Source organism: Arthrobacter sp. BB-1 (assembly GCF_006151685.1).
Lineage (GTDB): Bacteria > Actinomycetota > Actinomycetes > Actinomycetales > Micrococcaceae > Arthrobacter.
Genome location: NZ_VDEV01000015.1, coordinates 57,672 through 113,699 on the forward strand (window position 1 = coordinate 57,672; position 56,028 = coordinate 113,699).

A 56,028-nucleotide genomic window follows, 5' to 3' on the forward strand; every position below is an offset into this window, starting at 1 on the left:
CTCTCCTTCGCCCTGAACCGGGCAGCGCAGCTGGGCGCCGTTGTCCTCGCCCTCCTGGTGTTCTCCTTCAGTGTCAGCGTTCCGGACCTGGTGGCGGCGTTGTCTGTGCGCGGCGTCCAGGGCAGGTTCGCTTTCGTGCTGGCGTCCACGCTCACCCTGCTGCCGGCCATCACCTCCAGGGTGGAACGCATCCGGCAGGCCCAGGAATCCCGTGGGCTGGTGATCCGGCGCGGGCTGCTGCACCGGGTGGCGGCCTTCCGGCGCCAGGCAGTGCCGCTGGTCCTGTCCCTTGTGGAGGACGCCGGAACCCGTGCTGCGGCGCTGGAGTCCCGCGGCTTCAGCAACCCGGGACCCCGGACCAGCTACCGGGATGTGCCGGATTCCAAACCCCAGCGGGCGCTCCGCGTTGTCCTGCTGGTGGCCGCCGCGGCTGCAGTCGCCGTCCGGCTTTGGCTTGCAGCGGAGGGAACCTAGGAGATGGCGGGCGCACGGGACACCCTCGAAACCGCCGGGCCGGTACTCTCGGCCGGCATCAGGACCTTCACGTTCCACGACGACGCTGCGCCCGTCCTGCACGGGATGGAGCTCGCGTTCGTCCCGGGAACGTTCACCGCAATCCTTGGGCCGTCGGGAAGCGGGAAATCCACCCTTGGCCGGCTGCTGGCCGGCTGGCTTCCGCCCGGAGGCGGGGGAACCCTCCACGGCTTCCTGGAGCTCGCGGGCACCAGGCTGCAGTTCGGCGGCAGCGGGGATCCGCGCATCAATCCCGCTGAATGGGGCCGGCACGTGGGGTTTGTTCCCCAGGACCCAGCGGCCGTCCTGTCCACGGTGCGGGCCACAGTGGCTGAGGAACTCGCGTTCGGACTCGAGAACAGGGCGGTGGAACGCGGCGTCATGAAGTCCATGGTGGAACGTACCGCCGCACTCCTGGGGCTCACGGACCTCCTCAACCACAACCCCGCCCGGCTTTCGGGCGGCCAGCTGCGCCGCCTTGCCATCGGCTGCGCCATCGTCACGGAACCGAAGGTGCTGATCATGGACGAGCCCTTCGCATCGCTGGACAGCGCCGGAGCGGCCGGACTGGCACAGCTGATGCGGGACCTCGTCAAGGGCGGCACCGCCGTCGTGGTCCTCAGCCAGGTGGTGGACGCGCCGCTCCTTGACGCCGGCACATGGTATGTCCTGATGGACGGCCGAGTAACGGCCAGCGGCACTCCTGCCGAACTGCACCAGGGCTCCGGGCTGCTGCCGTCGGGCATCCGGTCCCCCGGCAGTGCCGCGGCAGGACATGATGCAGCCCGGCACGAAATGTCACCGCGTCCGCACCGCCAAGCCCGGGTGCAGCCTGGCGTGGCGCCGCCAGCCCCGGTACTGGAGCTCCGCGGAGTCTCCTTCGATTTCAAAGCCGGCGGCAGGAAACCCCCTCGGCGTGCACGGCGGGCAGGCGCGGCGGGCGCTCCGGGCGACGCCACGCCGCACGTGCTGCAGGACGTCAGCCTGGCGGTCAACCCCGGGGAGGTCGTGGCAGTCACCGGTCTCAATGGCGCGGGGAAATCAACGCTGCTGCGGCACCTTAACGGGCTGCTGCGCCCCACCTCCGGGCAAGTCCTCGTCCATGGCTCGGACATTGCAGGGACACCGGCGGGCAACGTGGCCCGCTCCGTGGGACTGCTGTTCCAGCAACCCCGGGACCAGCTGTTCGAGCGGACTGTGCTCCGGGAGGTCCGCTTCGGCCTGGGCCGCATCTTCCCGCCCGCCGAAACGGACCGGCGGGCCCTGGAAGCGCTGGCAACTGTCGGCCTGGCGGGGGCCGCAGGGGAGCACCCCGCCGAACTGCCCGCGTCCAGCCAGCGACTCCTTGCCCTTGCCTCGGTCCTTGCCCGCAGGCCCGCGGTCCTGGCCCTGGACGAACCCACCGTGGCGCTCGACGGCGAGGGCCTGGCCCTCCTGGACGCTGCGGTGCGTGCCGCGGCAGGGGAGGGCGCCGCCGTCGTTCTGGTCACGCATGACCTCGCCTATGCCAGGGAGATGGCAGACCGCATTGTGGGGCTGGAGGGCGGCAGGCTGGCCGGCTGACTAAGTCAGCCGGCCACCTTGCCGGTGACTAAGCCGGGCGGGACGCCACTCCCGGCGGCAGGAAGCGCCTGCCGTTGACCCGCTCGGAGGCGCCCACCCTGTCCAGGTATGGGGTGATGCCGCCTAGGAACATTGGCCATCCGGCGCCGAGGATCATGCAGAGGTCAATATCCTCCGGGCCTGCAACCACGCCTTCCGCGAGCATCAGGCCGATTTCCTCGGCGAGCGCGTCCTGGGTGCGCCGCAGCACCTGCTCCGCGGTGGAGGGGGAAGAACCGAAGGACATCAGCGACAAGGTGGACTCCGGGATCTCCTTCGAGCCGTCCGGGCCTGCCGCCCACAGGCTTTTCACGCCGTTGTCGATGAGCTTCTGAAGGTTGGCGGACACCGTGAAGCGTTCGCCGAAGGCTGCGTGGAGCGATTCCTGCACGTGCTGGGCCACGGGCAGTCCCACCATGGCGCCCAAGGTGAAGGGCGTCATGGGCAGGCCCATGGGCCGCAGGGCGTTGTCCGCCACGTCAGCCGGGGTGCCCTCGTCAAAGGCGGCCGTCACTTCGCCCATCAGCCGCAGCAGGATCCGGTTGACCACGAACGCGGCAGCGTCCTTGACGAGCACTGCCGTTTTCTTCAGGCCTTTGGCGAGCTCGAAAGCGGTGGCGAGTACGGCGTCGTCAGTCCGCGGGGCACGGACGATTTCCAGCAGCGGCATAACGGCCACGGGGTTGAAGAAGTGGAAGCCCACTACGCGCTCCGGGTGCCGCAGGTCCTCCGCCATGGCGGTGACCGACAAGGACGAGGTGTTGGTGGCCAGGATGCAGTCCGGACTGATGATCTCCTCCAGCTCCGCAAAGACCTGCTTCTTGACGTTGAGTTCCTCGAAGACGGCCTCGATCACGAAATCGGCGTCCACGAAAACGTCCTTGGACACTGACCCCGTCACGAGCGCCTTGGTCCGGTTGGCGGCATCCTGGCTGATGCGCTTCTTGCCCAGCAGCTTGTCCACCTCGGCATGGACATAGCCCACGCCCTTGTCCACACGGGCCTGGTCGATGTCCGTCATCACCACGGGGACCTTCAGCTGGCGGGCGAACAGCAGGGCCAGTTGGCTCGCCATCAGGCCGGCCCCAACAACTCCCACCTTGGTGACGGGGCGGGCCAGCTTGCGGTCCGGTGCACCCACGGGACGTTTGGAACGCTTCTGCACGAGGTCCAGGAACGCATACACCGTGGCGCGGAACTCGTCAGTCTGCATCAGCTCCGCGAGTGTTTCGCATTCCAGGGCAGCCGACTCCGCCTGGGTCATGGACCGGTTCGCTTCGAGGATGTCCAGGACTTTTCCCGGGGCGGGCGCCGCGTTGGACGTCTTCGCCTCCACGAAGGCCCGCCCGGCCGTGACTGCGCCAGCCCACCGGGCGGTGGTTCCAGCTTCGGAAGGATCGACGGCGTTGGCGCGTTCAGGAACAATGTCCCCCGAAATGACGCCGGCAGTCCAGGCCAGGGACTGCTCCAGGAAGTCGGCCGGCTCGAAGATGGCGTCGGCCATGCCGAGGCTGAAGGCCTCGGGTCCGGTCAGCGTCCGGTTGTTGCTGAGCGGGTTTTCAATCATCACCTTCACGGCGTTTTCCGGCCCGATGAGGCGGGGCAGGAGATAGACGCCGCCCCAGCCGGGGACCAGGCCGATAAAGGCTTCGGGCAATGCCAGCGCCCCGGCTCCGGTGGACACGGTGCGGTAGGTGGACTGCAGCGCGATTTCGAGGCCGCCGCCCAGGGCTGCGCCGTTGATGAAGGCGAAGCTGGGGACGCCCAGGTTGGCCAGGGTGGCGTAAACATCATGGCCCAGCTGCGCCATCCACAGCCCGTGCTCGCGTTCTTCGAGGTTCTTGACGGCGGAAAGATCGGCGCCGGCCACAAGGTAGTAGGGCTTGCCGGTCACTCCGACGCCGACGATCTCACCGCGACCGGCACGCTCCCGAAGGCCCTCCAACGCGGTGCCAAGCTCCACCAGCGTGTTGGGTCCGAGCGTGGTGGGCTTGGAATGGTCCAGGCCGTTGTCCAGGGTGATGAGCGCGAAGGTGCCCGGGCTTGGCTTCCCGGCCGGTGCGGGCAGTTCGATGTCCTGGACGTAGGAGTGCGTCACCGTTTCGTTCGGGAACAGGTCAGCAAGCTGGGTGAAATCTGCGGCGCTCATGCGGCTCCTTCGGAAGCGGTTTCGGTGGCGGCGGAGTCCCCGGGCCGGGCTCCGCTGTGGTCTGTGTATTCCGGGTTGTGCGGGTTCTCCCAGATCACCGTTGCACCCATGCCCAGGCCAACGCACATGGTGGTGATGCCGTAGCGGACGGAGGGGTCATCCTCGAACTGCCGGGCGAGCTGGGTCATCAGCCGCACACCGGACGAGGCCAGGGGGTGGCCCACGGCGATGGCGCCGCCGTACCGGTTGACCCGGGGGTCGTCGTCGGCAATGCCGAAGTGGTCCAGGAAGCTGAGCACCTGCACGGCAAAAGCCTCGTTGATTTCAAATAGCCCAATGTCCCCGATACCGAGCCCGGCGTTCTTCAGCGCCTTCTCGGTGGCCGGCACCGGCCCGATGCCCATGACTTCGGGCTCCACACCCGCGTAAGCGTAGCTGACCAGCCTCATCTTCACCGGCAGTCCCAGCTCGGCGGCAGCCTCTGCGGATGCCAGGACGGCCGCGGTGGCGCCGTCGTTCAGGCCCGCGGCGTTCCCGGCGGTGATGCGGCCGTGGGCGCGGAACGGGGTGCGGAGGCCGGCGAGGTCAGCCATGGTGGTGCCTGGCCGCGGCGGCTCATCCACCGTGTTCAGCGTCCAGCCCTGGCCGGGCTTGAGGGCTGCCACGGGGACCAGGTCCGGCTGGATGCGGCCGTCGCGGCGGGCAGCCTCGAACTTGGCCTGCGAAGCGACGGCGTAGGCATCCGTCCTTTCCTTGGTGATGGCCGGAAAGCGGTCATGCAGGTTCTCGGCGGTGTTCCCCATGTTCAGCGCGGCCGGGTCCACCAGCCGTTCTGACATGAACCGCGGATTCGGGTCGGTGCCGGAGCCCATGGGGTGGTTGCCCATGTGTTCCACGCCGCCGGCCACCACCACGTCGTACGCGCCAAAACCGATCCCTCCTGCCGTTGTGGTCACCGCGGTCATGGCCCCCGCGCACATACGGTCAATGGCAAAGCCTGGTACCGTCCTGGGCAGCCCGGCCAGCAGGGCGGCTGTCCGGCCCAGGGTGAGGCCCTGGTCTCCGGTCTGGGTCGTGGCAGCAATGGCCACCTCATCGATGCGCCCGGGCGGCAGCGACGGGTTCCGGCGCAGCAGTTCGCGGATGCATTTCACTATCAGGTCGTCAGCCCGGGTGCCGGCGTAGATGCCCTTGTCCCCGGCCCTGCCGAATGGTGTGCGGAGGCCGTCCACAAAGACGACGTCCCGGACAGTGCGCAAGGCTGCGCCGCTTCCCTGGTGGCTCACGTATAACTCCTCATCGAGACGTAGGCGCCGGTGGCATGCCTTCAGTGGCAGCGGCCTCACGGCAGTACGTTCGATGTTACTCGCGAGTAACTTAGCCTGCAAGACCCCGCCCTGAAGGGACGCTCTCTCACTTAATGCGCATTTTTGGCGATCCCTCTCTCACTCTCTTCAAGAAAGTGAGAGAGGGTTGCCAATATTCACGCGTGGAGTGAGAGAGCGTTGCCAATACTCACGCATCAAGTGAGAGAGCGTCTGGGGGGTCGTGTGGGGGATGGCCGGGTGCAGGCGGCTGGCGCCTACTGGCCTGCTGCGGCTGCGTCCGGTTTGGGTTCCTTGGCGGGCAGCGGCTGCGGGTGGAGGAACGCCTCGACAATGAGGGGGGTTGCCAGTTCCACCTGCCATTCACGTGCGCCCAGGGCGCGGAGTTCGGTGGCGACTGCTGCTTCGGTGATTTCCGCCGGCGGCCGCCAGGCCACCCGCCGCAGGTAGTCCGGGGTGAGCAGGTTCTCCAGCGGAAGGTTCAACGACGCGGCCTTCGCCTGCAGCAGCGGCCGTGCGGTGGCCAGGCGGGCAGCGGCTTCCGGGTCCCGGTCCGCCCAGACGCGGGGCGGAGGCGGCGCGTTCGTGGGCAGGTGCAGCGGCGGAAGCTCTTCGAGGTCCCGTGCAGCTGCGATGCAGCGGAGCCACCGGGGCGCTTCACGTTGCGCCGCCCGGCCGTGGAAGCCCTTGGTGCCCAGCAGCTGCGGCACGGTGGACGGCATGGCTTTGGCCGCCGCCACCAGAGCGGAGTCGGGAATCAGCCTTCCCGGTGCGACGTCCCTTTTCTGTGCCAGGGAGTCGCGCTCCAGCCACAGCTCACGCACTGCTGCCAGCTGCCGGCGGTCCCTGATCTGGTGCAGGCCGGAGGTCTTCCGCCACGGATCCACGCGCACCGGAGGCAGTCCTGCCGCCAGGATCGCGGCGAACTCCTGTTCGGCGTATTCCAGCTTTCCGTCGGCCTGCAGGAGCTCGATGAGTTCCTCCCGCAGTTCCGTAAGGACCTCGACGTCCAGCGCGGCATACCGCAGCCAGGGTTCCGGGAGGGGCCGGGTGGACCAGTCTGCCGCCGAGTGCTCCTTGGCGAGCCCGAAGCCGAGCAGCTGTTCGATGACGGCGGCCAGGCCCACGCGGGGCAGCCCCGCCAGCCGCGCTGCAAGTTCGGTGTCGAAGAGCTTGTCCGGCCACATGCCCAGCTCCGAGAGGCAGGGCAGGTCCTGGCTGGCGGCGTGCAGGATCCATTCGACGCCGCGGAGGGCGTCATTGATGATGTCCAGGTTGTCGAAGGGTTCAGGGTCTATCAGCCAGGTTCCGGCCCCTTCGCGCCGGATCTGGACCAGGAAGGCGCGCTGCCCGTAGCGGAACCCGGAAGCCCGTTCGGCGTCGACCCCCGCCGGTCCGGTTCCGGCGGCGATGGCCGCGGCGCAGCGCTCCAGGCCGGACTGCGTCTGGATGACCAGTGGAACGCCCTCCCGGGGCGACGCCAGTTCAACGATTTCGGGGATGGGGCTGTCAAAGCCTTCCACCGTGATGTGGGGTGCGGTATCAGCAGCCGGGACGCCGGCCGTGGTGTTTTCCGGAATGTTAGGGGTCATGATGCCTTCAGTTTACCGGCCGGCTTGTTCAGTTCCGGCGGCGCAGCGTCAGCGGCGTCACGCCGTCCGGAAGGGGCGGCAGCCCGGCGAAGGTGCAGACCATGTCGGACCAGGCCTCGAGGTGGGCCTTGACGTCGGAGGTGGCGGGCGTCCAGGAGGCCCTCAGTTCGATGTCGATGGAGCCTGGCCGTTCGGACAGGGTCCCGAAACTCTCCGAGAGGACCCGCGTGGCGGTGCCGCCCGCTGCCCTGTAAGGCGCCTTGTGGTTCTCCAGCGCCTCCACCAGCCAGGTCCAGGCGACTGTTCCGAGCATTTCGTCGTTGCCCATCTCGGGTTCCAGTTCCGCACGGATATAGGTGACGATCCGGAATTCCCCGTCCCAGACTTCGGAGCCCTCTGGATCGTGGAGGAGGATGAATCGCCCCGTTGCCAACTCCAGCCCGTCCTCGTCTTCCGTGCCTGAGGCCGCGGCGAGTGCCATGGCGGCGGGGCCGTGGAGCGGGGTGCCAGGGTGACCGGAGCCGGGGGCGAAAACTTCTGCGCCAAGGGCCACGGCAAAGGGCGCCAACCGGGCCGGCGCGGGGATCTCCGCCAGGCGGAGTTCCCGGCGGCACTGGGCTTTCCTGAGGGTTCCCAAGGCGTGGAGAAATTCCGGGGGAACCTGGTCAAGTGCGTTCACCTTCGCAGGTTACGCAACTGGGCGGGGCAGGGCGGGTAGGCTCGCCGCCTGCCGGGGGCGCGGACTGTCAGTTCCCGCCACTGTGAAGTTCCCGGCGGAGTGCGGCAACAAAGGAATCCACATCCTCTTCTGTGGTGTCGAAGGAACACATCCAGCGCACCTCCCGCGTGGCTTCGTTCCAGTCGTAGAACCGGAATGACGCCCGAAGCCTGTCAGCCACGCCTTCGGGGAGGATGGCGAACACGCCGTTGGATTCGGTCGCCTGGGTGGGCCGGACGCCGTCGATGGTGTCGACGGCGGCGCGGAGCCGGGCGGCCATGGCGTTGGCGTGCGAGGCGGACCGCAGCCACAGGTCGCCTTCCAGGAGCGCGATGAACTGCGCCGACAGGAACCGCATCTTGGATGCCAGCTGCATGTCCATCTTGCGGAGGTAGACCAGGCCGTGGGCTGCCTCCGGGTTCAGTGCCACCACCACTTCGCCGAAAAGCAGCCCGTTCTTGGTGCCGCCGAAGGACAGGATGTCCACCCCTGCGTCGCGCGTGAAGGCCCGCAGCGGAACTTGGAGGTGCGCCGCCGCGTTGGCCAGCCGGGCGCCGTCCATGTGCAGCTTCATCCCCTTGGCATGGGCGTGCCCGGCAATGGCCCGCACTTCATCCGGGGTGTAGCACGTGCCAAGTTCCGTGGTCTGGGTGATGGACACGGCCAGCGGCTGGGCGCGGTGTTCGTCCCCCCAGCCCCAGGCCTCGCGGTCAATCAGTTCGGGCGTGAGCTTGCCGTCCGGCGTGGGGACGTGCAGCAGCTTGATGCCGCCGATGCGTTCCGGGGCGCCGTTCTCGTCCATGTTGATGTGGGCGGTGGAGGCGCAGACCACGGCGCCCCAGCGGGGGAGCAGCGACTGCAGCGAAAGGACGTTGGCGCCGGTGCCGTTGAAGACGGGAAAACACTCGATGCCGGGGCCGAAGTGGTCCTCCATCAGTTGCTGCAGCCGTGCGGTGTAGTCGTCCTCGCCGTAGGAGACCTGGTGACCGTCGTTGGCGGCCGCCAGCGCCGCCAACACCTCGGGATGGACGCCCGAGTAGTTGTCCGAGGCGAACCCCCGCACGTTCGGATCGTGGAGGCGGATGCCGGCGGCTGTTTCAACGGTGGTTGTCATGGCTTTGCTCACGCTTTCAGTCTAAGGAAAGTCCGGTCCGGTGCGGGTCGGGCCGCCAGCTGCAGCCGGCGGCCGTTCAGCCCGGCGGCTGGTGCATCAAAGAGCCCGACGACGGCGCGCGCCAGGTCTTCGACGTCAGTTGCGCCGGCGAAAGACCGTTCGGGGTGGCTCAATCGCATCTTGTCATCCACCAGCGCTTTGACCACCAGGACGACGGCGGCCGCGGCGCCGCCGCCGTTCTTCCCGGCGTCGCGGCTGAAGCCGTCCGCGATGGCCAGGGTCCAGGCCTCGGCCGCTGCCTTCGCAGCGGCGTAACTGGCTGTTGCCGCGGTGGGCTTGGCGGCGGTGGTGGAGGACACCATGGCGAAGCGGCCGCTCGGCGAGGCGGCAACGTCGTCGTAAAAAACGCGTGAGACGTTGCGGAGCGTGGTGATGGCTGCGCGCTCGAGGAAGTCCCAGTCCTCGTCGGTCTGGTCCGGAATGCCTTTTGCGCCGCGCCAGCCGCCCACCAGATGGATCACGGCATCCATGGGGCCGGCAGCCGCGGTGACCTCGGTCCGCAGCTGCCGTACCTCCTCCATCCGTGCAAGGTCGCACACATAGGGGGCAACGCCGTCGCCCGCCTGTTGTGCCGCAGACTGGATCCGTTCCAGGTCCGTGCCCACGGTGGAGACGCGGTGCCCGGCCTCCCGGAGCGCCCGCGCCACGGCCACGCCGGATGCTCCGCTGCCACCCGCAACCAGGACGTTCAGCGGCGGTTTTGCCGGCCCAGCTCCAGCTGTCACAGCGCAGACGCTCCGGTAATGCCGGCCGTGGATTCAATGACAGGACGCATCTTCTTTTCCAGTGCTTCGTAGAACATGGACAGCGGGAATTCGTCATCGAGGACCTGGTCGGTGAGGCCGCGCGGCGGACCTGCCAGCGGCAGCGCCTCCGGGCCCCTGGCCCAGACCGACGCCGGGTGGGGCGTGACGGTGGCGGAGATCAGCTGGTACGCGGCCAGCCAATGGGCCGTTTTGGGCCGGTCGATGGAGCGCCAGTACAGGTCGTCGATGCTGGCGCCGAGGGCGATCACGGCGGTGGACACCTCATCCCAGTCGATGGTGAGCCGGGTGTCGGTCCAGTGGAGGACCCGCTGCTGGTGCAGCCACGCGAAGAGGAGTTGGCCACCCAGGCCGTCGTAGTTCCGGACCCGGCTGCCGGTGATCGCAAAGCGGAAGATGCGGTCAAAAATGATGGCGTACTGCACCAGCTTCGCGTGGCGGCGGGCCTCTGGATCGGCGTCGTCATCATTTTCGATCCGCACGGACTCGCGGAAGGCCGTGAGGTCGCAGCGCAGTTCTTCCAGGGAGTACAGGAAAAACGGCATCCGTTGCTTGATCATGAACGGATCAAACGGCAGGTCGCCGCGCATGTGGGTCCTGTCATGGATCAGGTCCCACATAACGAACGTCGCCTCCGTCAGGTCCTGGTCCGCCAGCATGTCCGCGGCGCCCTCCGGCAGTTCCAGGGCGGTGATCTCGGCGGCGGCCTTGAGGACGCGGCGGAACCTGGCTGCCTCCCTGTCCGCGAAAATCGCACCCCAGGTGAAGGTGGGCGTCTTGCTGACTGCCACCGTTTCCGGGAACAGCACTGCCGAGTTGGTGTCGTAGCCGGCGGTGAAGTCCACGAACCGGATGGGTACGAACAGCTTGTTCGAGTAGTCGCCGGCTTCAAGCCCTGCGATGAATTCCGGCCAGATTACCTCCACCAGAACGGCCTCCACCAGGCGGTTGCTGCTGCCGTTCTGGGTGTACATGGGGAAGACGACCAGGTGCTGGAGGCCGTCGCGGCGCTGTTCCTGCGGCTGGAAGGCCAGCAGGGAGGACAGGAAGTCGGGGGTGGCGAAGCCGCCCTGGGCCCACCGGGAGAAGTCGGTGCACGCAGCGTCCAAGTAGGCAGCATCATGCGGGAAGGCGGGGGTGAGGGCGCGGAGCGCATCGATGATCTCGTTGGCGCGGGCAGCGGCCTCCGCGTGGTGTGCAGCGTCCGGAATGGAGCCGTCCTGGGACTGGAAGGCCTGGAGGGCGGTGGCGGCTGCCTTGAGCCGGAGCCAGTCGTGGTTCTCGGCTGAAATCCCGGTGACGGCGGTGGTCAGGGTTTCGGTCATCGTGGGCTGCCTTTCTGGTTGCTTGCTAACTATGGCGAGCGTAGCAAGCAACCAGCAGGGCTAATTGGAAAAGCGCCTAAGCTTAAGTATTCCTTTTGCTTAGTGCCCTTTCCGGTGGTTGGAGCAGGTCCTTACCTGCGGGTTCAGGCCTCCTGGTCCGGACCGTTGACCTGCGGATCCTCCGCGGGAACCAGCCGGATGGAAATGGAGTTGATGCAGTAGCGCTGGTCGGTGGGGGTTCCGTAGCCCTCGCCTTCAAAGACGTGCCCCAGATGGGAATCGCAGGTGGCGCAGCGGACCTCCACCCGGTCCATTCCCAGCGTCCGGTCGTGGATGTAGCGGACGTTTCCTTCGGCCAGCGGGGCCCAGAAGGACGGCCAGCCGCAGTGGGAATCGAACTTCTCGTTGCTGGTGAACAGTTCCGCTCCGCACGCGCGGCACTGGTACACGCCGGCAGTGTGGGTGTCCCAGTACTCGCCCGTGTACGGACGCTCGGTTCCCGCCTGGCGGAGCACGTGGTACTCCTCCGGCGTGAGCTCCTCGCGCCACTGCGCGTCTGTCTTTTCCATACCGGTGCCCGGGACGTCGGCCCCTGCCGGACCCGCCGTGGCCGGCGCATCCGTAGTTTTGTTTCCGAAGATGCTGTTTCCGAAGATGCTCATAGCCTTGTCAACGCTTACGAGTCGCCGATAAATCCCGAGCCTGCATACAGGTGCAGTACCGGCACCCCCAGCTGGTCCTGCGCCTTGTTGGCCCAGTCCGTATGGAAGGTGTCGGCGACGGCGTGCGGCCGGGTAATCACCACGGCCTGCCCGGCGCCGGTCTCGCGGACCTTGGAGACCAGCCCGTTGACGGCGCCGCCATCCACAATCTCGCCCGTAACGCCGGTGCCCAGCCCCTCCAGGGCCGCCAGGGATACGGCGAGGGTCTCCGCTGCCTGGGCCCGCTCCTGGGTGGGGTCGGGGGTGTGGGCAGTCAGCTCCCTGAATGCCTTTGCAATGTCCAGCATCGAAAGGTTTTCAAGGAAGTCCACCAGCAGGTGCCGTTCGGTGTTTGCGGGCACCAGCACCACCAGGCGCGTTTCCGCTCCGTCCACCAGGCGTTCGATGTTCAGGCGGTCGTCCGCCCCCAGGGGTTCTTCGGTCAGGATGACGATCGGTTCACTCATGGCCCTAGCCTAGTCCCGGAGCACGGCCGTGCGCAGGGGTCACCGCACCCGGATGGAGGCCGGGGCCGGCCTTGGCGGCCAGTGGCGGAATGCGGGCTTCGGTGACCGGGCGGTAAGAATAGTTCCATGGCATCTTTGCAGCGAACCCGCCCCGCCCCCGTCCATCGCCCCGAGACCGGCGGAATGTCGCTCCGGGCAAAGTGGGCAATCGGCGGAGCGATCGGCGGGGGCGGCCTGGCCGGGCTCCTGGCCACCGGCTCATCCGCGCTGGCGGTGTACTTCGCGCGCCGGGTCATTACGCCCGCCCGGCAGCGGACGTCGGACCAGGAGGTGCTTGCCGTCATCAGGGACGGCCAGGGGCAGCGGGCCATCTTCGCCGCCACCGACGACACCACGGTGGACGGTGTCTACGGGTTCTTTTTCGACGGCGGCAAGGGGCACGCACGGATCGGCCGCATCGTCTCCTACTCGCCCGCCGACCGGACCGTGCTGCGCGAGGTCGAAGCGGTGTACGCCGGTGACCTCTCCGCGGCGCGCCGCGGCTGGTGGAGCGGTGCCGTCCATCCGGACCCGGCCGCCGTCGGAATTCCCTACGAGGACGTCGCCATCGACGTGGAGCGCGGGCAGGCGCCCGCCTGGCTGGTCCGCGCCGGCGGCACTGCCCGCACCTGGGCGGTGATGGTGCACGGACGCGGTGCCACCAGGCAGGAGGCCCTCCGCGCCGTCGGGCCCGCGCTGGAACTGGGGCTCACCAGCCTCCTGGTTTCCTATCGCAATGACGGCCTGGCACCGTCAGCCGATGACGGCCGTTACGGACTGGGCTCCACGGAGTGGCGGGACATCGAAGCGGCCATCGAGTACGCCCTGGCTAACGGGGCGGAGGAAATCGTGCTGTTCGGCTGGTCAATGGGCGGCGCCATCTGCCTGCAGACCGCCGACCTGTCCCGCTACCGCCACCTGATCCGGGCCATGGTGCTCGATGCGCCGGTCACGGACTGGGTCAATGTACTGGCACACCATGCACAGCTGAACAGGATTCCCTCCCTGGTGGGGCGGTACGGCCAGCTTATGCTGGGGCACCCCCTGGGCAGGCGGCTGACCGGACTGTCCGCGCCCGTGGACCTGAAGGCGATGGACTGGGTGTCCCGGGCCGTTGAACTGCGGACTCCCACGCTGATCCTGCACAGCGTCGACGACGAATACGTGCCCTACGAACCCTCGGCGCTGCTTGCAGAGCGGAATCCGGAGATGGTGACCTTCGAGCCCTTCCACCAGGCCCGCCACACGAAGGAATGGAACGTCGACCCCGACCGCTGGGAAGGGCGGGTTAAGGCGTGGCTGCGGCAGCAGCTGGCTCCCCGGCTCAACCCGGGCGCCCTGGGCTCACTGGCTTCCGGAGGCCAGTGAGCTGATCGGCGCCGTGACGGCGTTCGTGAGGCGGACCAGGTCGGCGGGGGCCAGTTCGATGTCCAGCCCGCGCCTGCCGCCGGAAACCAGCAGGCTATCCAGTGCAAGGGCGCTCGTGTCCAGCACGGTGGGGGAGGGCAGCCGCTGGCCGAGGGGTGAAATGCCGCCGAGCACGTAGCCGGTGCGCCGCTGGGCGGCGGCGGGATCCGCCATTGCGGCCTTCTTGGCTCCCAGAGCCGCAGCGAACGCCTTCAGGTCAAGGGTTCCGCTCACCGGCACGATTCCCACGGCCAGCCGGCCCTCCACCTCCACCATCAGGGTCTTGAAGACCCTCGACGGATCGATGCCGAGGACCTCGGCCGCTTCAAGCCCGTAGCTGGCGGCGGCGGGATCGTGGGTATAAGGGTGGAGCACAAAGGGAACCCCGGCCGCGGCCAGTGCCGCTGTTGCCGGGGTTCCCTGTGCTGCGCCCTTGTTGCGTGCCATGGGTGCTTTCCGCCGGGAGCGCTACGAACGTCCTTCGGTGGCGGCAGCAACCCTGCGCTTGATCCTGCCCAGCATCGCCGTCATGCCGCGCATGCGCAGCGGCGTGATGGCCCTGGTGAGTCCCAGGAGCTCGGGCATGTCGTCCGGAACGGAGAGGATCTCTTCGGCGGACAGCCCGTCCAGGCCTTCGTGGAGCACGCCGGCGAACCCGCGTGTTGTGGGAGCCTCCGCCGGGGCCTTGAAGAACAGCCGCACGGCGGCATCGGGTCTGCCCTCACTGTCCGTCTCGATGGTCAGGAAGAGCGGCGACTGGCACTCCACCACCTGTTCCAGCAGTTCGGGGTGGTCCTTGAGCCGTTCCGGCAGTTCCGGGAGGCCCTCGGAGAACTCCAGCAGTAACTGGAGCCGCTCGGGCTCAGTCAGGGCCTGGAAGTCATCCACGATTGCCGCCAGTGCGGAAGGCAAAGCTTGAGTAGTCATCGGTCCAAGTCTACGCAATAGCGCCGCGGCAGGCCGCGTCAGGCGCCGACGGCGGCGGGGACGGAACCGCGTTCCGCGCCCTTGGCGATGGGTACCCGCACGGCGTTGCCCCATTCGGTCCAGGAGCCGTCGTAGTTGCGGACGGAATCGAAGCCCAGAAGGTACTTGAGGGCGAACCAGGTGTGGCTGGAACGTTCGCCAATGCGGCAGTAGGCCACGACGTCGTCGCCTTCGCTCAGGCCCGCTTCGCCAAGGTAGAGGGCCTCAAGTTCCTCGCGGCTGCGGTAGGTGCCGTCCGCGGCGGCGGCGCGTGCCCACGGGATGGACGCGGCAGTGGGAATGTGGCCGCCGCGCAGGGCGCCTTCTTCGGGGTAAGCCGGCATGTGGGTGCGCTGGCCGGTGTATTCCTCGGGGGAGCGGACATCGATGAGGGGCTTGCCCAGGTGCGCCAGGACGTCTTCCTTGAAGGCGCGGATGGGAGCATCGTTCCGCTCGACAACCGGGTAGTCCGCCCTGGCCGGAGCAGGCTTCTCCGTGGTGAGTTCCCGTCCTTCGGCAATCCACTTGTCCCGGCCGCCGTCGAGCAGCCGCACGTCCTGGTGGCCGAACAGGGTGAAGACCCACAGCGCGTAGGCGGCCCACCAGTTGGACTTGTCCCCGTAGATGACAACGGTGCTGTCACGGGAAATGCCCTTCGACGCCGCCAGTTCGGCGAAAGCGGCCCCGTCAACATAATCGCGGGTGACTTCGTCGTTCAGGTCCGTGTGCCAGTCGATCTTTACGGCTCCGGGGATGTGGCCGGTTTCGTAGAGGAGGACGTCCTCGTCGGATTCCACCACCACCAGCTCTCCGTTGGCGGCAGCGCCGTTTTCCAGGGCGGCAGCAAGCCACTCCGTGGAAACCAGCCGTTCCGGGTGGGCGTACGCGGCAAACTTCTCATTTTCTTCAACGGGATAGGGCATGATCTTGGCCTTTCATTGAGGACACGGGTGGCCTGCTGGACCTGAAGGGGACCTGCTTCCACCCTAGCCAGCAGCCCGGGCGATGTCCGTATTCCGTTAACAGGGCGAAATGTTGGCTTCATCACGCCGGCTGCCGGATGGCCCGGGGCCATTAAAAGGCCCGGGCGCAATGCCGGTATCCTTTCTGGGGACCAACCACCAGCAGAACGGACCACCTTGGTACAGATCGAACAGCTTGCCGCCCGCACACCGGCAGTTTCGGTGGATGAGCTCCTCAAAGGCTTTTATCCTTCACCACGTTTCGGCCAGGTTTCCTTCGCCAGCTACCGCCCCGATCCCAAGCAGCCCAGCCAGTCCGCGGCAGTCCGGGCCCTGGAGGGCTTTGCCCACGGTGTCGGTTCCAACGGCGGAGGCGGATTGTTCAAGAAGCTGTTCGCCAAGAAGGACGATTCCCGCGCCGGCATCTACCTGGATGGCGGGTTCGGCGTGGGCAAGACCCACCTGCTGGCCTCCTTGTGGCACGCGGCGCCCGGCCCGAAGGCCTTCGGCACGTTCGTGGAGTACACCAACCTGGTGGGCGCCCTGTCCTTTCGAAAGACAGTGGAGGCGCTGAGTAGCTACAAACTCGTCTGCATCGATGAATTCGAGCTCGACGATCCGGGCGATACCGTCCTGATGTCCCGGCTGATGCGCGAGTTGGCCGACGCCGGGGTAAAGCTGGCAGCCACCTCCAACACGCTGCCCGGCTCGCTGGGCGATGGCCGGTTCGCTGCCGTTGACTTCCAGCGTGAGATCCAGGTGCTTGCGGACCAGTTCGACGTCATCCGGATTGACGGGGAAGACTTCCGCCACCGCGGGCTTCCGGCGGCGCCGTCCCCGCTGAAGAACAGCGAGCTGTCCTCCCACATGAAGGCGGAGTTCGACGGGAAGAGAGTTGCACAGGACGAGTTCAGCACCTTGATTGCGCACCTGGCAGGGGTGCACCCCAGCCGCTACCGCCAGCTGATCGACGGCATTGACGGCGTGGTGTGGCGCAACGTGCACACCATTACGGAGCAGGCCGTGGCGCTCAGGTTCGTGGTTCTCGCCGACAGGCTCTACGACAAGGACGTTCCCATCCTTGCCAGCGGCGTGCCGTTCGACCAGCTCTTCACCGAGGACATGATGACCGGCGGCTACATGAAGAAGTACTTCCGGGCTGTCTCCCGCCTCACTGCACTGGCCCGCGAAGGCCAGAACCACGAGCCGTCCTGACCCTCCTGCCGTAGCCGGCACTTGGGTCCTGGCCGGCCATCCGCCGTCGTCTTTAAACGCCAAAGGTGCAGGTGCCGCCTCCCGGCGGGACCTGCACCCCCTTGACGCGCTAGGGCAAGACCCTGGCCAAATCCTTGTTACGGAGTCCTGTCAGCCGGCGGAACCGGGGTGACGGGAGTGACCGGCGGAACCTGCTCGGCGGCAGGTGCCTGGCCCGGGGTTCCGTTCTTGTCAATGAGCTTGGAAGCGCCATCCTGGATCTTGTCGACGTGGCCCGAGTACTTGCCTCCGGTCTTGGTGTCGACGAAATCACCGGCCTTGCTGATGCCGTTCTTGATGGCCTGCTCGTTGCCGCGGATGAGACCCTGAGCCTTGCCCTTTAGATCGTCAATTAGTCCCACGAGCACCTCCCTTCAATCGCGGAGCCAGATCGCTCCTCCGCGTTCGATCCTAGCCCCGCAGGGAACACCCAACAAGGAAATCAGGAGTTTTCGCCGTTCGCCCGTAGCGGATGCACTGTCCGGGCAAGAAAAAAGCAGCTCCGGGGAGCTGCTGTATGTGGGCGATACTGGGATCGAACCAGTGACCTCTTCCGTGTCAGGGAAGCGCGCTACCGCTGCGCCAATCGCCCGGAACCGGAAGCCCGGCTTATGGGATTTTTAGAAGTGTGAGAGCGGACGACGAGATTCGAACTCGCGACATCCACCTTGGCAAGGTGGTGCTCTACCAGCTGAGCTACGTCCGCGTATGGAGTGCGTTCCGGCCAGGGCCGGGCGTACTGCATGAAGCAAGTTTCCTTGCTTGGTGGGCGATACTGGGATCGAACCAGTGACCTCTTCCGTGTCAGGGAAGCGCGCTACCGCTGCGCCAATCGCCCATGCATCCGGTTGTATCCGGAAACCATGGTTTTCACCGAGGTGGGTACGGGATTCGAACCCGTGTATACGGCTTTGCAGGCCGCTGCCTCGCCTCTCGGCCAACCCACCGTGTAAGCGTCGGTTCCGGAGAACTTTTGCTGTGACAGTGTCCTGCGAGCGGACGACGAGATTCGAACTCGCGACATCCACCTTGGCAAGGTGGTGCTCTACCAGCTGAGCTACGTCCGCATTTTGGAGGCTTGATTCCTTGCCGTTCCCGGCATTTCCTCGCGTTCCAACGAGTAAAAACAATATAGGAGGTTCGGGGATTCTCCAAATCGCCCCGGCCGCCTCCGCGCCGCGTGGCCGTGCTTCCCGGTGCTGGCGCGGAAGCAGGCGAGTTACAGGGGTGTAATTCACGACGGCGGGCGGGGGCGTTTTGGTCCTTTCCGTCCCGTCTGAAGGGCTGCGGCAGGGCGGGCCTGGCGGGCCGGGGCCGGCGATTTTTGAATTACGCCAACGTGGGCTAGCATTCAAATGCATCAGGGCGATTGGCGCAGTGGTAGCGCGCTTCGTTCACACCGAAGAGGTCACTGGTTCGAACCCAGTATCGCCCACCGCACAGAGGTCCGTTTCCGCTCGTTCGCAGCGGAAACGGACCTTTTTGTTTGCGGATCTGCCTGCAGATTTTGTCGGCCCCCTGTGAAAGAGTTTTTTTATGACAGCTCCCCTTCTCGCCCATGCCACCGAATACGGCCGGATGTACGCCCGCTCCACGTCGGAGCAGTTCTCGGTTCCGTCCATCACCACGGTCATCAGCCAGCAGCCGCACGGACTGGATGGCTGGTTCGGGTACATGGGGGCCAGCAGCCTGGCCAATGATCCGCTGCTGGCGGACTGCCTGGGCAGCCCCGCGAAAATCCGTCAGGCCGTCAGCCGGGCGGCCAAGGCTGCTGAGAACTACCGCGATGACGCCGCAAAGCGCGGGGACCGGGTGCACAACTACTGCGAGCAGGTGGCGCTGCGTGCGTTGGGGCGCCCGCACGCCATGAAGGAGGCCCGCGAGGCCCTTGCCGCCAACGGGGAGGAAGCATTTGCCGTCCGCTTTGACGAATGGTGGGAACTGTTCCGGGTGGAACCCATCGCCCCGGAAATCACTGTCTGGAACAACGCCGTGGGCTATGCCGGCACCCTGGACCTGGTGGCCCGCATCAACGGCCGCGTCTGCCTGATCGATTACAAGACCAAGGGCACCACGCGGGACGGCCTGGTCAAGCCGCTCGACGACAAAGTGGTGATGCAGCTGGTGGCGGGCATGAAGGCCGAAGAAAGCCTTGTGGACCCGGAGGCAGGGACGTGGGAGCCCTGGAAGTACGGAGAAAACCCTGTCCTCCTGGCGGTGGCCATCGGCGAGACGGAGGTCCGTCCCGTCCGCGCCAACCCGGACGTCCTGAAGCACCACTGGTGGAAGTTCTGCGCCCTGCGGCGCGTGTGGGAGCTCTCCGCGGACACCATCAGCGCCGGTACGGCGCTGCTTCCCATCGCCCCGCCGCCGCTGGCGCAGGTGCAAACGGCCTAGGAGTTTGCTGCGCCTAAACTGGATTGGTCCCCTTTGCCGTCAACCGTGAGGAAATACCGCGCATGGCTATCCTGAATATCCGCATCATTGGCGACCCTGTGCTGCGCACAGTCGCCGATCCCGTGACGGAATTCGGGCCCGAGCTGGCCAAGCTGGTCGCGGACATGACCGAAACCATGGAGGACGTGGACGGTGCAGGCCTGGCCGCGCCGCAGGTAGGCGTAAGCCAGCGCGTTTTCACCTACCGGATCGACGGCGTCGAGGGCCACATCATCAATCCTGTGCTGGAAAACAGCGAGGACTACCAGCCCGACCATGTGGAAGGCTGCCTGTCCATCCCGGGCCTCAGCTTTCCCGTACGGCGTTTCCGCGCCACGCGCGTCACCGGCGTCGACCTGCATGGCAACCCTGTCACCGTCGAGGGTGAGGGGCTGCTGGCCCGCTGCTTCCAGCACGAGAACGACCACCTGGACGGCATCCTCTACACGGACCGCCTTAAGGGTGAGGACCGGAAAACCGCGCTGCGGTCCATCCGCAACGCCAACTATGACGCCATCACCGAACGGACGACGACGAAGCGCGCCAGGACCGTCGGGTCCAGTTTCGGCGGCCCCGCCCAGGGCTCCCCGCGGGGCTCAAGCTTCGGCGCCGGGGCAGCCGGCGGCGCCGGGTGAGGGTCCTGTTTGCGGGAACCCCCGCCGTCGCCGTCCCGTCCCTTAACGCGCTGGTGGAAGCCGGCGTCGAGGTGGTTGCCGTCCTTACCCGGCCGGACGCGCCCGTCGGGCGGAAGCGCGTACTGACGCCCTCGCCGGTGGCTGCGCGTGCAGCTGAGCTGGGGATCGAGGTCATCCATGCCGCGCGGATAGGCGCCGACACTATCGCCAGGATTTCCGCCCTCAGCCCGGATGCCGCCGCCATTGTGGCGTACGGCGGGCTCGTTCCGCCCGCTGCCCTGGCCATCCCGCGCCACGGCTGGATCAACCTGCACTTTTCCCTGCTGCCGGCCTGGCGCGGTGCAGCCCCGGTGCAGCGGGCCGTCATGGCCGGTGACGACGTCACCGGGGCCGTGACCTTCCAGCTGGAGGAAGGGCTGGACACGGGGCCGGTCTTCGGAACCCTGACGGAATCAGTGGGTCCGGAGGACACTGCGGGCGAGCTCCTTGAACGGCTGTCCCACAGCGGCGCCGTGCTCCTGGCCCAGACACTGTCCGCCATCGAGGCAGGGAAGGCCGTCCCGCAGCCCCAGTCGGGCGAGGTTTCCCACGCGCCCAAACTGACCCTCGAGGATGGCCACCTCAAGTGGAACCACCCCGCCCTGGCCATTGGCCGGCAGGCCAGGGGAGTAACCCCCGAACCCGGTGCGTGGACTTCGCTGGACGGACAGCGCGTGAAGCTGGAGCCCGTGCGGCTGCGGCCGGACGTCGCCAGCCTGGCGCCGGGAGCCGTTTCCGTGCAAGGCAAGAGCGTGCTGGTAGGCACCGGTTCGCACGCCGTGGAACTGACCCGCATCCAGCCTGCGGGCAAAAAGATGATGGCCGCTGCTGACTGGGCACGCGGCATGGCTTCCCTTGAAAGCGTGGTGTTCGAATGAGCGGGTCCGGCGGTAATCCAGGCGGGCGCGGCAACGCCGGGCGCGGTGGGCAGGGCAATACAGGCGGCGACACCGGGCAGGGCGGCGGGCGCGGCAAGGGCGGCCCCCGGGACAACAGCCGGCGGAACGCCCAGGGCCGTGAACGCAACCGCGGTCCACAGCGGAGCTTCACGGAGAATGCTCCCTCCCAGCGGACGCGCCGCGCTGATCCCGCCCGGCTGGTGGCCTTCGAGGTCCTGCGTGCCGTGGCAGCAGAGGACGCGTACGCCAACCTGGTGCTGCCCGCCAGGATCCGGCACCACGGGCTGGACAAGCGTGACGCCGGATTCGCCACCGAACTCACGTACGGCGCCCTTCGGGGCCAGGGAACCTACGACGCTATCCTTGCCCGCTGCGTGGACCGGCCGCTGGACCAGCTCGATCCTGCCGTCCTGGACGCCCTGCGTATCGGGGTGCACCAGCTGCTGGCCATGCGGGTGCCGGCGCATGCCGCCCTGGACCAGACTGTTGGCCTGGCCCGGGCCGTGATCGGCGCCGGCCCTTCCGCACTCATCAACGCTGTGCTGCGGAAGGTCGCTGCACACACCCTTGAGGAGTGGCTGGACCTGCTCGTGGCCGAAGAGACTGACGAGACGAAAATTGCGGCCCTGCGGTTTGCCCACCCGGAGTGGATCGTCCGCGCCATGCGCCAGTCCCTGGTGGCACACGGCCGTTCCGCAGCGGAGATCAACGACCTTCTGGAGGCGGACAACGCAGCCCCCGTGGTCAACCTGGTGGCCCTGCCTGGCCTTGGAACCCTTGACGAAGCCCTGGAAAACGGCGCCATCCCGGGCGAACTGGTCGAAGGTTCGGCCCTGTCCAGCGGTGGCGACCTGGGACGCTTTTCCTCCGTCCGGGAAGGAACAATGCGCGTCCAGGACGTGGGCTCCCAGCTCGTGGCCCGCGCCATGGCGGCCGCTGACATCAGCCAACCTGGCAGCGGCGGCGGGAAGCCGGAGGCCTGGCTGGACCTGTGCGCCGGCCCCGGCGGAAAAGCAGCACTGCTCGGCGCCCTGGCGCAACAACGGGGTGCAACGTTGCTGGCCAACGAGACAGCGCCCCACCGCGCCAAACTCGTAACCCAGGCGCTCTCCGCTGTCCCGCATGCAACGTGGGAGGTCAGGACCGGCGACGGCCGCGACGTTGGAGTGGAAAAACCTGAATCCTTCGACCGGGTCCTCGTGGATGTGCCGTGCAGCGGCCTTGGCGCATTGCGGCGCCGGCCGGAATCCCGCTGGCGCCGTTCACCTAAGGACCTTGCCGACCTTGGACCGCTGCAGCGGGAGCTTCTCGCCTCGGCCCTGGCCGCAGTGCGCCCCGGCGGAGTGGTGGCTTACGTGACGTGTTCCCCGCATCCCGCGGAGACCACGGCCGTGGTCGCCGATGCCCTGCGCAAGCGTGACGACCTGGAACTCCTTGACGCCGGCGCGGTGCTCGACGCCGTCAGCCTCCCCGGAAAGCTGGACGCCGGGCATGGCTCCACAGCACAGCTTTGGCCCCATATCCACGGCACAGACGCCATGTTCCTCGCGCTCATCCACAAAAAGCCCTGACCCGTGAAAGGTTCCCCCGTGACGCAATGCTGCATCAACCCGAGCATCCTCTCCGCCGACTTCGTCAACCTGGAGGCCGAACTGCAGCGCATCAGCACGGCTGACGCCGTGCACGTGGACGTCATGGACAACCACTTCGTCCCCAACCTGACCATCGGGCTGCCGGTAGTGCAGCGCATCCAAACCGTGAGCCCCATTCCCCTTGACGCGCACCTGATGATCGCCGATGCAGACAGGTGGGCACCGGGCTTCGCCGACGCCGGCCTGGCGTCCGTCACCTTCCACGCGGAGGCCTCCATCGCACCGGTGAAGCTGGCACGCGAACTTCGCAGCAGGGGCTCGAAGGCCGGAATGGCAATCCGTCCAGCCACTCCCGTGGAGCCCTACCTGGACATGCTGTCCGAGCTGGACATGCTGCTCATCATGACAGTGGAGCCCGGCTTCGGCGGCCAGGCCTTCCTGGACCTGACGCTCCCCAAGATCCGGCGGGCAAGGGCTGCCATCGACGGCTCCGGAATCGGCGTGGCCATCCAGGTCGACGGCGGCATCACCGAAGAAACAATCACCCGGGCAGCAGAAGCAGGGGCCAACGTCTTTGTCGCCGGCTCAGCTGTCTACGGCGCCGACGACCCCGCCGCCGCCATCGAGCGGCTGCGCCAGGAAGCGGGCAGGACGTTACCTGCAGTGACGGGGGAATAGTCGGGAGCCTGTGCCGGTTATGGCAGAATAGCAACACACATACGTGCTCCGGGGTCGGTGTAAGTCCGAACCGGCGGTGACAGTCCGCGACCCGCGAGCCGGTGGTTGTCCTGGTTGATCAGGAGATCCCGGCGGACGGTTGAACCGGTGAAATTCCGGTACCGACAGTTAAAGTCTGGATGAGAGAAGCACGTACAGCTGTATCTGTGGGGCCATTCCGGCCCTGCAGCCTTCTGCTGTCGTATACCCCCGGAGCCATCGCGGTTCGAGAGGGAAGGAACGACACGCAATGAACCCCCAGCGATGGCTCTTAGATGCCAAACACCCTGCCCGTTCGCCGGAGGGCGCAACCGCCGCAGTGGTTCCCTTATGACGGCGGGAAACCCGGAAGCTCTAGTCGCCACCAGCCCGGAGCCGCATCCCGGCCACCAGCTGCAGCACGCTGACGGCGTAGTCACCGCCTTCAGTGCTGCCGAGGCCGGAGCCATGGAGGCTGCCCTCGAAGCAGCCCTGCGGGGTCCGCGCGGGGCCAACCCGCTGGTGGGTGCCGTCGTCGTTGATCCTGCCGGCCGCCACCTCGCTACCGGTTTCCACCGCGGCGCCGGCACCGCGCATGCAGAGGCGGATGCCATCAGCCAGGCAACAGCCGCCGGCCTGGATCTCTCAGGCTGCACTATGGTGGTCACCTTGGAGCCCTGCAACCACGTTGGACGCACAGGCCCATGCGCCGAGGCCATCATTGCCGCCGGAATAGCGGACGTGGTGTACGCGGTGGATGATCCCCATGATCCTGCGGCAGGCGGAGCGGCAACGCTGCGCGCCGCCGGCGTCCGTGTCCGCAGCGGGCTCGGGGCTGCGGAATCCCTGGACCTGAACCGGCAATGGTTCGAGGCTGTGACGGCGAAACGGCCTTTCGTCACCCTCCACATCGCGCAGACGCTGGACAGCCGCATCGCGGCCGAGGACGGCACCAGCCAATGGATTTCCAGTCCGGAATCCCTGGCCGACAACCACGCCATCCGTGGCCGGATCGATGCCATCCTGGTGGGCACGCAGACTGTCCTGGTGGACGATCCGCGGCTCACCGCCCGGAACCCCTCGGGAGAGCCGGCAGCGAGCCAGCCACTGCGCGCCGTCATGGGGCTCCGGGACATTCCCGCCGGCGCCGCAGTGCGCGGAACAGACGGACTGGTGGCGCACCTCCGCACCCGGGACCCGCGTGAGGCACTCACCATGCTGTACGGATCAGGAACCCGCCACGTCATGGTGGAGGGAGGCTCGCGAATCCTCAGCGCGTTCCTGACTGCCGGGCTGGTGGATGAACTCATCGTGTACCTGGCGCCCACCCTGCTGGGATCCGGCACCCCGGCCCTGGGGAACCTGGGGATCACCACCCTCGCCGATGCCCAGCACTGGGACTGGGACGGGTCCGACGGCGGTGCCGTGCGCGCGCTGGGCCGGGACCTGCGGCTTCACCTTAGACCACAACGAACCGTTGCACTGGACCCTCAACCAACCCGCGGCAGCGCGGAGCCAGCCCAGGGAGGCTACTGATGTTTACCGGAATTATTGCCGAACAAGGGCATGTGCTGTCGGTGGAGCGGGACGGCAACGCCAGCGCCACCGTGCGGCTGTCCGCGCCCGGCACCACCGAGGGGCTCGCGCTGGGCGGCTCCATCGCCGTCAACGGGGTCTGCCTCACGGCTACGGAGATCAACGGCAAGGAATTCAGCGTCGACGTGATGGGGGAAACCCTGGTCCGCAGCACCATAGGTGAACTTGCTCCGGGCGACTCAGTGAACCTTGAACGCTGCGTTCCGGCCGGCGGCCGGCTGGACGGCCATGTGGTGCAGGGGCACGTGGACGGCGTCGGCGTGCTGCTGGAACGCGAGGCGCTCGGCAACTGGGAACGGCTCCGGTTCGGCGTGCCTGCCAACCTGGCCCGCTACATCGCGGAAAAGGGCTCGATTGCGATCGACGGCGTCTCGCTCACGGTGACCGCAGTCAGCGAGGCCCGCGAGCAGGAACCCTGGTTTGAGGTGGGGCTTATCCCCACAACCCTGGCTGAGACCGGCCTCGGCGCCAAGGGCACCGGCAGCCGGGTGAACCTGGAAGTGGACGTCCTGGCCAAATACACCGAACGCCTGCTGGCGTTCAACACGCCGGCGCCCGCCGCTGTTGAGGGAGGCGCCCGATGAGCGGCGCGGTCAAGGTGGAACAGGCAGCGGTGCCCGGATCCGCCGTCGCACCTCCGTCCAACGCCGGCCGGCCAGCGGCTGCCGCTGGACTGGACACCATCGAGGAGGCGGTACGCGCCATGGCCGCCGGCAGGCCTGTGCTGGTGGTGGACAACGAGGACCGGGAGAACGAGGGCGATATCATCTTCGCCGCCCAGCACGCCACGCCGGCCTTGATGGGCTGGACCATCCGCTACAGCTCGGGTGTCATCTGCGTCCCGCTGTCCGGGGACCGTGCGGACGCCCTGGCACTGCCACCCATGGTGGCGGTCAACGAGGACGCCAAGGGCACGGCGTACACGGTGTCCTGTGATGCGGCCGTCGGCGTGAGCACCGGGATTTCCGCCACCGACCGGGCCCTGACGGCCCGCGTGCTGGCGGATCCGCAGGCTGGACCTGAGGCCGTGACCCGTCCCGGGCATATTTTCCCGCTGCGGGCCGTTAATGGGGGAGTGCGGGAGCGGCCCGGCCACACTGAAGCGGCCGTGGACCTGTGCCGGCTCGCCGGGCTGGAAGCTGTGGGCGTAATCGCCGAAGTTGTTTACGACGACGGTGAGATGATGCGGCTGGACGGGCTTCGCGCCTTCGCTGCCGAACACGGGTGCCCACTGATCTCGATTGAAGACCTGGTGGCCCACCTCGAGGCAGCGGGCACACCGGCCGACGGCAATACCCGGGCAGGACGCGCGGGCGGAGAAGAGGAGATACGATGACGGCTTCCGGAGCTTCGGGCAACGGCCACCACCTGCCTGGTTCTGGCAATGGCCACCATGCACCTGATTCTGGCAATGGCCACCACTTGCCTGGTTCGGGCAACGGCCACCACCCGGATTCGGGCCACGGCCGGGTGCCCCATCCCGTGAGCGGCGGACCCATCGTGCAGCTGCCCACGGCTTTCGGCGACTTCGTTGCCCAGGCCTGGACAGACCTGGTCACCGGCCACGAGCACCTGGCCGTCAGCTCGCCCAACCCGCCCAAGGACGGGAAGGCGCCCCTGGTCCGGCTTCATTCCGAGTGCCTCACGGGGGATGTCTTCGGTTCCTACCGGTGCGACTGCGGCGAGCAGCTTGCCTACGCCCTGGAAATGATCGGCGAGCAGGGCGGCACGCTGCTGTACCTTCGGGGCCAGGAGGGCCGTGGCATCGGCCTCGCCAACAAGATCAAGGCCTACGCGCTGCAGGAGGCCGGTTTCGACACCGTCGAGGCGAACGAGCAGCTTGGCCTGCCCGTGGATGCCCGCTGCTACAAGGCCGCTGCCCAGGTCCTCGCGGAGATGGGGCTGCACGAGGTCCGGCTCCTGAGCAACAACCCGGACAAGCAGAACAGGCTGGCGAAGGCGGGTGTGAAGGTGGTGGAAATGGTCCCCACGGAGGTGCCCTCCCGCGACCAGAACATCCGGTACCTGCAGACCAAGAAGGATCGCATGGAGCACCGGCTGACGCTCGATACCCACGTGGCTGCCGTTCCCGCCGCCGCTGATTCGTTCGACCACGAACAAGACTGACCCACCTCCAGACTTCCCCCACACAACACTGACCCCACACAAGACTGAACGGAACAGAACTGACTTATGAGCGGACACGGCGCCCCCGACATTGACCTGACCACCCTCAACCCCGCGGAAACGTCGCAGCTGCGGCTTGCCATCGTTGCGGCCAGCTGGCACACGCAGATCATGGACGGACTCCTGGACGGCGCACTCCGGGCCGCGAAGGACGCCGGGATTGCCGAGCCCACCGTCCTGCGCGTCCCAGGCAGCTTCGAGCTTCCCGTGGCTGCCGCGCGGTTGGCACCGCACTTCGACGCCGTGGTTGCCCTCGGCGTCGTCATCCGCGGCGGCACCCCGCACTTTGAGTACGTCTGCCAGGCTGCGACGTCGGGCCTCACCGACGTCAGCGTACGCACCGGCGTCCCGGTGGGCTTCGGTGTCCTGACGTGCGATACCGAACAGCAGGGCCTGGACCGGGCGGGGCTCCCGGGCTCCAAGGAAGACAAGGGCCACGAGGCCGTCACCGCGGCCCTGGCCACCGCCGTCGTGCTCAAGCAGTACTGAAGCCAGCGCGCCCCGCCTGGCGGGCGCGTGTGTATTCGCTCACATCGCGCCCGTCATGCAACGGCCCGGGAAGCGCCCTTCGGGCCGCAGCAAGTAGGCTGGAGGGCGTGAAGAATTTCGAGACGCTGTTCGCTGAGCTCAGCGAGAAGGCAGCCACCCGCCCGGAAGGCTCCCGCACCGTCGCTGAATTGGACTCCGGTGTGCACGGCATCGGCAAGAAAGTCGTTGAGGAAGCAGCCGAAGTGTGGATGGCTGCCGAATATGAATCCGATGAAGCCGCGGCCGAGGAAATCTCCCAGCTGCTGTACCACCTGCAGGTCCTGATGCTCGCCAAAGGCCTCACCCTGGAAGACGTCTACAAGCATCTCTAGCCACCGGTCCGGCGCGCGCCCCAGCCGCCGGTGCCCGCTGTGGCCTGCATTGCCTGACTCCTAGACTTTTTACAATCCAGAAAGATTTCCCATGCTGCGAGTAGCCGTCCCCAACAAGGGCTCCCTGTCCGAAGCCGCGTCCGCCATGCTGTCCGAAGCTGGGTACCGCCAGCGCCGCGATTCCCGTGAGCTGGTGATGGTGGACCCGGACAATGACATCGAGTTTTTCTTCCTCCGTCCCCGCGACATCGCCGTGTACGTCGGCCAGGGAACGCTCGACGTCGGCATCACCGGACGCGACCTCCTGCTGGACGCGGAGGTGGAGGCTGAGGAACTGCTTCCGCTTGGCTTTGCTGCCTCCACGTTCCGTTTTGCCGGCCCCGTTGGCGACTTTGCCAAGGTTGAGGAACTGGAAGGCAAGCGGCTGGCCACCAGCTACGACGGCCTGCTCCGCGGCTACCTTGCCGAGCGCGGCATCAAGGCCAAGGTTGTCCGCCTGGACGGCGCCGTGGAATCCTCGGTCCGGCTGGGCGTCGCGGACGCCATCGCGGACGTCGTGGAAACCGGCAACACCCTCAAGGCCGCCGGGATGGAAATCTTCGGCGAACCCATCCTCAAGTCTGAAGCCGTCCTGATCCGCCGGACCGGCAACGGCGGTGCCGCAAACGGCACGGCCAAGGAGATCGAGGTCCTCATCCGCCGCCTGCAGGGTGTGCTGGTTGCACGCCAGTACGTGCTCATGGACTACGACATCCGCAAGGAGCTCGTGGAGCAGGCCGCCGCACTCACGCCAGGCCTGGAATCGCCCACGGTCTCACCACTGCGGGACTCCGACTGGGTAGCCGTCCGTTCCATGGTGCCCAAGCGGGAAACCAACCGGATCATGGACGAGCTGTACGATCTCGGTGCGCGCGCCATCCTGGTCAGCAGCATCCACGCCTGCCGCATCTGATTTCCAGGAGAACCCCATGGCTGTAGCTGTACGAGTCATTCCCTGCCTCGACGTGGACGCCGGGCGCGTCGTCAAAGGCGTCAACTTCGAGGGCCTGCGCGACGCCGGGGACCCGGTGGAGCTGGCACACCGCTACGACAACGCCGGGGCGGATGAACTGACGTTCCTGGACGTGACGGCGTCCTCCGGCAACCGGGAAACCACCTTCGACGTGGTCCGCCGCACCGCAGAGGAAGTCTTCATTCCGCTGACGGTGGGCGGTGGCGTCCGTGGAGTTGCCGAGGTGGACAAGCTGCTGCGCTACGGCGCAGACAAGGCCTCCATCAACACTGCCGCGGTTGCGCGGCCCGATGTCATCGACGAGATCACCCGGCACTTCGGTTCCCAGGTCCTGGTCCTGTCCGTGGATGCCCGCCGCACCCGCCCGGGGTCCCAGCCGACGCCGTCGGGATTTGAAGTGACTACGCACGGTGGGCGCACCGGCACCGGCATCGATGCCATTGAATGGGCCAGGGAAGCCGCCGACCGCGGCGTGGGGGAGATCCTGCTGAACTCCATTGACGCCGACGGCACCAAGGACGGGTTCGACCTCGAACTCATCAAGCTGGTCCGGGCTGCCGTCAAGGTGCCCATCATCGCCTCAGGCGGAGCGGGGGAGCCGGCGCACTTTCCGCCGGCGGTCGCGGCGGGCGCCGACGCCGTCCTGGCGGCATCCATCTTCCACTGGGGCCCTGACGACATGATGTCCCAGGTGAAGGACGCCATCCGGGACGCGGGTTTCGAAGTCCGCTGAAGCGTGTCCCCGCCCAACTAGGTAGCGCTAAGTGTCGTTTTGAGGGCTCATAACGACACTTAGCGCTACTCAGTTGGGGGGCTAGAGGCCTACTTCGGCTGACTGGAGAAGCGCGACGGCGTCCGGCTGGCCTTCGAAGGTCACCAGGGCGTGGCGGGTACGGCCGTGGGCGTGCATCAGCAGTTCGCCCGGCTCGCCCACGATGGCCACCGAAACAGGTGCCCGTTTGGCCACGTGGCGTGGCCCGGACGGACGCACCAGGACGATGCCCAGGTCGACGCCGCGGTAGAGGATGGCGGCGCGCTTGACGAGTTCGTCCCACAGGGCTTCGGAGTAGGCCTCGTCCAGTGCCCGCGGCGCCCAGCGGTCAACCGCCCGCCGGACATCCTCGGTGTGGACGAAGTACTCGATGAGGTTGGAGCTTTCGTCCAGCGCCTTGATGTTCATCGGCGACAATGCCGGCGGCCCCGCACGGAACGTGTTGACGAGCCGCGCATAGTCCTCGGCCGTGGTCAGTTTGGCTGCGAGCCTGGCAGTCGCCTGGTCGGAGGCCTTGGCCAGGCGCTTAATGATCAGGCCCAGCCCCACGGCGGCCTTGCGTTCGCGCAGGTAAAGGTGCGCGGCAAGGTCCCTGGTACGCCAGCCCCTGCAGAGCGTGGGCGCGTCAGGACCGGCCGCAAGCAGGGTCTCGGCAAGGACTTCTCGGGACGGTTCGACGAAATGCATCACTTGTGAAACTAGCACGACACGCGCAGAGTTGGGCAGCACGCCCGCGCCTGCTGGCGTGCCGTTGTTCACACACAATAGGGGGCCAGGCGGAGGCACTAGACTTGACCTGATGTCTGAGCAGCCCGCCCCCGTCCCGAACCCCGGTATTGCCGCGCCCGCAGCCCCTTCGCCCGGCCAGGCCCCGGCGAGCCCGCTGCCCGCTGAACTGGCCGCCGCGCTGAAGCGCGACAGCGCCGGCCTTGTGGCCGCCGTCGTCCAGCAGTACGACACCAACGAGGTCCTGATGCTGGGCTGGATGGATGACGAAGCCCTGCACCGGACCATGACCACCGGCCGCGTCACCTTCTACTCGCGCTCCCGCCAGGAGTACTGGCGCAAGGGGGACACCTCTGGGCATGTGCAATGGGTCAAATCGGTGGCAATGGACTGCGACGGCGACGCACTGCTCGTGCGCGTGGACCAGGTCGGGGCAGCCTGCCACACCGGCACCCGAACGTGCTTCGACGGCCGCGGCCTGGCCGTGGCAACAGGCCAGGCACACTGAATTCTTTCTGACCGCAGCCGGTTGCGGAACGGGAGGGGCCCGGGCCGCCCCTAGCAAGAACCTGTCAGTACACCCCCGGCATTACCGGCCTCCCGGCACCTGGGCCACCAGAACCGGCCCCCTACCAGAACAGGCGGAACAGCATAGCCATGCAGGACCTTGGAATCATCAGCCCCGGCCTTGAGGAGTTCCGGGAACTGGCCGGCCACAGCCGCGTCATCCCCGTCCGGCTCAAGGTGCTCGCGGACGCCGAGACACCCATCGGCCTGTACCGCAAGCTGGCGCAAGGGCAGCCTGGCACCTTCCTGATGGAGTCCGCTGCGGTGGGCGGCGCCTGGTCCCGTTACTCCTTTATCGGTGCCAAATCCCGCGCCACGCTGACCACCAAAGACGGCCAGGCGCACTGGCTGGGAGAACCGCCGGCGGGTGTCCCGGTGGACGGCAGTCCCGTGGACGCCATCCGCGATACCATCGAGGCCCTCCGCACCGACCGGTTCGACGGGCTGCCGCCCTTCACCTCAGGCCTGGTGGGATTCCTGGGCTGGGAGACGGTCCGGCACTGGGAACGCCTGGTGAGCCCGCCGGAGGATGACCTGCAGCTGCCGGAAATGGCGCTGAACCTGGTGACCGACATGGCCGTCCACGACAACGTCGACGGCACAGTGCTGCTGATCGCCAACGCCATCAACTTCGACAACAGCTCCGAACGCGTCGACGAGGCCTGGCACGATGCCGTGGCCAGGGTCAAGGCGCTCCTCGCGAAGGTCAGCACCCCGGTGGCGCAGCCCGTCTCGGTCCTTGTTCCGGCGGCCGTGGACTTCGCCTCCAGCGTCCAGGAACGCTGGGACGAGGCGGAGTACCTGGCGGCCCTGGACCGCGGCAAGGAAGCCATCGTTGACGGCGAGGTGTTCCAGGTGGTCATCTCGCGCCGCTTCGAAATGGAATGCAAGGCGTCCGCACTGGACGTCTACCGGGTCCTGCGGAACACCAACCCCAGCCCGTACATGTACATCTTCAGCCTGGAGGACGCCGAAGGCCGGGAGTACTCGATTGTTGGCTCCTCGCCCGAGGCCCTCGTCACCGTGACCGGCGAAGAGGTCATCACGCACCCCATCGCCGGCTCGCGCCCACGCGGCAAAACCGTGGAGGCGGACAAGGCCCTCGCCGAAGAGTTGCTGGCGGACCAGAAGGAACGCGCCGAACACCTGATGCTCGTGGACCTCTCGCGCAACGATCTTTCCAAGGTCTGCGTGGCGGGCACGGTGGACGTCACGCAGTTCATGGAGGTGGAGCGCTTCAGCCACATCATGCACCTGGTGTCCACCGTGGTGGGCCGGCTCTCGCCCAAGGCCAAAGCCTATGATGTGCTCAAGGCGACCTTCCCGGCGGGAACCCTGTCCGGGGCCCCGAAGCCCCGCGCCCTGCGCCTCCTGGACGAGCTTGAGCCGCACCGCCGGGGCATCTACGGCGGCGTGGTGGGCTACCTGGACTTCGCCGGTGACATGGACATGGCCATTGCCATCCGTTCAGCGCTGATCAGGGACGGGCGCGCCTACGTCCAGGCTGGCGGCGGCATCGTGGCGGACTCGGTCAACCCAACGGAGGCGCTGGAAACCGTCAACAAAGCCGCGGCTCCCCTCCGGGCGGTCCATACGGCGGGTTCCCTGCAGAACATCTCGGCGGACTCGCTTCCCGGGGCGGACTCCCGATGACAGGCAGCGGACCGGCAGCAGCGCCAGCGGGAACATCCGGCAAACGCATGCCGGCCTGGGCACGTACGTCCACGGTGGTGCTGCTTATCGCGGTCCTGGCGCTGGCGGTGTTCGGCACCACCACCCAAACCTGGATGACCGTGACGCTCGATCCGGACCAGGTGGGCCAGGCCGGAGCCGGGCAGAGCGCGCTTGAGGTGCAGGGGAGCAAGGCCGCCACCGCCGTCACGGCGCTGGCGCTGGTTGCCCTTGCCGGCGGCCTGGCAGCGGCCATTGCGGGCAGGATTGCGCGCTGGGTCATCACCGGCATCATCGTCCTGGCCTCCGCTGGAATTGTTGCCGCGGCTGCAACAGTTTTGGCCAACCCGCTGGCGGCCGCCCAGGGCGCCATCGCGGAAGCGACCGGCGTCACCGGAAGCCAGGCGCAGGTGACCATCACCGCCTTCCCCGTCCTCGCCGTCGTCGCGGGCTGCCTGCTGGCCCTCGCCGCCATGGCCATTCCGCCCGCGGCACGCCACTGGAAGGCACGGACGAAATATGACGTTCCGGCCGCAGGCAGCGCCGCGGCCGGCGGCCCAGTGGATGAAATCGACAGCTGGGACCGGCTTTCCCGCGGCGACGATCCGACCTGACCCGGCCGGGGCGCACTGCCGCTACCGGCAGGGTACCGGCGGATAAACGGGCACCGGCCAAAAAATGGCAGAATGTAAGCAGTATTCACCCTGAGGAGATTTCCATGAGCAAAGCACCTGCGTCCGTTTCCAAGTCCGGCACCCGAACCGTGGCCCCTGGCGCCATCGACCACAGCCAGGAACTTGGCCACGGCAACAGCCCCGCAGCGTGGACCTGCGTCATCGTCATGCTGGTGGGCGCCCTTATCGCCTCCATTGCCTTCGTGATCGCCAGCACGCCCATCTTCATCGCCGGCGCCGGCGTCATGGTGCTGGGCCTGATCCTGGGCTACATCATGCGCAAGGCAGGCTACGGCGTCGAAGGCAGCAAGCTGAAGAACTCCGGCCACTGATGTCCACTGTTCTCGATGACATCAACGCTGGTGTCAGGGAGGATATGGAGGCCCGGAAGCAGCTTGTTTCGCTGGCTGAACTGAAGGACCTGGCACAGGCTGCGGCACCTGCCCGCGATGCGTGGGCAGCCCTCGGCGGGACCTCCCCGTCGCGGGACGAGCTCAAAGTCATTGCCGAAATCAAGCGTCGTAGCCCCTCGAAGGGGGACCTCGCCGCCATCGGTGACCCCGCGTCCCTCGCCCGGCAGTATGCCGACGGCGGTGCCTCCGTCATCAGCGTCCTCACCGAGCAGCGCCGCTTCAATGGGTCCCTGGCGGACCTCGATGCGGTGCGCGCCGCCGTCGACGTTCCGCTCCTGCGGAAAGACTTCACGCTGGACGAGTACCAGATCTGGGAGGCCCGCGCCCACGGCGCGGACCTGGTCCTGCTTATCGTTGCCGCGCTCTCCGACGCGCAGCTTGCCGACTTCAGCGCCCTCAGCCGCGAACTCGGCATGAACGTCCTTGTGGAAACGCACACGGATGAGGAAATCGAGCGGGCGGTGGCCGCGCAGGCGCGCATCATCGGCGTCAACGTGCGGAACCTAAAGACGCTCGACGTCGACCGTTCAGTATTCGCGTCCCTGGCCGGGCAGATTCCGGCCGGCGCAGTAGTGGTTGCCGAGTCCGGCGTGCGCGACGCCGACGACGTCACCCACTACGCTGCCAGCGGCGCCAATGCCGTGCTGGTGGGCGAAGCGCTGGTCAGCCACTCGACACCGCAGGAGCGGATTGCCGAGTTCAAGGCCGCCGGCGCCGCCGCCATCGCCGCCCGGGGCTGAGGCGAAAGCACCTGCGCACAGACGGGCGGGCACCGATCCCCGCCCGTCGAACACGCCCGGGAGGCTGCCCCCGCCGGGACAACCACTTTTTGCACGACCAACTGGAACAGGACGGGACTGATGGCTGAAGCACCCTCCGGCAACGCCGACAACGATACCGACAACAACGCCACGGAAGCATTCCTGCAGGGCGGGTCCCTCAAGCACGCCCCCGGGCCGTATTTCGGCAGCTACGGCGGACGCTGGATGCCCGAATCCCTGATCGCCGCCCTGGACGAACTTGAGGAGACGTTCAACAAGGCCAAGGACGACCCCGAGTTCCGGGCGCAGATCGCGGACCTCAACAAGAACTATTCCGGCAGGCCGTCGCTGCTTACCGAAGCGAAGCGCTTCTCCGAGCACGCCGGGGGAGTCCGGGTGTTCCTCAAGCGCGAGGACCTGAACCACACCGGTTCGCACAAGATCAATAACGTCCTGGGCCAGGCGCTGTTGGCCAAGCGCATGGGCAAGACGCGCGTCATCGCCGAGACCGGCGCCGGCCAGCACGGCGTGGCCAGCGCCACCGCCGCCGCCCTGATGGGCCTGGAATGCGTTGTCTACATGGGCGCGGAGGACTGCCGCCGCCAGGCGCTCAACGTGGCCCGGATGGAACTGCTCGGCGCCACCGTCATTCCGGTGACCAGCGGCTCGCAGACCCTCAAGGACGCCATCAACGACGCCCTGCGCGACTGGGTGGCCAACGTGGACACCACCCACTACCTGCTGGGCACCGCAGCCGGGGCCCACCCCTTCCCCGCCATGGTCCGCTACTTCCACGAGGTCATCGGCGAGGAAGCCCGCGCCCAGATCCTCGAACAGGCCGGCCGGCTCCCGGACGCCGTCTGTGCCTGCATCGGCGGCGGCTCCAACGCCATCGGCATCTTCCACGGTTTCCTGGACGATCCGTCAGTGCGGATTTACGGCTTCGAAGCAGGCGGCGACGGCGTGGACACCGGACGCCACGCTGCCACCATCACCCTCGGCAAGCCCGGCGTCCTCCACGGAGCCCGGTCCTACCTGATGCAGGACGACGACGGCCAGACCATCGAGTCCCACTCGATCTCGGCGGGCCTCGACTACCCCGGCGTGGGCCCGGAGCACTCCTACCTCGCGGACATCGGCCGGGTGAGCTACGAGCCCATCACGGACAGCGAGGCCATGGAATCCTTCCGGCTGCTGTGCCGCACGGAGGGCATCATCCCCGCCATCGAGTCCTCGCACGCCCTGGCCGGCGCCATCAAGGTGGGCCAGCGGCTGGCTGCCGAAGCCGCCGAGGCCGGTGGTTCGGCGCAGGACAAGATCATCATCGTGAACCTTTCCGGGCGCGGGGACAAGGACGTTGCCACCGCAGCCGAATGGTTCGACCTGTTGGACAAGGATTCCGCCGAGTCGGAAATCGGCAAAGAGGGGGAGCAGCTGTGACCACTGCACAGACCACCAGCAAGTCGGCGGCAGCCATCGACAAGGCCCGCGCTGAAGGCCGCGCAGCCCTGATCGGCTACCTCCCCGCAGGCTACCCGAGCGTGGAGGAGACCATCGCGGCAGGCATCGCCCTGGCCCAAAACGGTGCCGACCTGATCGAGATCGGCATTCCCTACTCCGACCCCGTCATGGACGGCCAGGTCATCCAGGCAGCCACCACCGAGGCCCTCGCCAAGGGCTTCTCCGTCCGCCAGGTCTTTGACGTGGTGGCCGGCATCACCAGCAAGACCGACGCCGCCGTGCTGGTGATGACCTACTGGAACCCCGTGGTCCGGATGGGCGTCGACGAGTTCTCCCGCCGCCTGTCTGAAGCCGGGGGAGCAGGGCTCATCACCCCCGACCTCATCCCCGATGAAGCAGCCGAGTGGATGGAAGCATCGGACAAATACGGGCTCGACCGGGTGTTCCTGGTGGCGCCCTCTTCCACTGCCGAGCGCATGCAGCGCACCGTGGACGCGAGCCGCGGCTTCGTCTACGCCGTGTCGATCATGGGCGTCACAGGCGCGCGGACGTCCGTCAGCACCGCTGCAAAGGACGTGGTGGCGGCAGCGCACGCCGCCGGCGCCGAACGCGTGTGCGTCGGATTGGGCGTCTCCAACGCGGACCAGGTCCGCGAGATCGCCGCCTATGCCGAAGGCGTCATTGTGGGCACCGCGCTGGTGGCCGCAATCCGCGACGGCGGGGTGGATGCAGTTGCCGCCCTCACCAAGGACCTCAGCACCGGACTGAGTCGCGACACCGGACTGAGCCGTGACACCGGACTGACAGAGGAAGAAGCCTAGGCCATGCAGACCCTCCTCCAGGCAGCAGCAATGGTGCCGGCCAGCATCCCGAGCCCGGACTGGTCCGGCGTCGACATCCCCCTGCCGTGGGGAACGCTGCGCATCCACGCCTACGCCCTGTGCATCCTGGCCGGCATCGTGGTGGGCCTCTGGCTCACCTCCGTCCGCTGGGCCAAGCGCGGAGCACCTGAAGGAAGCGTCTGGGACATCGTGGTCTGGGCCATCCCCTTCGGCATCATCGGGGGCCGCCTGTACCACGTGGTCTCCTCGCCCGACGCCTACTTCGGCCCTGGCTTTGACGGCACCGGCGACCTGTCCCTGATCCCGCAGATCCAGCGCGGCGGCCTGGGCATCTGGGGTGCCGTGGTCCTCGGCGTTGTAGGCGCGTGGATCGGCTGCCGCCGCAGCGGCGTCAAGCTCAGCGCCTTCCTGGATGCTGCGGCCCCCGGACTGCTGCTTGCCCAGGCCGTAGGGCGCTGGGGCAACTACTTCAACCAGGAACTCTTTGGCGGGCCCACCACCCTGCCTTGGGGCCTGCAGATTGACGCCGACAACCCGAACTTTCCGGCCGGAACCCCGGCGGACACCCTGTTCCACCCCACGTTCCTGTACGAATCGCTGTGGAACGTGGCCGGCGTCGTCATCCTGCTCGCGCTGGACCGGAAGTTCAACTTCCGCCGCAGCAGGCTCTTCTGGCTCTACGCCATGTACTACACCCTGGGCCGGGTCTGGATCGAGGCGATGCGCATTGACGACGCGGAGCAGATCTCCCTGTTCGGCATCACCACCCGCCTGAACGTGTGGACCAGCATCTTCGTGTTCCTGGCCGCGCTCGTGGCGTTCATCCTGCTTGGAATGAAGAAGCGGACAGAGCCGGACAGCCCGTATCTTCCGGGCCGGGAGCCTGCCAGGGACGGTGAAGGCAAGGAGGCCCTGCAGGCTTCGGACGAGGTCCGGGATCCGGACCCTGTTGTCTCAGATAGTGAATCGCGTGATAATCTCCCTGATAACCAAAGCGGTTCCCGGCATGCTTCCGTCCCAACGGAAGAGGCCGCGGCTGCGCCGGCGGGCCCCACGCCCGGACCGGACGCAACAGTTGCCGGAAAGTCCGGCAGCACAGCCACAGGAAGCGCGCCGGAAGCCGGCACTACCAAGTAGCGCGCGGGCCAGGCAGGGCAGCAGAGCCACCGCTCGAAGCGCCCAATCACCACAGCGTCGTGGCAGCGGGGCCGCCCCGGACAGCATGGACATGCTGCCTGGTGTTGCCCGGGGCAGGGGCCTGCGTAACTGTTAGTTCAGCAGGCCACGCTGACCTACAATTTCCAGTAAATAACACTTTGTTGTGCCCATGTGAGCGGCGCCCGACGAGTGGGGCCAACGGTGTCCCTTCCATACGCACGATCAGGAGGAAGGACGTCTCCCATGACCCAAACTCTTCACACTCCCAGCTGGTCCGAACCGGATCAGCCTGAGGCTGCCATGTCGCCGTTCAAGCGCTTCGCAGCCCTGCCGGAGGCACACGGGCTCTACAACCCGGAGCAGGAGAAGGACGCCTGCGGTCTTGCGATTATCGCCACCCTCCGGGGTGAACCGGGCTACGACATCGTCGATGCCGCCCTGACCGCCTTGCGCAACCTCGAGCACCGCGGTGCCGTGGGCGCGGACGAGGGTACCGGTGACGGTGCCGGCCTCCTCATGCAGATCCCCGATGAGTTCTTCCGTGCGGTCACGGAGTTCGAACTTCCCGCTCCCGGCCAGTACGTGGCCGGCACCGCTTTCCTGCCCGCCGAGCAGCGCGAGGCCGACGCCGCCAAGGCAGGTATCGAGGGCCTCGCAGCTGACGAGGGCCTGAAGGTCCTCGGCTGGCGCGAGGTGCCGATCGTCGCCGACCTGGTCGGTGCCATGGCCCGCGCCTGCATGCCCTACTTCTCCCAGCCCTTCCTGGCCTCCGCCACCGGCGAGGAACTGGACCGCAACGAGCTTGATTCCCGTGCCTGGCGGATCCGTAAGCGTGCCCAGAACAAGTTCGGCGTTTACTTCCCGTCGCTGTCCTCGCGCACCATCGTCTACAAGGGCATGCTCACCACCGCCCAGCTGGAGCCGTTCTACCCGGACCTCTCCGACAAGCGCTTCAAGACCAAGCTGGCGATCGTCCACTCGCGCTTCTCCACCAACACCTTCCCGTCGTGGCCGCTGGCGCAGCCGTTCCGCACCATCGCCCACAACGGTGAAATCAACACCGTCAAGGGCAACCGGAACTGGATGCGCGCCCGCCAGTCCCAGCTCGCGAACCCGCTGCTGGGTGATACGCCGGAAGAGCTGTACCCCATCTGCACGCCGGGTGCGTCGGACTCCGCGTCCTTCGACGAGGTAGCCGAGCTGCTGTGGCTGTCCGGCCGCCCCATCACGCATTCCATCATGATGATGATCCCCGAGGCATGGGAAAACCACGCCACCATGGATCCGGCCCGCCGAGCGTTCTACGAGTACCACTCCCTCCTGATGGAACCGTGGGACGGCCCTGCCGCCGTTTCCTTCACCGACGGCAACCTCGTGGGTGCCACCCTGGACCGCAACGGGCTGCGCCCCGGCCGGTTCTGGATCACCGAGGACGGCCTGATCGTCTTCGCCTCCGAGGTGGGCGTGATCGACGTCGAACCCTCCAAGGTTGTTAAGAAGGGCCGCGTTTCCCCGGGCAAGATGTTCCTGGTGGACACCGAGGCCGGCCGCATCATCGATGATGAAGAGGTCAAGGCCGAAGTCGCCGCAGCCAACCCGTGGGCGGAGTGGGTCAAGGACAACCTGATCGACCTCAACGAGCTCCCCGAGCGCGAGCACGTGGTCCACACCGCTGCTTCGGTGAACATCCGCCAGCGCACCTTCGGCTACACCACAGAGGAACTGAAGATCCTGCTCGGCCCGATGGCCCGCACCGGCGCGGAACCGCTGGGCGCCATGGGCTCGGACACCCCGGTAGCCGTGCTGTCCAAGCGCCCCCGCCTGCTCTTCGACTACTTCGTGCAGTCCTTCGCGCAGGTGACCAACCCGCCGCTGGATGCCATCCGCGAAGAGCTGGTCACCTCGCTGACCTGTGCCATCGGCCCCAACGGCAACCTCCTGGACACCAAGCAGGTCCGCCAGCCCCAGGTCCAGCTGCCGTTCCCGGTGATCAACAATGACCAGCTCGCCAAGATCGCCAACATCGAGGACGCCGACGGTAACCGCGTGGCCATGAAGGTCCGTGGGCTTTACCGCCCCGAGGGCGGCGAGAACGCGCTGCGTGCCCGGCTCACCGAGATCTGCGAGCAGGTTTCCGGCGCCATCAACCGCGGCGTGCAGTACGTGGTGCTGTCCGACCGCGATTCCAACGCGCAGTGGGCGCCCATCCCGTCGCTGCTGCTCGTCAGCGCCGTGCACCACCACCTGCTCCGCAGCGCCAACCGCACCAAGACCGCACTGGTGGTCGAGGCCGGCGACGTCCGCGAGACGCACCACGTCGCTGTCCTGATTGGCTATGGCGCTTCGGCCGTCAACCCGTACCTGGCCATGGAATCCGTGGAGCAGCTCATTGCCGCGGGCGACGTCACCGGGGTCACCCCGCAGGACGGCGTCTACAACCTGATCAAGGGCCTCGGCAAGGGCGTCCTGAAGATCATGTCGAAGATGGGCATCTCCACGGTGGCCTCCTACACCGGTGCGCAGACCTTCGAGGCGCTGGGCCTGGGCCAGGACCTCGTGGACGAATTCTTCGCCGGCACGCACTCGCAGCTTGGCGGAGTGGGCCTGGACGTCATTGCCGCCGAGGTTTCGGCGCGCCACCAGATGGCCTACCCCGAAGGCGGCATCGAGCAGCCCCACCGCCCGTTGCTGGGCGGCGGCGAGTACCAGTGGCGGCGCGACGGCGAACCCCACCTGTTCAACCCGGAGACCGTCTTCCGGCTGCAGCACGCCACGCGTGAGCGCCGCTACGACATCTTCAAGGCCTACACCCGCGGCGTGGACGACCAGTCGCAGAACCTGATGACCCTCCGCGGCCTCCTCAAGTTCAAGAACGAGCGTCCTGCCGTTCCGCTCGAGGAAGTGGAGCCGGTCTCCAGCATCGTCAAGCGGTTCTCCACGGGTGCCATGAGCTACGGCTCCATCTCCCAGGAGGCCCACGAGACGCTGGCCATCGCCATGAACCAGCTGGGCGGCAAGTCCAACACCGGCGAGGGCGGCGAGGACGTGGACCGCCTGCTCGACCCGAAGCGCCGTTCCGCCGTCAAGCAGATTGCGTCCGGCCGCTTCGGCGTCACCAGCCTCTACCTGACCAACGCCGACGACATCCAGATCAAGATGGCCCAGGGCGCCAAGCCCGGCGAGGGCGGCCAGCTGATGGCGCAGAAGGTCTACCCGTGGGTGGCCCGCACCCGCCACTCGACCCCCGGCGTCGGACTTATTTCCCCGCCCCCGCACCACGACATCTACTCCATCGAGGACCTCGCGCAGCTCATCTATGATGCCAAGCGCGCCAACCCCTCGGCCCGGGTGCACGTCAAGCTCGTCTCCGAGGTGGGCATCGGCACAGTTGCCGCCGGTGTGACCAAGGCGAAGGCCGACGTCGTACTGGTCTCCGGCCACGACGGCGGAACGGGCGCCTCGCCGCTGAACTCGCTGAAGCACGCCGGTGTCCCGTGGGAGCTCGGCCTGGCCGAGACCCAGCAGACGCTGATGCTCAACGGCCTGCGCGACCGCGTGGTGGTGCAGGTGGACGGCCAGCTCAAGACCGGCCGCGACGTTGTGATCGCCGCGCTGCTGGGCGGCGAGGAGTTCGGCTTCGCCACCGCCCCGCTGGTGGTGGAAGGCTGCATCATGATGCGCGTCTGCCACCTGGACACCTGCCCGGTGGGCGTTGCGACGCAGAACCCGGAGCTGCGTGCCCGCTTCACCGGCAAGCCGGAGTTCGTGGTCAACTTCTTCGAGTTCCTGGCCGAGGAAGTCCGTGAAATCCTGGCAGAACTGGGCTTCCGCAGCCTTGAGGAGGCCATCGGCCACGCCGAGGTCCTCGACGCCCGCGACGCCGTCAACCACTGGAAGGCCGACGGCCTGGACCTGGACCCCATCCTGCACGGGCTGGAGTTCGACGACGACGCCCCGCTGCGGAACCTTACCGGCCAGAACCACGAGCTGGACAAGCACTTCGACCAGCGCCTGATCACCATGGCCACGGAAGCGCTGACCGACCGCAGCCCGGTGAGGATCGCCGTCGACGTCATTAACACCGACCGCTCGGTGGGCACCATGCTGGGCCATGTGGTCACCAAGACGTTCGGCACGGATGTCCTGGCCACGGACACCATCGACATCACCCTCAGCGGCACCGCCGGCCAATCACTGGGCGCCTTCCTGCCCGCAGGCATCACGCTGCGGCTGTTCGGCGACTCGAACGACTACGTGGGCAAGGGCCTCTCCGGCGGGCGCATCATCGTCCGCCCGGACCGGACCAACGTGTTCAAGGCGGAGACGAATGTCATCGCCGGGAACGTGATCGGTTACGGCGCCACCAGCGGCGAGATGTTCCTGCGCGGCCAGGTGGGCGAACGCTTCCTGGTCCGCAACTCAGGTGCCACCGCCGTCGTCGAAGGCATTGGCGACCATGGCTGCGAGTACATGACCGGCGGCCAGACGCTGATCATCGGACGTACCGGGCGGAACTTCGGCGCCGGCATGTCCGGCGGCACCGCCTACGTCCTGGACCTGGACACGGCCCGGGTGAACAAGGAAGCCCTGCAGTCCGGCGAACTCCAGCTTCGCGAGCTGGACGCCGAGGACCGCGACATCGTGCACGGCCTGCTGGTCAAGCACGTGGAAGAAACTGATTCCCAGCTGGCTGCGCGCCTCCTCGAGAACTTCGATGACGCCGCTGCCCGCATTACCAAGGTGCTGCCGCGCGACTACGCGGCGGTGCTGCAAACCCGTCTCGACGCCATCGAAGAGGGCCTGGACCCCGACGGCGAAGAAGTATGGTCTCGAATCCTGGAGGTGACCGGTGGCTGATCCACGCGGATTTCTGAAAGTACGCCAGCGTGAAACCCAGCCGCGCCGTCCCGTTCCCGTCCGCATCATGGACTGGAAGGAAGTGTACGAGGCGCAGGAAAAGGGCACGCTGAAGGCCCAGGCCGGCCGCTGCATGGACTGCGGCATCCCGTTCTGCCACCAGGGCTGCCCGCTGGGCAACCTCATTCCCGAGTGGAACGACCTCATGTGGCGGGACAAGGGCGAGGAAGCAATCGAGCGCCTGCACGCCACGAACAACTTCCCGGAGTTCACCGGCCGCCTGTGCCCCGCACCCTGCGAAGCGTCCTGCGTCCTGGGGATCAACCAGCCGGCCGTGACCATCAAGCAGGTGGAAGTCTCCATCATCGATGAGGCGTGGGACAACGGCTGGGTGGAGCCCCTGCCGCCCGCACGCCTGACCGGCAAGACCGTGGCCGTTGTGGGTTCCGGACCCGCCGGCCTGGCGGTTGCCCAGCAGCTCACGCGCGTGGGCCACACCGTTGCCGTCTACGAACGCGACGACAAGATCGGCGGGCTGCTGCGGTACGGCATCCCTGACTTCAAGATGGAAAAGGAGCAGGTGGACCGCCGCGTCGAGCAGATGAAGGCGGAAGGCACCCGCTTCCGGACCGGCGTTGCCGTGGGAACGGACGTGACCTGGGAGCAGCTGCGCCGGCGCTATGACGCCGTCGTCGTCTGCACGGGCGCTACCGTCCCGCGCGACCTGCCCATCCCGGGCCGCGACCTCGAGGGCGTCCACTTCGCCATGGACTACCTGGTCCCGGCCAACCGCGCCGTGGCGGGGGAGCAGGTCGAAAACCAGATCCACGCGCAGGGCAAGCATGTGGTGATCCTCGGCGGCGGCGACACCGGAGCGGACTGCCTGGGCACCGCGCACCGGCACGGTGCAGCATCGGTGACCACGCTTGCCATCGGCAAGCAGCCGCCGGCCGAGCGTGCCAGCCACCAGCCGTGGCCCACGTTCCCGAACCTCTTCGAGGTTGCCAGCGCCCACGAGGAAGGCGGTGAGCGCACGTACCTTGCCTCCACCGTGGAGTTCGTGGGCGAGAACGGCAAGCTGACCGGCGTCAAGGTTGCAGAGACCGAATTCGTGGACGGCAAGCGCCTGCCCAAGGCCGGTACGGAGCGGATCATCCCTGCGGACCTGGTGTTCCTGTCGCTGGGTTTCACCGGCGCCGAGCCCGCCGGCATCACCGAACAGGTGCACGCGGAATTCGACGGCCGCGGCAACGTGTCCCGCGACGGTTACTACATGACCAACACCGAGGGCGTCTTCGTGGCCGGTGACGCCGGACGCGGGCAGTCCCTTATTGTGTGGGCCATTGCCGAGGGCCGGGCCGCGGCCGCAGCGGTGGACAAGTTCCTGATGGGGAGCACCATCCTTCCCGCCCCCGTGGCTCCCACGGACCGCGCCATCGCTGTGCTCTAGGCAGCATCGAGGGTTCACCTGCACGACAACTAACCAATGCAAGAGACCAATAGGGTAGGTATATGAGACGCGCAAAAATTGTGGCTACGTTCGGCCCGGCCATCGCCAGCTACGAGAACACCCTCGCGGTGCTGGAAGCCGGTGTTGACGTTGCCCGTATGAACATGAGCCACGGCGACTACTCCGTGCACGACAACACCTACGAGAACGTCCGGAAGGCGGCTGCGGATCTCGGCAAAGCCGTGGCCATCATGGCCGACCTGCAGGGTCCCAAGATCCGCCTGGGCCGTTTCGTTGACGGACCGCATGCCCTCGCCGTCGGTGACACCTTCACCATCACCACCGAGGACGTTCCCGGCACCAAGGACATCTGCTCCACCACGCTGAAGAGCCTCACCGAGGACGTCAACGTGGGCGACGCGCTGCTGATCGACGACGGCAAGGTGGCGCTGCGTGCCACGGCCGTTGACGACGTCAAGGTGGTCGCCGAGGTGACCGTGGGCGGCATGGTGTCCAACAACAAGGGCATCAACCTTCCGGGCGTGGCCGTCAACGTGCCTGCGCTGAGCGAGAAGGATGAGGACGACCTCCGCTGGGCCATGCGCCGCGGCGTCGACCTGGTGGCACTGTCCTTCGTGCGGGACGCGTCCGACATCACCCGCGTGCACGAGATCATGGACGAGGAAGGCCGCCGCGTGCCGGTCATCGCCAAGATCGAGAAGCCGCAGGCTGTTGAGCAGCTGCCCGAGATCATCGACGCGTTCGACGCCATCATGGTGGCCCGTGGCGACCTGGGCGTGGAGCTTCCGCTGGAGGAAGTGCCGATTGTCCAGAAGCGTGCCATCGAACTGGCCCGCCGCTGGGCCAAGCCGGTCATCGTGGCAACCCAGGTCCTGGAATCCATGATCGACAACCCGCGCCCCACCCGCGCCGAGGCATCCGACTGCGCCAACGCCGTGCTGGACGGTGCGGACGCCGTCATGCTCTCCGGCGAGACCAGCGTGGGCAAGTACCCGATCGAGACCGTCAAGGTCATGGCCCGGATCATCGAATCCACCGAGGTCCACGGCCTGGAGCGCGTCCCCCCGCTGGGGACCAAGCCCAAGACCCGTGGCGGCGCCATCACTCGTGCCGCCGTCGAAATCGCCGACCAGCTGGACGCCAAGTACATCTGTGCGTTCACCCAGTCCGGCGACTCCGCCCGCCGCCTGTCCCGCTTGCGGCCCATCAAGCCGGTGTTCGCCTTCACCCCGGTGGAGCAGGTCTGGAACCAGCTGGCGCTGACCTGGGGCATCCAGCCGGTGCTGGTCCAGATGGTGGACCACACCGACGAGATGACCGCGCAGGTTGACCGAAGCTTGCTGGAGATGAACCTCGTTGAGGACGGTGACCTGGTGGTCATCGCTGCCGGTTCGCCTCCCGGAAAGGCAGGCTCCACCAACTCGCTGAAGGTGCACAAAGTGGGCGACCTCGCTGACTCCACCCGCGGCGGCGAAGCAGCCAGCAACAAGGAAAAGCTCGGCCCCTGGCCGGAAAAAAAGAAGAAGGCCTAGGCTTTCTGAGTTCCTGACGCAAAAGGACCCCTGCCGGTTGGCAGGGGTCCTTTTTTTGTTTGTTTTGCCTGCCGGCGGGTGGTTCCGGCTGGAAGGAACCCGGCAGTCCGTCGTCGTGCGTTACCTGCCGGGCTGCCGAGGTTAGTTGACCTGGTTGATGATCGTTTCGGCGACTTCGCGCATGCTGAGTCGGCGGTCCATGGAGGTCTTCTGGATCCACCGGAAGGCTTCCGGTTCCGTGAGGCCCATCTTGGTGGTGAGGAGGCTCTTGGCGCGCTCCACGAGCTTGCGGGTGGCGAACTGCTCCTGGAGGTCGGAGACCTCGCTTTCGAGGGCCTTGATTTCCTCGTGGCGGGAGAGTGCGATCTCCAGCGCCGGGATGAGGTCCGCGGGGGTGAATGGCTTTACGACGTAGGCCATGGCGCCGGCGTCGCGGGCACGCTCAACGAGTTCTTTCTGGCTGAACGCCGTCAGCAGTACCACGGGGGCGATGCGGGCCTTGACGATCTTTTCTGCGGCCGAGATGCCGTCCATGACGGGCATCTTGACGTCCATCAGGACCAGGTCCGGCTTCAGTTCCTCCGCGAGCTGGACGGCCTTCTCGCCGTTGTCTGCTTCGCCGATGACGTCGTAGCCTTCGCCGCGCAGGATTTCAATGATGTCGAGGCGGATGAGGGTTTCATCCTCCGCCACAATGACGCGGCGCGCCGGCTGGGACGTGGGTTTTGACTCCGTCTGTTCAGTCACGGGATCTCCTTGGAAAGGTACGGCGGGGACATCACTATCTTAGGTGCGCCCGGTCCTGTACTTGATCTGCATGGTCGGTTGCGGCGTCGGCGGCGCGATTCTGGAATTCAGCCTATCTGGATGTAGAGTAATTCCGCGTACGTGAAGCGATCGCGTTGCTCACAATCAGCTGTGGGCGTACCGTTTCCCCTTCATGTATTCCGCGCCCGAGTGGCGGAATTGGCAGACGCGCCGCACTCAAAATGCGGTATCGAAAGGTGTGTGGGTTCGAGTCCCACCTCGGGCACAGCATATCCCCTCGTCAGAGGCGATTTTGCTTTAACGTGTTGACAAATCTTGATTTTCGTCGCTCTGACGGGTTAATTTGCGGGCTGTGGCCTGGCCGCCGCGAGGGGGCCTATTCAGGTGTGTGGGGTGGCGGGCTCAAGTCCGTGGCTGGTGGGCCTTCCGCCTGCTGACCTGCGGTTATTCGGTTCCTCGTTCCGGTTGTGTCAGGTAAGCCCGAGGTGGCCTACAACTATTCATGTTCCGGTGGATTGGGAACGACATGACGTGCCCTCATCTTGATGCACGGCCAGACGAGATAAGCGAAATGAGGGCGACGCAGAGAGCCAGGCTCGCGATTGTCCTGCCAAAGGGGGTGAGGACAGTGTCCACACTTATATCTGGTTTAACGGCCTTTTCTCGCGCACGTCTTGTCCTGCACCGGCGCCCCCTCCCGCCAGCCCTTACAGCCGCCATGGTTGCTGCTTCTATCGTGTGCGGGGTGGCGGCACCCCTGTCACGCGGCAACTGCTCGCCGTGCCGACCGGAGATGGTGCACCAGCCCCGTGGACGTGTTCCCTTTTCTACGGCACCGCTACTTGCTGGCGCCGGCCGTGAGGCCTTCGCGCAGGGTTCGTTGGCCGAAGATGAAGACGACGAGTGCGGGCAGCATGGATAGGATCACGCCGGCGAGGACCACTGAGATGCTGCCGGTGCCGAGGTTGCCTTGGAGCGTGACCAGGCCGAGGGGAAGGGTGAAGTTCTGTTCGCTGATGGTGAGGATCAGTGGCCGGAAGAACTCGTTCCAGTGGAAGTTGAAGGCTAGGATCCCGACGATGGCCATGCCAGGGACCGCCAGGGGGACGTAGACCGAACGGAAGATCCGCCACGGTCCGGCACCGTCCAGGGCTGCTGCTTCTGCGAAGTCGTTCGGCAGGCCCAGGAAGTACTGGCGCATTAGGAAGGTGCCGAATGCTGTGGGAATGGCCGGCAGGATCAGGGCCAGCAGGGTGTCGGAGAGGCCCATGCCCCGGATCAGCATGAACACCGGGACGATGGTGACCTGCACCGGGACCATCATGGTGGCCAGCACCAGAGAGAAGATGGCGTTCTTGCCGCGGAAGTCCAAACGGGCGAAAGCATAGCCGGCCAGGGTGGCGGACGCCATCTGGCCGAGTGCGATCAGACCGGTCACCAGGGCGCTGTTCAGGACCAGGAGGCCGATGTTGATCTGCTTGAACACTTCCTGGTAGGCGGTGAAGTCGGGGTTGATGGGCAGGAAGGACGGTGGCAGGTTGAAGGATTCCGACGGCGTTCGCAGTGAGGTGGACAAGGTCCACAGGACAGGACCGAGGGTCAGCGCAGCTGCCACGGCCAACGCCGCGTATCTGCCGACCGTGCCGGCTGCGGGCAAGCGGCGGTTGCGGTAGGGCTTAGGGGTAACCGGCGTTTCGGCGGTGGGACCGGAATGCTTGCCGGTCCTGGTCTGCAGGGTCGGGCTGGACATGGGGGACCTCACTGGTAGAAGACGAAGCGGCGGCTAAGGCGGAATTGCAGGGCGGTCACGGCAAGAATCAGTACGGTGAGTACCAGGCCGACGGCTGAGGCTTTGCCGAATTCCAGTTGCTGGAAGGCGGATTCGAAGATGACCATGACGGCGGTGCGGGTGGAATCGCCGGGACCACCGTTGGTCAGGACGTACGGCTGGTCGAAGACCTGCAGGGCGCTGATGATGGCCATGACGGAAGCCACGAGCACAGTGGGGCTGATCAGCGGAAGAGTCACGTTGCTGAACTGTTTCCAGCCCGTGGCGCCGTCCAGGTTCGCTGCTTCGTGCAGTTCTTTGGGGATGTTGGTGAGGGCGCCGAGGAAGAGCAGGAAGGAGAACCCGAAGTTTTGCCAGACGTAGACCAGGACGACGACGGCGGCGGATGCCGTGGGACTTGTCAGCCAGGGCACAGCGGGGATCCCGACGAGTGACAGGAGCCAGTTCACCACGCCGAACTGTTCGTTGAACATGTAACGCATGAAGATGGACACCGACGCGGCGGACAGGACCAGGGGGAAGAAAAAGGTGGAACGGAGGAACACCCTCAGCCAGGACGGCATCCTTGCCTGCAGCATGGCAGCCAGGCCAAGCGCGATGCCCAGTTGAAGGATTACCGCGACAACTACGAACCCAATGGTGTTCAGGAAGGACACGCGGACGGTGGGGTCCTGTGCCAGTGAGGCGAAGTTGGCGAAACCGACGAACTCTGGTGCTGAAATGATGTCCCAGCGGAAGAACGCAAGGACCAGTGAAGCGATGATCGGCAGGAAGGTGAACAGGGCCATGCCGAGCACTGTGGGTGCCAGGAAGATCCGTGCCAGCCATCGCTCAACAAAGGAGCGGCGCACGGCCGGTGGTTTCACCGTTGGCCGCGGGGCGGTGGAAGTGGTGGTCATGAGCTCCTCCTCAGAGCCAGTTCAAGGTCGCGCTGCAGGTTGCCCATCGCTGCCCGTACATCGGCGGAGCTGCCGCTGACCGCGGTGGAGACGTTTTTCATCAGGGCAGTTTCGACGGCGGCCTGCTGTGGCGGGGCGGGGATCGGGCCGGAGGTGGGGAACCTGTCCAGGGTGTCGTAGAAGACTTTCCAGTGCCGCGGCCCGGTGGCGGCGTAGAAGGACTCGTTGACCATCGAGCGGCGGGTGGGTGTGGTGTTCGGCTTGGGAATGGCCAGTTGCATGGCTTCGCGGCTGGAGCAGAACTTCACCCATTCCCATGCCGCGTCCTTGTCTTTCGCGGTGCGCATGATCGCGTAGCCGGCGGCCCCGAACTGATGCCGCTGGGTCCGCCAGCGGGGGAAGAACTGCACGTCGAATTGATCGGCTGTCATTCCGGCCTCGTGCAGGCCTTGCGCCCAGTAGCCACCTGCGGGTGTGGTGCCGATGCGGTTGTTGCCGAAGAGGCCCACCAGGGCGTTGCCGCCGCCGGATTCGGGCCGAACGCCGAGTCCTTCAGCCACGAGCTCGCGCAGGTAATCGAAGGTCTCGAGAACCCGCCCGTCCTCGGCGTTGGGAGCCAGCCACTGGTACCCGCCGCCGCGAGTGCCGCGGGCTGGGTCGTTGGGGTAGAAGCGGTCCCAAAGCCAGTCACCGCCGGGAGCCTTCGTTTCGGACAGGAAGCTGGTGTCATTGGCGTAAAGCCACGGTACAACCCCGCCGAAAAGCCGGTTGGTCCAGTAGTACGGGGTGAAATCAGCCGGGCGGGCCTTGCGGAGGGCCCACAGGGTGGCACTGAAGTCGTCCTTCGTCCAGTCGTCCTTTGGCCGGTCAAGCCCGGCCTGGGCGAAGGTGCTGGTATTCAGGTACATGTTCGCCGCGTTCCAGTCCAGTGGAAGCTGGTACAGGCTTCCCTGGTACATGAAGGCTTCCAGCAGGCTCGGATGGACGTCATGGAAGTAATCGCTCATCGCCGCGGCGTCCCGGCGGACATAACTGTCCAGGGGCTCGGCGAGCTTGTCGGCGAACAGCTGGGCGCCTTCGGTGGCGACATAGACGACATCCGGGGGCGTTCCCGCGGCCACCATGGTGAGGATCTTGGAGAAGAAGTCCTTCCAGTCCGCACCCTGAATCGCCTGCAGCTGCACTGGGATATCGGGGTGCGTGGCGGTAAAGGCCTGGATCAGGCCCTGGCGGCCCGCAACATCCGCTGCCGTCCCCAGGATGGCGATGTTCAAGGCCTTGCTGCCCCGGCCTGGAATGTCAGCGCCGGTCAGCCGCGGCCAGGCGCCCACGGTCGTCCCCGCCACGGCGATCCCGGTCAGGCCCAGCATGGAACGCCGGGTCAGTTGTGCAAACCTGCCGCTGGACCGCAGCGCATGCGCAGGGGCTTGGTGCCCCGGTGTCTTTTCAGACGTCATTGTCGGCTCCTCCTAACAGGGTAAACGGGGTCCTTTACTTTTGTTGCCCGCAGGGTTGTTTTGTTTATGCCCGATCGCATGCGAAAGCTCGTGGTGCGGAGGCCGGTGCCTTGACAGCAGATGTCAGTTCGTCCAGGGTCGGCGGGTTCGCCCCGGCGCGCTGCACGGTGATGGCCGCTGCTGCGGCTGCGGTGCGTCCCAGCTGCTCCATGACGGTGGGGGCAAAGCCCTCGGTGCCGCGGGTGAGCAGGCCCAGGATGAGTGCTGCCATGTAGGAGTCGCCGGCGCCGATGGTGTCTGCCACCGTCGCTTTGACTGCGGGAATAGTGATGCTCGCGGACGGGCAGGTGAATTGGGAGCCGGTAACACCTTTGGTTATCACTGCCAGCCCGGCGCCGAGCCGGAGGATGTGCTCAGCGGTTTCTTCCAGTGTTTTAGCGGGGTAAAGCCAGTGGGCGTCCTCGTCGCTGAGTTTGACGACGTCGGTCAGTGCGGCAATGTCTTCGAAGGTTGCCTTCGCTGCGGCGTGGCTGCCAAGCAGGGCTGGCCTGATGTTCGGGTCGTAGGTGATCGTGCAATGCTTGTGGGCTTGTTCGAGCAGGGTTTTGACGGCACCTGCCCCGGGGTTCAGGAAGGTGGCTATGGAACCGGTGTGCAGGATTTTGGGGAAGTAGGCAGGCGTTGCTGTTGGCAGGTCCCAGTGGATGTCGAAGTCGTATTCGGCTGATCCGTCGGGTCCGAGGGTTGCGGTGGCTGTCGCCGTACGGGCGAGGGATTTTGATCCGGGCAGAAGAGTAACTCCCGCCCTGTGGAGGTGGTTTTCTATTGATGTTCCCCGGGCATCGGGTGCGATGGCTGTGAGTAGGCCCGTGGTGACGCCCAGGAGCCCGAGGCCGTAGGCGACGTTGGCGGGTGATCCGCCGGGGTGTTCCACCTGGCTGTTTGGGGTGGTGACCACATCGATCAGCGCTTCACCGACAACGACGGCGTCAAGGGGCTGTTGGGCGTCTGGGCGGGCTGCTTTGAGGTGTTCCATGTTTGTCTCTCGGGCAGTGTTGGTAGCGGAGCGGCAGGTCATTCCGCAGCCGGGTGGCCGCGGCGGTGGAATGACCTGCCGGAACCTTTCGGGTGGGGCTAAGTCGCCGCGTTTATCTCGTTCATCTCGTTGATCGTGAGGTTGCCGAAGGTGGCCGTTCCATCGTTGGCGTAGAGCCGGATGGTGTTGTCACCCTCCAGGGGGAACACCCGGTGTGAATGCACCACCCGTCCGTCTCCGACAAACATTTCCACGCTGGTACGGTCCACGAGGAGGCGGAGGGTGAGGCGCCCGGCCGAGGGATCGATGGGCGTCTGGCTTTCCCCGCCGGTCGGGTTGATGGTGGGTCGCCGGTTGACGTAGGCGAAGGGGCCGCGGAGGAACGCGCCGGCGGCGACATGCCGGCCTCCGCCGGCTGCACGGCAGATCTCAAGGCCGATGTTGGACGGAGGGGCGGCCGGGTCCCATACCAGGTCACAGGTCAGGTCGTAGGCCAGTGCGCTGATATTGAGGTCATGGGTTCCCGTGACCGTGACGTCCCCGAGACGGTGGGTGCGCTTGACGTGGTTGGCCAGGCCGGCGGTGGGGGTTGAGACGAGGTGGTAGCTTCCGTTTGCCTTCTTGAGGCGGATGTCGCGCACGATCATGTCATCGCCGTTGTACGCGTCGGTCGCCAGGGTCGGAGTGTTGTGGGGGTAGTCCCAGAAGTTCGACCATCCAAGCGCCCGGCGCAGGGTGGCATCCTCGGCGCCGGAGGAGTCGTGATGGGGGTAGGTGACCGCCCCGTAGAAGTCATAGCCGTAGTCCAGCCATTCCGGCTCGGCGTGGTCGGGGGCAAACGCAGTGCCGTTGAAGGCCCCTGTCCAGTAGGCGTAGGTTGCCGGCAGGCCGCGGCCTTTGCCGTTGGCGCTGGTGCCCAGGATCCAGTGCGACGTTCCGTCGTCGGCGGTCATGCGGAAAAGATCCGGGCACTCAAGCAGCCCCAGGTCCGTGCGGACGAATTCGCCGACCCGCTGCCAGGAACGCAGGTTGGGAGACGTGTAGAAGCCGAGTTTCTGCCCTTCGGCGTTGACCATGAACCACTGGCTCCGGTCTGCATCCCAGATCACTTTCGGGTCGCGGAAATCCGGCACGCCGGGGTTCGGCAGTACCGGTGCCGTCCCACCGGGCTGGAACGAGCGCCCGCTGTCCGTGGAGTACCAAAGGTATTGGGCCTGGCGGCCCTGGGGCGCCTGCGTCACGAGGGCTATGACGGCGTTTTCACCGTATCCGGCGGTGTTGCGTTCATCGATGACAAGGCATCCTGACCAGCAGTCGCCGTTGTCGTTGCTGAATTTGGGGATGGCGATGCCACGGTCGCGGAAAGAAACATGGTCGGTGGTGGTGGCACGGCGCCAGGATGTGCCTCCGCCGCCCTGCAGGTAATCGCCGTTGTAGAGGTAGTAGTAGTGGTATTCGCCGTCGATGAAGATGGGTCGCTGGGGGTCGTTCTTCCAGTTGTCGGGGACGCTGAAGTGATAGGTCGGGCGCATACGCGTTGGTCCTTTAAAGGGCGGCTTGACCGGTGCGGTGTCGGGCGAGTTTGGGGGTGCCGCTGTCGCTGACTGGGCGAATGACGTTGTAAGTGCGAGCGATCCGGTGAGGGCCACGGCTCCGCTTCCGGTCAGGAGGGCACGCCGGGAGACGGCGGGTGAATTTTCCATGGGTTACCTTTCGGTGGGCAGCTTCGGTGCTGCCAGTGGGTGAATGTTGATGTTTTTTGACAGCGCAGGGCAGGGCGCTGTTTTGGGTTAGATCTGATGGGGGTCCTGCTTTGAGGACAGTCAGGCAGGTTCTGGAAACCGGAAGTTCAGTCTGCAGGCTGGGGCTCTGTCGCCAGTGCATGGCCGCTGGCGCCGGCGCGTGGGCGGTAGAGGTGGCAGCGGACCCAGTGTCGGTTGAGGGGGTCGCCCACCTGGTGCCGTACGGGTTCTTCGGATGAGCAGGGCTGGTCGGGGTCGTTATTGAAGGCACAGGTGGTGGAAGCCATGACGGCTTGCCGGAGCTGGGCGCGGTGGATGGGGTCGTAGGATCCGGCCCGGGCCGGGTCGGGGACGGCTGAGACGAGCAGTTGGGTGTAGGGGTGGGCTGGGTTGGCCAGCAGGTCCAGTGATTCGCCCTCTTCGACGATTTCGCCGGCGAACATGACGGCCGTCCGGTCTGCGAGGTACCGGGCGGAGGCGAGGTCGTGGGTGATGTAGAGCATGGAAATGCCCTGCTCGTCGCGCAGTTTCCGCATCAGGTTCAGCACTCCGATGCGGACCGATACGTCCAGCATGGATGTTGGTTCGTCGGCGAGGATGACGTTTGGCTCCACGGCCAGGGCCCGCGCAATCGCGACCCGTTGGCGTTGACCGCCGGAGAGCTCGTGGGGGTAGGAGTCGAGCATGTCGGGCTGAAGGCCGACGGTGGTCATGAGCTCTTCGAGGCGGTGCCTGGTCTGCTCATCTGAACCGCGTTGGCCGGTGCCGCCCTTGCCGTGGATGGTGAGCGACCGCCGGAGGAAGTGCTCGATCCGGTGGGCGGGGTTCAGCGACCCAAAGGGGTCCTGAAAGACCATCTGCAGTTGGGACCGGAACGCCCGTGAGGCCTGGAACCTGCCACCTTTGAGGACGTCGACGCCGTCGACCAGGATGGCACCTTCGCTGGGTTTCTCGAGCCGGGCGACACAGCGGGCCAGGGTGCTCTTGCCTGAGCCTGATTCCCCGACCAGTGCCACGATCTTTCCATGGCCAATGGTCAGGTCCACGCGGTGGAGTGCCCTGACGGCCTGGCTGGAGAACAAGCCGCCGATGTGGAACGACTTACCCAGTCCGCGCACCTCAAGGGCCGGGGTCTGGACCGGCACGTTTGGCCGGGCAGGGGAGTGGACGGCGTGGCTCATTGTGCTGCTCCTTCAAGGACGGCGGCTTCGGCGTCGGGGTCAAACGGGGCCACGAAGTGGCCGGGCGCGACTTCGGCGAGGTCCGGGATGTTCCGGAACCTCACGCCTTCGGGGAGGCCCTTAAGCGGGATCCGCGGGCCGGTGAGCGGCGGGAACGCGCCCATGAGGGCTTGGGTGTAGGGGTGCCCGGGGGCGGTGTAGATGTCGTGGGCTTTGGCGGTCTCGACGATCCGGCCGCCGTACATGACGGCCATGCGGTGGGAGAGTTCCACCATCAACGACATGTCGTGGGTGATGAACAGGACGGAGAAGCCCAGTTCGCGCTGGAGGTCCTTGATCTGGGCCATGATCTCCTGCTGCACCACCACGTCCAGCGCCGTGGTGGGCTCGTCCAATATCAGCAGTGACGGCTTGAGTGCTACGGCCATGGCGATCACGGCCCGTTGCCGCATCCCACCGGAGAGTTGATGCGGGTACGACTTGAGGCGCGCCGGATCGATTCTGACCAGTTCCAGCAGTTGTGCTGCGCGTCGAAGGGATTCCTTGCGCGAATAGCCAGCATGGGTGGTGAAGATGTCGGCCACCTGTTCCCCGATGGTGAGTACCGGGTTCAGCGAGTTCATGGCGGACTGGAACACCATGGCGACGTCCTGCCAGCGGAAACGGCGCAGCTCGTCCTGGTTCATGGCCAGCACGTCCTTTCCGCCGAAGGAGATGCTGCCGGCGGCGATCTTTGCCGGGTCCTTGAGCAGCCGCATGATGGAGTTGGCGATGGTGGACTTTCCGCAACCGGATTCGCCGGCCAGCCCGAACACCTCGCCGGCGCCGATGCTGAAGGAGACGTTGTCCACGGCCGTGGTCGAGCGGGTGTCGCCGATGTACTGGACGGTGAGGTTCCTGACGTCGAGGACCGGTTCGTGGGAGCCGAAGGAGGTTTGGGAGACGGTCATTGTGCCGCGCTCCTTTCGGTGGTGGCGGGCTTGCGGATCTTCCGCAGCCGGGGGTTGGTTACTTCGTCGACGGCGTAGTTGATGAGGGCCAGGGCGAACGCCACCAGCGCGATGCACAGGCCGGAGGGGATGAAGACCCACCAGCTTCCGGTAAGGAGGGCGCCTTCATTGCCGGCCCAGAAGAGGTTATTGCCCCACGAGACGGTGCTGACGTCGCCCAGTCCAAGGAATTCGAGGCCTGCTTGGGCCCCGATGCCGTAGATGACGCAGGCGAGCAGTGTTCCCATTACGATCGATGCCATGTTCGGCAGGATCTCGCGGAACATGATGCGGCCGGCCCGTTCACCGGAGACGACGGCGGCAGCGACGAAGTCCTTGGAACGGATGGACA

Annotated in this window: 51 protein-coding genes, 7 tRNA genes and 1 riboswitch (2 of these 59 running past the window's edge); of the genes, 30 read left to right on the plus strand and 28 right to left on the minus strand. The window is 66.6% G+C overall.

The features are described 5' to 3' along the window. Positions 1 to 474 carry the 3' portion of an energy-coupling factor transporter transmembrane component T gene (locus tag FHJ30_RS08755; protein WP_139028925.1) on the plus strand. Its footprint begins 270 nt before the window's first position, so the window shows 474 of its 744 coding nt (coding positions 271-744); its start codon lies off the left edge, out of view; its stop codon occupies positions 472 to 474. A gap of 3 nt (positions 475 to 477) precedes the next feature. Beyond that, on the plus strand, positions 478 to 2,076 hold the full coding sequence (locus FHJ30_RS08760) for an ABC transporter ATP-binding protein (protein WP_139028926.1): 1,599 nt from the start codon (positions 478 to 480) through the stop codon (positions 2,074 to 2,076). 28 nt (positions 2,077 to 2,104) lie between these two features. On the opposite strand, the gene FHJ30_RS08765 is transcribed toward FHJ30_RS08760, so the two are convergent. From FHJ30_RS08765 to FHJ30_RS08805, 9 genes are all read right to left on the minus strand, one after another. Next, complete coding sequence (locus tag FHJ30_RS08765; protein WP_139028927.1) at positions 2,105 to 4,264, minus strand: 3-hydroxyacyl-CoA dehydrogenase NAD-binding domain-containing protein; 2,160 nt, start codon at positions 4,262 to 4,264, stop codon at positions 2,105 to 2,107. After that, a complete protein-coding gene (locus FHJ30_RS08770) occupies positions 4,261 to 5,550 on the minus strand; it encodes an acetyl-CoA C-acyltransferase (RefSeq protein WP_139028928.1) in 1,290 nt (429 codons plus the stop codon). The genes FHJ30_RS08765 and FHJ30_RS08770 overlap by 4 nt, the downstream gene beginning before the upstream one ends. Before the next feature lie 296 nt (positions 5,551 to 5,846). After that, on the minus strand, positions 5,847 to 7,181 hold the full coding sequence (locus FHJ30_RS08775; protein WP_139028929.1) for an HRDC domain-containing protein: 1,335 nt from the start codon (positions 7,179 to 7,181) through the stop codon (positions 5,847 to 5,849). Positions 7,182 to 7,209: 28 nt separating this feature from the next. Continuing rightward, positions 7,210 to 7,860 carry a DUF3000 domain-containing protein gene (locus tag FHJ30_RS08780; RefSeq protein WP_139028930.1) on the minus strand — a complete coding sequence of 217 codons (651 nt, stop codon included), beginning with the start codon at positions 7,858 to 7,860 and terminating at the stop codon, positions 7,210 to 7,212. A gap of 67 nt (positions 7,861 to 7,927) precedes the next feature. Further along, positions 7,928 to 9,013, minus strand: coding sequence for a low specificity L-threonine aldolase (locus FHJ30_RS08785; RefSeq protein ID WP_139029041.1), 1,086 nt, complete (start codon positions 9,011 to 9,013; stop codon positions 7,928 to 7,930). An 8-nt stretch (positions 9,014 to 9,021) separates the two neighbouring features. After that, entirely contained in the window at positions 9,022 to 9,798 is a 777-nt protein-coding gene (locus FHJ30_RS08790) for an SDR family NAD(P)-dependent oxidoreductase (protein WP_139028931.1), read from the minus strand. Continuing rightward, positions 9,795 to 11,162 (minus strand): DUF6421 family protein, encoded by a 1,368-nt coding sequence (locus FHJ30_RS08795; RefSeq protein WP_139028932.1) that lies wholly within the window; start codon positions 11,160 to 11,162, stop codon positions 9,795 to 9,797. The genes FHJ30_RS08790 and FHJ30_RS08795 overlap by 4 nt, the downstream gene beginning before the upstream one ends. Before the next feature lie 143 nt (positions 11,163 to 11,305). Continuing rightward, positions 11,306 to 11,824 carry a peptide-methionine (R)-S-oxide reductase MsrB gene (msrB, locus tag FHJ30_RS08800; RefSeq protein ID WP_171058972.1) on the minus strand — a complete coding sequence of 173 codons (519 nt, stop codon included), beginning with the start codon at positions 11,822 to 11,824 and terminating at the stop codon, positions 11,306 to 11,308. Between the two features lie 14 nt (positions 11,825 to 11,838). Beyond that, on the minus strand, positions 11,839 to 12,330 hold the full coding sequence (locus FHJ30_RS08805; protein ID WP_139028933.1) for a hypothetical protein: 492 nt from the start codon (positions 12,328 to 12,330) through the stop codon (positions 11,839 to 11,841). A 126-nt stretch (positions 12,331 to 12,456) separates the two neighbouring features. Between FHJ30_RS08805 and FHJ30_RS08810 the strand changes: the two genes are divergently transcribed. Further along, entirely contained in the window at positions 12,457 to 13,737 is a 1,281-nt protein-coding gene (locus FHJ30_RS08810; protein ID WP_139028934.1) for a S9 family peptidase, read from the plus strand. On the opposite strand, the gene ybaK is transcribed toward FHJ30_RS08810, so the two are convergent. The 3 genes from ybaK to FHJ30_RS08825 are packed head-to-tail and all read right to left on the minus strand — an operon-like array spanning position 13,714 to position 15,665. Beyond that, complete coding sequence (gene ybaK / locus FHJ30_RS08815) at positions 13,714 to 14,223, minus strand: Cys-tRNA(Pro) deacylase (protein ID WP_139028935.1); 510 nt, start codon at positions 14,221 to 14,223, stop codon at positions 13,714 to 13,716. The two genes, FHJ30_RS08810 and ybaK, sit on opposite strands and share 24 nt — an antisense overlap. 21 nt (positions 14,224 to 14,244) lie before the next feature. Beyond that, complete coding sequence (locus FHJ30_RS08820) at positions 14,245 to 14,703, minus strand: SufE family protein (protein ID WP_171058973.1); 459 nt, start codon at positions 14,701 to 14,703, stop codon at positions 14,245 to 14,247. Positions 14,704 to 14,741: 38 nt separating this feature from the next. Continuing rightward, complete coding sequence (locus tag FHJ30_RS08825; protein ID WP_139028937.1) at positions 14,742 to 15,665, minus strand: sulfurtransferase; 924 nt, start codon at positions 15,663 to 15,665, stop codon at positions 14,742 to 14,744. A 216-nt stretch (positions 15,666 to 15,881) separates the two neighbouring features. Here FHJ30_RS08825 and zapE point away from each other — a divergent pair, with 216 nt between their 5' ends. Further along, positions 15,882 to 16,919 (plus strand): cell division protein ZapE, encoded by a 1,038-nt coding sequence (gene zapE / locus FHJ30_RS08830; RefSeq protein ID WP_139028938.1) that lies wholly within the window; start codon positions 15,882 to 15,884, stop codon positions 16,917 to 16,919. A gap of 137 nt (positions 16,920 to 17,056) precedes the next feature. Here the strand turns inward: zapE and FHJ30_RS08835 are convergent, their stop codons facing one another. The 6 genes from FHJ30_RS08835 to FHJ30_RS08860 all read right to left on the minus strand — a co-directional run bounded on the left by FHJ30_RS08835 (position 17,057) and on the right by FHJ30_RS08860 (position 18,025). Then, complete coding sequence (locus tag FHJ30_RS08835; protein WP_139028939.1) at positions 17,057 to 17,320, minus strand: antitoxin; 264 nt, start codon at positions 17,318 to 17,320, stop codon at positions 17,057 to 17,059. Between the two features lie 158 nt (positions 17,321 to 17,478). Beyond that, positions 17,479 to 17,550 (minus strand) — tRNA-Val (locus FHJ30_RS08840). A gap of 41 nt (positions 17,551 to 17,591) precedes the next feature. Further along, positions 17,592 to 17,664 (minus strand) — tRNA-Gly (locus tag FHJ30_RS08845). Positions 17,665 to 17,721: 57 nt separating this feature from the next. Continuing rightward, positions 17,722 to 17,796 (minus strand) — tRNA-Val (locus tag FHJ30_RS08850). A gap of 38 nt (positions 17,797 to 17,834) precedes the next feature. Beyond that, positions 17,835 to 17,905 (minus strand) — tRNA-Cys (locus FHJ30_RS08855). Positions 17,906 to 17,952: 47 nt separating this feature from the next. Further along, positions 17,953 to 18,025: transfer RNA gene (locus FHJ30_RS08860), tRNA-Gly, on the minus strand. Positions 18,026 to 18,321: 296 nt separating this feature from the next. On the opposite strand from FHJ30_RS08860, the gene FHJ30_RS08865 reads away from it, so the two are divergent. The 14 genes from FHJ30_RS08865 (at position 18,322) to hisF (ending at position 29,643) form a co-directional block, all read left to right on the plus strand. Next, positions 18,322 to 18,393, plus strand: a tRNA-Val gene (locus FHJ30_RS08865). Positions 18,394 to 18,494: 101 nt separating this feature from the next. Then, a complete protein-coding gene (locus tag FHJ30_RS08870; RefSeq protein WP_139028940.1) occupies positions 18,495 to 19,355 on the plus strand; it encodes a cytochrome in 861 nt (286 codons plus the stop codon). A gap of 62 nt (positions 19,356 to 19,417) precedes the next feature. Further along, the gene (gene def / locus FHJ30_RS08875) at positions 19,418 to 20,029 is read left to right on the plus strand and encodes a peptide deformylase (protein WP_139028941.1); all 612 of its coding nucleotides are present in this window, start codon (positions 19,418 to 19,420) and stop codon (positions 20,027 to 20,029) included. Beyond that, complete coding sequence (gene fmt / locus FHJ30_RS08880) at positions 20,026 to 20,946, plus strand: methionyl-tRNA formyltransferase (RefSeq protein ID WP_139028942.1); 921 nt, start codon at positions 20,026 to 20,028, stop codon at positions 20,944 to 20,946. Before def ends, fmt begins: the two co-directional genes overlap by 4 nt. Next, positions 20,943 to 22,538: an RsmB/NOP family class I SAM-dependent RNA methyltransferase gene (locus FHJ30_RS08885; RefSeq protein WP_139028943.1), complete on the plus strand. Its 1,596-nt coding sequence runs from the start codon at positions 20,943 to 20,945 to the stop codon at positions 22,536 to 22,538. Before fmt ends, FHJ30_RS08885 begins: the two co-directional genes overlap by 4 nt. An 18-nt stretch (positions 22,539 to 22,556) precedes the next feature. Continuing rightward, on the plus strand, positions 22,557 to 23,237 hold the full coding sequence (gene rpe, locus FHJ30_RS08890; RefSeq protein WP_139028944.1) for a ribulose-phosphate 3-epimerase: 681 nt from the start codon (positions 22,557 to 22,559) through the stop codon (positions 23,235 to 23,237). A 39-nt stretch (positions 23,238 to 23,276) separates the two neighbouring features. After that, positions 23,277 to 23,433, plus strand: a riboswitch (FMN riboswitch). A gap of 173 nt (positions 23,434 to 23,606) precedes the next feature. Then, the gene (gene ribD / locus FHJ30_RS08895; RefSeq protein ID WP_139028945.1) at positions 23,607 to 24,791 is read left to right on the plus strand and encodes a bifunctional diaminohydroxyphosphoribosylaminopyrimidine deaminase/5-amino-6-(5-phosphoribosylamino)uracil reductase RibD; all 1,185 of its coding nucleotides are present in this window, start codon (positions 23,607 to 23,609) and stop codon (positions 24,789 to 24,791) included. Then, positions 24,791 to 25,435, plus strand: coding sequence for a riboflavin synthase (locus FHJ30_RS08900; RefSeq protein ID WP_139028946.1), 645 nt, complete (start codon positions 24,791 to 24,793; stop codon positions 25,433 to 25,435). The genes ribD and FHJ30_RS08900 overlap by 1 nt, the downstream gene beginning before the upstream one ends. Beyond that, the gene (gene ribB / locus FHJ30_RS08905) at positions 25,432 to 26,187 is read left to right on the plus strand and encodes a 3,4-dihydroxy-2-butanone-4-phosphate synthase (protein ID WP_139028947.1); all 756 of its coding nucleotides are present in this window, start codon (positions 25,432 to 25,434) and stop codon (positions 26,185 to 26,187) included. Before FHJ30_RS08900 ends, ribB begins: the two co-directional genes overlap by 4 nt. Continuing rightward, positions 26,184 to 26,978 (plus strand): GTP cyclohydrolase II, encoded by a 795-nt coding sequence (gene ribA, locus FHJ30_RS08910; RefSeq protein ID WP_240793645.1) that lies wholly within the window; start codon positions 26,184 to 26,186, stop codon positions 26,976 to 26,978. Before ribB ends, ribA begins: the two co-directional genes overlap by 4 nt. Positions 26,979 to 27,044: 66 nt before the next feature. Beyond that, the gene (gene ribH, locus FHJ30_RS08915) at positions 27,045 to 27,527 is read left to right on the plus strand and encodes a 6,7-dimethyl-8-ribityllumazine synthase (RefSeq protein ID WP_139028948.1); all 483 of its coding nucleotides are present in this window, start codon (positions 27,045 to 27,047) and stop codon (positions 27,525 to 27,527) included. A 107-nt stretch (positions 27,528 to 27,634) separates the two neighbouring features. Further along, complete coding sequence (locus FHJ30_RS08920; protein WP_015936881.1) at positions 27,635 to 27,898, plus strand: phosphoribosyl-ATP diphosphatase; 264 nt, start codon at positions 27,635 to 27,637, stop codon at positions 27,896 to 27,898. 91 nt (positions 27,899 to 27,989) lie between these two features. Then, positions 27,990 to 28,850: an ATP phosphoribosyltransferase gene (gene hisG / locus FHJ30_RS08925; RefSeq protein ID WP_139028949.1), complete on the plus strand. Its 861-nt coding sequence runs from the start codon at positions 27,990 to 27,992 to the stop codon at positions 28,848 to 28,850. Positions 28,851 to 28,866: 16 nt separating this feature from the next. Then, positions 28,867 to 29,643, plus strand: coding sequence for an imidazole glycerol phosphate synthase subunit HisF (gene hisF / locus FHJ30_RS08930; protein ID WP_139028950.1), 777 nt, complete (start codon positions 28,867 to 28,869; stop codon positions 29,641 to 29,643). A gap of 81 nt (positions 29,644 to 29,724) precedes the next feature. Here the strand turns inward: hisF and FHJ30_RS08935 are convergent, their stop codons facing one another. Then, entirely contained in the window at positions 29,725 to 30,369 is a 645-nt protein-coding gene (locus tag FHJ30_RS08935) for a TIGR03085 family metal-binding protein (protein ID WP_139028951.1), read from the minus strand. Positions 30,370 to 30,481: 112 nt separating this feature from the next. Here FHJ30_RS08935 and hisI point away from each other — a divergent pair, with 112 nt between their 5' ends. The 11 genes from hisI to pyk all read left to right on the plus strand — a co-directional run bounded on the left by hisI (position 30,482) and on the right by pyk (position 45,815). After that, positions 30,482 to 30,916 carry a phosphoribosyl-AMP cyclohydrolase gene (hisI, locus tag FHJ30_RS08940; protein ID WP_139028952.1) on the plus strand — a complete coding sequence of 145 codons (435 nt, stop codon included), beginning with the start codon at positions 30,482 to 30,484 and terminating at the stop codon, positions 30,914 to 30,916. A 149-nt stretch (positions 30,917 to 31,065) separates the two neighbouring features. Next, positions 31,066 to 32,628, plus strand: a complete 1,563-nt coding sequence (locus FHJ30_RS08945; protein ID WP_139028953.1) for an anthranilate synthase component I — start codon at positions 31,066 to 31,068, stop codon at positions 32,626 to 32,628. Further along, complete coding sequence (locus FHJ30_RS08950) at positions 32,625 to 33,260, plus strand: Trp biosynthesis-associated membrane protein (protein WP_139028954.1); 636 nt, start codon at positions 32,625 to 32,627, stop codon at positions 33,258 to 33,260. The genes FHJ30_RS08945 and FHJ30_RS08950 overlap by 4 nt, the downstream gene beginning before the upstream one ends. A gap of 104 nt (positions 33,261 to 33,364) precedes the next feature. After that, positions 33,365 to 33,652, plus strand: coding sequence for an HGxxPAAW family protein (locus FHJ30_RS08955; RefSeq protein ID WP_050055433.1), 288 nt, complete (start codon positions 33,365 to 33,367; stop codon positions 33,650 to 33,652). Beyond that, positions 33,652 to 34,473: an indole-3-glycerol phosphate synthase TrpC gene (gene trpC, locus FHJ30_RS08960; protein ID WP_139028955.1), complete on the plus strand. Its 822-nt coding sequence runs from the start codon at positions 33,652 to 33,654 to the stop codon at positions 34,471 to 34,473. The genes FHJ30_RS08955 and trpC overlap by 1 nt, the downstream gene beginning before the upstream one ends. 120 nt (positions 34,474 to 34,593) lie before the next feature. Further along, a complete protein-coding gene (gene trpB, locus FHJ30_RS08965; protein WP_139028956.1) occupies positions 34,594 to 35,934 on the plus strand; it encodes a tryptophan synthase subunit beta in 1,341 nt (446 codons plus the stop codon). Then, positions 35,931 to 36,776 carry a tryptophan synthase subunit alpha gene (gene trpA / locus FHJ30_RS08970; protein ID WP_139028957.1) on the plus strand — a complete coding sequence of 282 codons (846 nt, stop codon included), beginning with the start codon at positions 35,931 to 35,933 and terminating at the stop codon, positions 36,774 to 36,776. Before trpB ends, trpA begins: the two co-directional genes overlap by 4 nt. A gap of 3 nt (positions 36,777 to 36,779) precedes the next feature. After that, a complete protein-coding gene (lgt, locus tag FHJ30_RS08975) occupies positions 36,780 to 37,934 on the plus strand; it encodes a prolipoprotein diacylglyceryl transferase (RefSeq protein ID WP_139028958.1) in 1,155 nt (384 codons plus the stop codon). A gap of 264 nt (positions 37,935 to 38,198) precedes the next feature. Further along, positions 38,199 to 42,812 carry a glutamate synthase large subunit gene (gltB, locus tag FHJ30_RS08980; protein ID WP_139028959.1) on the plus strand — a complete coding sequence of 1,538 codons (4,614 nt, stop codon included), beginning with the start codon at positions 38,199 to 38,201 and terminating at the stop codon, positions 42,810 to 42,812. Next, entirely contained in the window at positions 42,805 to 44,262 is a 1,458-nt protein-coding gene (locus FHJ30_RS08985) for a glutamate synthase subunit beta (RefSeq protein ID WP_139028960.1), read from the plus strand. The genes gltB and FHJ30_RS08985 overlap by 8 nt, the downstream gene beginning before the upstream one ends. Positions 44,263 to 44,324: 62 nt before the next feature. Beyond that, complete coding sequence (pyk, locus tag FHJ30_RS08990) at positions 44,325 to 45,815, plus strand: pyruvate kinase (RefSeq protein ID WP_139028961.1); 1,491 nt, start codon at positions 44,325 to 44,327, stop codon at positions 45,813 to 45,815. A gap of 141 nt (positions 45,816 to 45,956) precedes the next feature. On the opposite strand, the gene FHJ30_RS08995 is transcribed toward pyk, so the two are convergent. Beyond that, entirely contained in the window at positions 45,957 to 46,562 is a 606-nt protein-coding gene (locus tag FHJ30_RS08995; protein ID WP_013600767.1) for an ANTAR domain-containing response regulator, read from the minus strand. 204 nt (positions 46,563 to 46,766) lie between these two features. On the opposite strand from FHJ30_RS08995, the gene FHJ30_RS09000 reads away from it, so the two are divergent. Continuing rightward, positions 46,767 to 46,848 (plus strand) — tRNA-Leu (locus FHJ30_RS09000). A gap of 573 nt (positions 46,849 to 47,421) precedes the next feature. On the opposite strand, the gene FHJ30_RS09005 is transcribed toward FHJ30_RS09000, so the two are convergent. The 8 genes from FHJ30_RS09005 to FHJ30_RS09040 form a co-directional block, all read right to left on the minus strand. Beyond that, positions 47,422 to 48,333 (minus strand): carbohydrate ABC transporter permease, encoded by a 912-nt coding sequence (locus FHJ30_RS09005; protein WP_139028962.1) that lies wholly within the window; start codon positions 48,331 to 48,333, stop codon positions 47,422 to 47,424. Positions 48,334 to 48,341: 8 nt separating this feature from the next. Further along, complete coding sequence (locus tag FHJ30_RS09010; protein ID WP_139028963.1) at positions 48,342 to 49,271, minus strand: carbohydrate ABC transporter permease; 930 nt, start codon at positions 49,269 to 49,271, stop codon at positions 48,342 to 48,344. Next, the gene (locus FHJ30_RS09015; protein ID WP_139028964.1) at positions 49,268 to 50,728 is read right to left on the minus strand and encodes an extracellular solute-binding protein; all 1,461 of its coding nucleotides are present in this window, start codon (positions 50,726 to 50,728) and stop codon (positions 49,268 to 49,270) included. Before FHJ30_RS09015 ends, FHJ30_RS09010 begins: the two co-directional genes overlap by 4 nt. Before the next feature lie 64 nt (positions 50,729 to 50,792). Next, complete coding sequence (locus FHJ30_RS09020) at positions 50,793 to 51,764, minus strand: PfkB family carbohydrate kinase (RefSeq protein WP_139028965.1); 972 nt, start codon at positions 51,762 to 51,764, stop codon at positions 50,793 to 50,795. 98 nt (positions 51,765 to 51,862) lie between these two features. After that, complete coding sequence (locus FHJ30_RS09025) at positions 51,863 to 53,296, minus strand: glycoside hydrolase family 32 protein (RefSeq protein WP_139028966.1); 1,434 nt, start codon at positions 53,294 to 53,296, stop codon at positions 51,863 to 51,865. A 317-nt stretch (positions 53,297 to 53,613) separates the two neighbouring features. After that, on the minus strand, positions 53,614 to 54,687 hold the full coding sequence (locus FHJ30_RS09030; RefSeq protein ID WP_139028967.1) for an ATP-binding cassette domain-containing protein: 1,074 nt from the start codon (positions 54,685 to 54,687) through the stop codon (positions 53,614 to 53,616). Then, positions 54,684 to 55,637 carry an ABC transporter ATP-binding protein gene (locus FHJ30_RS09035; protein ID WP_139028968.1) on the minus strand — a complete coding sequence of 318 codons (954 nt, stop codon included), beginning with the start codon at positions 55,635 to 55,637 and terminating at the stop codon, positions 54,684 to 54,686. The genes FHJ30_RS09030 and FHJ30_RS09035 overlap by 4 nt, the downstream gene beginning before the upstream one ends. After that, positions 55,634 to 56,028 carry the 3' end of an ABC transporter permease gene (locus FHJ30_RS09040; RefSeq protein WP_139028969.1) on the minus strand. 532 nt of this gene lie beyond the right edge of the window, so the window shows 395 of its 927 coding nt (coding positions 533-927); its start codon lies off the right edge, out of view; the stop codon is at positions 55,634 to 55,636. The genes FHJ30_RS09035 and FHJ30_RS09040 overlap by 4 nt, the downstream gene beginning before the upstream one ends.

Bases quoted from the DNA above. Each gene is read 5' to 3' on its own strand.
- FHJ30_RS08760 (WP_139028926.1), top strand. From the start codon at position 478: ATGGCGGGCGCACGGGACACCCTCGAAACCGCCGGGCCGGTACTCTCG.
- FHJ30_RS08765 (WP_139028927.1), bottom strand. From the start codon at position 4,264: ATGAGCGCCGCAGATTTCACCCAGCTTGCTGACCTGTTCCCGAACGAA.
- FHJ30_RS08775 (WP_139028929.1), bottom strand. From the start codon at position 7,181: ATGACCCCTAACATTCCGGAAAACACCACGGCCGGCGTCCCGGCTGCT.
- FHJ30_RS08785 (WP_139029041.1), bottom strand. From the start codon at position 9,013: ATGACAACCACCGTTGAAACAGCCGCCGGCATCCGCCTCCACGATCCG.
- FHJ30_RS08795 (WP_139028932.1), bottom strand. From the start codon at position 11,162: ATGACCGAAACCCTGACCACCGCCGTCACCGGGATTTCAGCCGAGAAC.
- msrB (WP_171058972.1), bottom strand. From the start codon at position 11,824: ATGAGCATCTTCGGAAACAGCATCTTCGGAAACAAAACTACGGATGCG.
- FHJ30_RS08805 (WP_139028933.1), bottom strand. From the start codon at position 12,330: ATGAGTGAACCGATCGTCATCCTGACCGAAGAACCCCTGGGGGCGGAC.
- FHJ30_RS08810 (WP_139028934.1), top strand. From the start codon at position 12,457: ATGGCATCTTTGCAGCGAACCCGCCCCGCCCCCGTCCATCGCCCCGAG.
- ybaK (WP_139028935.1), bottom strand. From the start codon at position 14,223: ATGGCACGCAACAAGGGCGCAGCACAGGGAACCCCGGCAACAGCGGCA.
- FHJ30_RS08820 (WP_171058973.1), bottom strand. From the start codon at position 14,703: ATGACTACTCAAGCTTTGCCTTCCGCACTGGCGGCAATCGTGGATGAC.
- FHJ30_RS08825 (WP_139028937.1), bottom strand. From the start codon at position 15,665: ATGCCCTATCCCGTTGAAGAAAATGAGAAGTTTGCCGCGTACGCCCAC.
- FHJ30_RS08870 (WP_139028940.1), top strand. From the start codon at position 18,495: ATGACAGCTCCCCTTCTCGCCCATGCCACCGAATACGGCCGGATGTAC.
- def (WP_139028941.1), top strand. From the start codon at position 19,418: ATGGCTATCCTGAATATCCGCATCATTGGCGACCCTGTGCTGCGCACA.
- FHJ30_RS08885 (WP_139028943.1), top strand. From the start codon at position 20,943: ATGAGCGGGTCCGGCGGTAATCCAGGCGGGCGCGGCAACGCCGGGCGC.
- ribD (WP_139028945.1), top strand. From the start codon at position 23,607: ATGACGGCGGGAAACCCGGAAGCTCTAGTCGCCACCAGCCCGGAGCCG.
- FHJ30_RS08900 (WP_139028946.1), top strand. From the start codon at position 24,791: ATGTTTACCGGAATTATTGCCGAACAAGGGCATGTGCTGTCGGTGGAG.
- ribB (WP_139028947.1), top strand. From the start codon at position 25,432: ATGAGCGGCGCGGTCAAGGTGGAACAGGCAGCGGTGCCCGGATCCGCC.
- ribA (WP_240793645.1), top strand. From the start codon at position 26,184: ATGACGGCTTCCGGAGCTTCGGGCAACGGCCACCACCTGCCTGGTTCT.
- ribH (WP_139028948.1), top strand. From the start codon at position 27,045: ATGAGCGGACACGGCGCCCCCGACATTGACCTGACCACCCTCAACCCC.
- hisG (WP_139028949.1), top strand. From the start codon at position 27,990: ATGCTGCGAGTAGCCGTCCCCAACAAGGGCTCCCTGTCCGAAGCCGCG.
- hisF (WP_139028950.1), top strand. From the start codon at position 28,867: ATGGCTGTAGCTGTACGAGTCATTCCCTGCCTCGACGTGGACGCCGGG.
- FHJ30_RS08935 (WP_139028951.1), bottom strand. From the start codon at position 30,369: ATGCATTTCGTCGAACCGTCCCGAGAAGTCCTTGCCGAGACCCTGCTT.
- hisI (WP_139028952.1), top strand. From the start codon at position 30,482: ATGTCTGAGCAGCCCGCCCCCGTCCCGAACCCCGGTATTGCCGCGCCC.
- FHJ30_RS08945 (WP_139028953.1), top strand. From the start codon at position 31,066: ATGCAGGACCTTGGAATCATCAGCCCCGGCCTTGAGGAGTTCCGGGAA.
- FHJ30_RS08950 (WP_139028954.1), top strand. From the start codon at position 32,625: ATGACAGGCAGCGGACCGGCAGCAGCGCCAGCGGGAACATCCGGCAAA.
- FHJ30_RS08955 (WP_050055433.1), top strand. From the start codon at position 33,365: ATGAGCAAAGCACCTGCGTCCGTTTCCAAGTCCGGCACCCGAACCGTG.
- trpC (WP_139028955.1), top strand. From the start codon at position 33,652: ATGTCCACTGTTCTCGATGACATCAACGCTGGTGTCAGGGAGGATATG.
- trpB (WP_139028956.1), top strand. From the start codon at position 34,594: ATGGCTGAAGCACCCTCCGGCAACGCCGACAACGATACCGACAACAAC.
- lgt (WP_139028958.1), top strand. From the start codon at position 36,780: ATGCAGACCCTCCTCCAGGCAGCAGCAATGGTGCCGGCCAGCATCCCG.
- gltB (WP_139028959.1), top strand. From the start codon at position 38,199: ATGACCCAAACTCTTCACACTCCCAGCTGGTCCGAACCGGATCAGCCT.
- pyk (WP_139028961.1), top strand. From the start codon at position 44,325: ATGAGACGCGCAAAAATTGTGGCTACGTTCGGCCCGGCCATCGCCAGC.
- FHJ30_RS09005 (WP_139028962.1), bottom strand. From the start codon at position 48,333: ATGTCCAGCCCGACCCTGCAGACCAGGACCGGCAAGCATTCCGGTCCC.
- FHJ30_RS09010 (WP_139028963.1), bottom strand. From the start codon at position 49,271: ATGACCACCACTTCCACCGCCCCGCGGCCAACGGTGAAACCACCGGCC.
- FHJ30_RS09015 (WP_139028964.1), bottom strand. From the start codon at position 50,728: ATGACGTCTGAAAAGACACCGGGGCACCAAGCCCCTGCGCATGCGCTG.
- FHJ30_RS09020 (WP_139028965.1), bottom strand. From the start codon at position 51,764: ATGGAACACCTCAAAGCAGCCCGCCCAGACGCCCAACAGCCCCTTGAC.
- FHJ30_RS09025 (WP_139028966.1), bottom strand. From the start codon at position 53,296: ATGCGCCCGACCTATCACTTCAGCGTCCCCGACAACTGGAAGAACGAC.
- FHJ30_RS09030 (WP_139028967.1), bottom strand. From the start codon at position 54,687: ATGAGCCACGCCGTCCACTCCCCTGCCCGGCCAAACGTGCCGGTCCAG.
- FHJ30_RS09035 (WP_139028968.1), bottom strand. From the start codon at position 55,637: ATGACCGTCTCCCAAACCTCCTTCGGCTCCCACGAACCGGTCCTCGAC.